The 53708-nt window shown below is 67.2% G+C and carries 59 protein-coding genes, 1 tRNA gene and 1 pseudogene (2 of these 61 running past the window's edge); 32 read left to right on the top strand and 29 right to left on the bottom strand.

Annotated features, from left to right (window positions below):
* On the top strand, positions 1-165 hold the final stretch of the coding sequence (locus ACW17U_RS14640; RefSeq protein WP_492053397.1) for an alkaline phosphatase D family protein. It extends 1542 nt beyond the left edge of the window; the window shows 165 of its 1707 coding nt (coding positions 1543-1707); the start codon falls outside the window, past its left edge; the stop codon is at positions 163-165.
* Here ACW17U_RS14640 and ACW17U_RS14635 read toward each other — a convergent pair.
* Entirely contained in the window at positions 162-788 is a 627-nt protein-coding gene (locus ACW17U_RS14635; RefSeq protein WP_062143669.1) for a LysE family translocator, read from the bottom strand. The genes ACW17U_RS14640 and ACW17U_RS14635 overlap by 4 nt on opposite strands.
* 56 nt (positions 789-844) lie before the next feature.
* On the opposite strand from ACW17U_RS14635, the gene ACW17U_RS14630 reads away from it, so the two are divergent.
* Positions 845-1906, top strand: a complete 1062-nt coding sequence (locus ACW17U_RS14630; protein ID WP_492053395.1) for an acyltransferase family protein — start codon at positions 845-847, stop codon at positions 1904-1906.
* Here the strand turns inward: ACW17U_RS14630 and hisI are convergent.
* On the bottom strand, positions 1864-2262 hold the full coding sequence (gene hisI / locus ACW17U_RS14625; RefSeq protein WP_062143674.1) for a phosphoribosyl-AMP cyclohydrolase: 399 nt from the start codon (positions 2260-2262) through the stop codon (positions 1864-1866). The two genes, ACW17U_RS14630 and hisI, sit on opposite strands and share 43 nt — an antisense overlap.
* Positions 2263-2319: 57 nt before the next feature.
* Here hisI and ACW17U_RS14620 point away from each other — a divergent pair, with 57 nt between their 5' ends.
* Complete coding sequence (locus tag ACW17U_RS14620) at positions 2320-3204, top strand: DUF817 domain-containing protein (RefSeq protein ID WP_492053393.1); 885 nt, start codon at positions 2320-2322, stop codon at positions 3202-3204.
* 124 nt (positions 3205-3328) lie between these two features.
* Here the strand turns inward: ACW17U_RS14620 and folE are convergent, their stop codons facing one another.
* Positions 3329-3976 (bottom strand): GTP cyclohydrolase I FolE, encoded by a 648-nt coding sequence (gene folE, locus ACW17U_RS14615; protein ID WP_062143678.1) that lies wholly within the window; start codon positions 3974-3976, stop codon positions 3329-3331.
* A gap of 192 nt (positions 3977-4168) precedes the next feature.
* On the opposite strand from folE, the gene cysS reads away from it, so the two are divergent.
* From cysS to ACW17U_RS14580, 7 genes are all read left to right on the top strand, one after another.
* Positions 4169-5560: a cysteine--tRNA ligase gene (gene cysS, locus ACW17U_RS14610; RefSeq protein WP_492053391.1), complete on the top strand. Its 1392-nt coding sequence runs from the start codon at positions 4169-4171 to the stop codon at positions 5558-5560.
* Between the two features lie 7 nt (positions 5561-5567).
* On the top strand, positions 5568-6038 hold the full coding sequence (locus tag ACW17U_RS14605) for an SRPBCC family protein (protein ID WP_492053389.1): 471 nt from the start codon (positions 5568-5570) through the stop codon (positions 6036-6038).
* On the top strand, positions 6035-6496 hold the full coding sequence (locus ACW17U_RS14600; protein ID WP_492053387.1) for an iron-sulfur cluster assembly scaffold protein: 462 nt from the start codon (positions 6035-6037) through the stop codon (positions 6494-6496). Before ACW17U_RS14605 ends, ACW17U_RS14600 begins: the two co-directional genes overlap by 4 nt.
* Positions 6497-6548: 52 nt before the next feature.
* Entirely contained in the window at positions 6549-6803 is a 255-nt protein-coding gene (gene yidD / locus ACW17U_RS14595; protein ID WP_084745708.1) for a membrane protein insertion efficiency factor YidD, read from the top strand.
* Positions 6800-8782 (top strand): threonine--tRNA ligase, encoded by a 1983-nt coding sequence (thrS, locus tag ACW17U_RS14590; protein ID WP_492053385.1) that lies wholly within the window; start codon positions 6800-6802, stop codon positions 8780-8782. Before yidD ends, thrS begins: the two co-directional genes overlap by 4 nt.
* The gene (locus ACW17U_RS14585; protein WP_062143693.1) at positions 8782-9708 is read left to right on the top strand and encodes a glycosyltransferase family 2 protein; all 927 of its coding nucleotides are present in this window, start codon (positions 8782-8784) and stop codon (positions 9706-9708) included. The genes thrS and ACW17U_RS14585 overlap by 1 nt, the downstream gene beginning before the upstream one ends.
* Before the next feature lie 256 nt (positions 9709-9964).
* Entirely contained in the window at positions 9965-10273 is a 309-nt protein-coding gene (locus tag ACW17U_RS14580; protein ID WP_492053383.1) for a hypothetical protein, read from the top strand.
* A gap of 44 nt (positions 10274-10317) precedes the next feature.
* On the opposite strand, the gene ACW17U_RS14575 is transcribed toward ACW17U_RS14580, so the two are convergent.
* From ACW17U_RS14575 to ACW17U_RS14565, 3 genes are read right to left on the bottom strand one after another with little or no spacing between them, the layout of a single operon-like run.
* The gene (locus ACW17U_RS14575; RefSeq protein ID WP_492053382.1) at positions 10318-10686 is read right to left on the bottom strand and encodes a hypothetical protein; all 369 of its coding nucleotides are present in this window, start codon (positions 10684-10686) and stop codon (positions 10318-10320) included.
* The gene (locus ACW17U_RS14570) at positions 10683-11582 is read right to left on the bottom strand and encodes a hydroxymethylglutaryl-CoA lyase (protein ID WP_492053381.1); all 900 of its coding nucleotides are present in this window, start codon (positions 11580-11582) and stop codon (positions 10683-10685) included. Before ACW17U_RS14570 ends, ACW17U_RS14575 begins: the two co-directional genes overlap by 4 nt.
* Positions 11579-13258 (bottom strand): ArnT family glycosyltransferase, encoded by a 1680-nt coding sequence (locus tag ACW17U_RS14565; protein WP_492053379.1) that lies wholly within the window; start codon positions 13256-13258, stop codon positions 11579-11581. The genes ACW17U_RS14570 and ACW17U_RS14565 overlap by 4 nt, the downstream gene beginning before the upstream one ends.
* 56 nt (positions 13259-13314) lie before the next feature.
* On the opposite strand from ACW17U_RS14565, the gene ACW17U_RS14560 reads away from it, so the two are divergent.
* From ACW17U_RS14560 to ACW17U_RS14545, 4 genes are all read left to right on the top strand, one after another.
* Positions 13315-14052, top strand: a complete 738-nt coding sequence (locus tag ACW17U_RS14560; protein ID WP_062143704.1) for a glycosyltransferase family 2 protein — start codon at positions 13315-13317, stop codon at positions 14050-14052.
* Between the two features lie 110 nt (positions 14053-14162).
* On the top strand, positions 14163-14585 hold the full coding sequence (locus tag ACW17U_RS14555) for a hypothetical protein (RefSeq protein WP_062143707.1): 423 nt from the start codon (positions 14163-14165) through the stop codon (positions 14583-14585).
* Positions 14586-14639: 54 nt separating this feature from the next.
* Complete coding sequence (locus ACW17U_RS14550; RefSeq protein ID WP_492053376.1) at positions 14640-15131, top strand: VOC family protein; 492 nt, start codon at positions 14640-14642, stop codon at positions 15129-15131.
* Between the two features lie 126 nt (positions 15132-15257).
* Positions 15258-15560, top strand: coding sequence for a DNA-binding protein (locus ACW17U_RS14545; RefSeq protein ID WP_492053374.1), 303 nt, complete (start codon positions 15258-15260; stop codon positions 15558-15560).
* A 23-nt stretch (positions 15561-15583) separates the two neighbouring features.
* Here ACW17U_RS14545 and ACW17U_RS14540 read toward each other — a convergent pair whose 3' ends face one another.
* Both ACW17U_RS14540 and phaR read right to left on the bottom strand, forming a co-directional pair.
* Positions 15584-15910: a hypothetical protein gene (locus ACW17U_RS14540; RefSeq protein WP_492053373.1), complete on the bottom strand. Its 327-nt coding sequence runs from the start codon at positions 15908-15910 to the stop codon at positions 15584-15586.
* A gap of 60 nt (positions 15911-15970) precedes the next feature.
* The gene (phaR, locus tag ACW17U_RS14535) at positions 15971-16645 is read right to left on the bottom strand and encodes a polyhydroxyalkanoate synthesis repressor PhaR (RefSeq protein WP_062143716.1); all 675 of its coding nucleotides are present in this window, start codon (positions 16643-16645) and stop codon (positions 15971-15973) included.
* Positions 16646-16862: 217 nt separating this feature from the next.
* Between phaR and ACW17U_RS14530 the strand changes: the two genes are divergently transcribed.
* The 3 genes from ACW17U_RS14530 to ACW17U_RS14520 all read left to right on the top strand — a co-directional run bounded on the left by ACW17U_RS14530 (position 16863) and on the right by ACW17U_RS14520 (position 19813).
* On the top strand, positions 16863-18038 hold the full coding sequence (locus ACW17U_RS14530; RefSeq protein ID WP_492053371.1) for an acetyl-CoA C-acetyltransferase: 1176 nt from the start codon (positions 16863-16865) through the stop codon (positions 18036-18038).
* An 84-nt stretch (positions 18039-18122) separates the two neighbouring features.
* Entirely contained in the window at positions 18123-18848 is a 726-nt protein-coding gene (locus tag ACW17U_RS14525) for a beta-ketoacyl-ACP reductase (RefSeq protein ID WP_062143722.1), read from the top strand.
* Positions 18849-19030: 182 nt separating this feature from the next.
* Positions 19031-19813, top strand: a complete 783-nt coding sequence (locus ACW17U_RS14520; protein ID WP_062143725.1) for a DUF4908 domain-containing protein — start codon at positions 19031-19033, stop codon at positions 19811-19813.
* Positions 19814-19855: 42 nt separating this feature from the next.
* Here the strand turns inward: ACW17U_RS14520 and ACW17U_RS14515 are convergent, their stop codons facing one another.
* From ACW17U_RS14515 to gloB, 3 genes are all read right to left on the bottom strand, one after another.
* A complete protein-coding gene (locus tag ACW17U_RS14515) occupies positions 19856-20296 on the bottom strand; it encodes a hypothetical protein (RefSeq protein ID WP_062143728.1) in 441 nt (146 codons plus the stop codon).
* 139 nt (positions 20297-20435) lie between these two features.
* A complete protein-coding gene (locus tag ACW17U_RS14510; protein ID WP_062143731.1) occupies positions 20436-20903 on the bottom strand; it encodes a cupin domain-containing protein in 468 nt (155 codons plus the stop codon).
* On the bottom strand, positions 20900-21646 hold the full coding sequence (gene gloB / locus ACW17U_RS14505; protein WP_492053368.1) for a hydroxyacylglutathione hydrolase: 747 nt from the start codon (positions 21644-21646) through the stop codon (positions 20900-20902). The genes ACW17U_RS14510 and gloB overlap by 4 nt, the downstream gene beginning before the upstream one ends.
* Before the next feature lie 81 nt (positions 21647-21727).
* On the opposite strand from gloB, the gene ACW17U_RS14500 reads away from it, so the two are divergent.
* The 3 genes from ACW17U_RS14500 to ACW17U_RS14490 all read left to right on the top strand — a co-directional run bounded on the left by ACW17U_RS14500 (position 21728) and on the right by ACW17U_RS14490 (position 24523).
* A complete protein-coding gene (locus tag ACW17U_RS14500) occupies positions 21728-22549 on the top strand; it encodes a class I SAM-dependent methyltransferase (RefSeq protein WP_062143737.1) in 822 nt (273 codons plus the stop codon).
* 26 nt (positions 22550-22575) lie between these two features.
* Positions 22576-22920, top strand: a complete 345-nt coding sequence (locus tag ACW17U_RS14495; protein WP_062143741.1) for a P-II family nitrogen regulator — start codon at positions 22576-22578, stop codon at positions 22918-22920.
* Positions 22921-23011: 91 nt separating this feature from the next.
* The gene (locus tag ACW17U_RS14490; RefSeq protein WP_492053365.1) at positions 23012-24523 is read left to right on the top strand and encodes a phospholipase D-like domain-containing protein; all 1512 of its coding nucleotides are present in this window, start codon (positions 23012-23014) and stop codon (positions 24521-24523) included.
* On the opposite strand, the gene ACW17U_RS14485 is transcribed toward ACW17U_RS14490, so the two are convergent.
* From ACW17U_RS14485 to metX, 3 genes are read right to left on the bottom strand one after another with little or no spacing between them, the layout of a single operon-like run.
* Positions 24459-25256, bottom strand: coding sequence for an endonuclease/exonuclease/phosphatase family protein (locus tag ACW17U_RS14485; protein ID WP_492053363.1), 798 nt, complete (start codon positions 25254-25256; stop codon positions 24459-24461). The two genes, ACW17U_RS14490 and ACW17U_RS14485, sit on opposite strands and share 65 nt — an antisense overlap.
* Positions 25253-25927, bottom strand: coding sequence for a methionine biosynthesis protein MetW (gene metW, locus ACW17U_RS14480; protein ID WP_492053362.1), 675 nt, complete (start codon positions 25925-25927; stop codon positions 25253-25255). The genes ACW17U_RS14485 and metW overlap by 4 nt, the downstream gene beginning before the upstream one ends.
* Positions 25924-27078 carry a homoserine O-acetyltransferase MetX gene (gene metX / locus ACW17U_RS14475; RefSeq protein ID WP_492053360.1) on the bottom strand — a complete coding sequence of 385 codons (1155 nt, stop codon included), beginning with the start codon at positions 27076-27078 and terminating at the stop codon, positions 25924-25926. The genes metW and metX overlap by 4 nt, the downstream gene beginning before the upstream one ends.
* A gap of 78 nt (positions 27079-27156) precedes the next feature.
* On the opposite strand from metX, the gene ACW17U_RS14470 reads away from it, so the two are divergent.
* The 5 genes from ACW17U_RS14470 to ACW17U_RS14450 are packed head-to-tail and all read left to right on the top strand — an operon-like array spanning position 27157 to position 31311.
* Entirely contained in the window at positions 27157-27669 is a 513-nt protein-coding gene (locus ACW17U_RS14470; protein WP_492053359.1) for a SixA phosphatase family protein, read from the top strand.
* On the top strand, positions 27666-28010 hold the full coding sequence (locus tag ACW17U_RS14465; RefSeq protein ID WP_492053357.1) for a DUF952 domain-containing protein: 345 nt from the start codon (positions 27666-27668) through the stop codon (positions 28008-28010). Before ACW17U_RS14470 ends, ACW17U_RS14465 begins: the two co-directional genes overlap by 4 nt.
* The gene (locus ACW17U_RS14460; protein WP_492053355.1) at positions 28007-29065 is read left to right on the top strand and encodes a quinone-dependent dihydroorotate dehydrogenase; all 1059 of its coding nucleotides are present in this window, start codon (positions 28007-28009) and stop codon (positions 29063-29065) included. Before ACW17U_RS14465 ends, ACW17U_RS14460 begins: the two co-directional genes overlap by 4 nt.
* Complete coding sequence (locus ACW17U_RS14455) at positions 29062-29799, top strand: TVP38/TMEM64 family protein (RefSeq protein ID WP_492053353.1); 738 nt, start codon at positions 29062-29064, stop codon at positions 29797-29799. Before ACW17U_RS14460 ends, ACW17U_RS14455 begins: the two co-directional genes overlap by 4 nt.
* A 9-nt stretch (positions 29800-29808) precedes the next feature.
* Positions 29809-31311 (top strand): sensor histidine kinase, encoded by a 1503-nt coding sequence (locus tag ACW17U_RS14450; protein WP_492053351.1) that lies wholly within the window; start codon positions 29809-29811, stop codon positions 31309-31311.
* A gap of 149 nt (positions 31312-31460) precedes the next feature.
* Here the strand turns inward: ACW17U_RS14450 and ACW17U_RS14445 are convergent.
* Both ACW17U_RS14445 and ggt read right to left on the bottom strand, forming a co-directional pair.
* Positions 31461-31805 (bottom strand): annotated as a pseudogene (locus ACW17U_RS14445) (DUF2199 domain-containing protein); the annotation flags it as partial.
* A 1063-nt stretch (positions 31806-32868) separates the two neighbouring features.
* Positions 32869-34602 carry a gamma-glutamyltransferase gene (gene ggt / locus ACW17U_RS14440; protein ID WP_492053349.1) on the bottom strand — a complete coding sequence of 578 codons (1734 nt, stop codon included), beginning with the start codon at positions 34600-34602 and terminating at the stop codon, positions 32869-32871.
* Positions 34603-34855: 253 nt separating this feature from the next.
* On the opposite strand from ggt, the gene ACW17U_RS14435 reads away from it, so the two are divergent.
* A tRNA-Arg gene (locus ACW17U_RS14435) sits at positions 34856-34932 on the top strand.
* A gap of 122 nt (positions 34933-35054) precedes the next feature.
* Here the strand turns inward: ACW17U_RS14435 and ACW17U_RS14430 are convergent.
* Complete coding sequence (locus tag ACW17U_RS14430) at positions 35055-36068, bottom strand: AraC family transcriptional regulator (RefSeq protein WP_492053347.1); 1014 nt, start codon at positions 36066-36068, stop codon at positions 35055-35057.
* A gap of 87 nt (positions 36069-36155) precedes the next feature.
* Here ACW17U_RS14430 and ACW17U_RS14425 point away from each other — a divergent pair, with 87 nt between their 5' ends.
* Positions 36156-36983 carry a DUF2306 domain-containing protein gene (locus tag ACW17U_RS14425; RefSeq protein ID WP_492053346.1) on the top strand — a complete coding sequence of 276 codons (828 nt, stop codon included), beginning with the start codon at positions 36156-36158 and terminating at the stop codon, positions 36981-36983.
* A 4-nt stretch (positions 36984-36987) separates the two neighbouring features.
* Here ACW17U_RS14425 and ACW17U_RS14420 read toward each other — a convergent pair whose 3' ends face one another.
* From ACW17U_RS14420 to ACW17U_RS14410, 3 genes are read right to left on the bottom strand one after another with little or no spacing between them, the layout of a single operon-like run.
* On the bottom strand, positions 36988-37587 hold the full coding sequence (locus ACW17U_RS14420) for an NAD(P)H-dependent oxidoreductase (RefSeq protein ID WP_492053344.1): 600 nt from the start codon (positions 37585-37587) through the stop codon (positions 36988-36990).
* Positions 37588-37612: 25 nt separating this feature from the next.
* Entirely contained in the window at positions 37613-38284 is a 672-nt protein-coding gene (locus ACW17U_RS14415; protein WP_062143783.1) for a helix-turn-helix domain-containing protein, read from the bottom strand.
* A gap of 52 nt (positions 38285-38336) precedes the next feature.
* Positions 38337-40529, bottom strand: a complete 2193-nt coding sequence (locus tag ACW17U_RS14410; protein WP_492053343.1) for an acetate--CoA ligase family protein — start codon at positions 40527-40529, stop codon at positions 38337-38339.
* Positions 40530-40739: 210 nt separating this feature from the next.
* On the opposite strand from ACW17U_RS14410, the gene ACW17U_RS14405 reads away from it, so the two are divergent.
* From ACW17U_RS14405 to ACW17U_RS14390, 4 genes are all read left to right on the top strand, one after another.
* Positions 40740-42632: a PAS domain-containing sensor histidine kinase gene (locus ACW17U_RS14405; RefSeq protein ID WP_492053341.1), complete on the top strand. Its 1893-nt coding sequence runs from the start codon at positions 40740-40742 to the stop codon at positions 42630-42632.
* Positions 42622-43242 (top strand): response regulator transcription factor, encoded by a 621-nt coding sequence (locus ACW17U_RS14400; RefSeq protein ID WP_062143789.1) that lies wholly within the window; start codon positions 42622-42624, stop codon positions 43240-43242. The genes ACW17U_RS14405 and ACW17U_RS14400 overlap by 11 nt, the downstream gene beginning before the upstream one ends.
* 83 nt (positions 43243-43325) lie before the next feature.
* Positions 43326-43718, top strand: coding sequence for a response regulator (locus tag ACW17U_RS14395; RefSeq protein WP_062143792.1), 393 nt, complete (start codon positions 43326-43328; stop codon positions 43716-43718).
* Positions 43719-43799: 81 nt separating this feature from the next.
* Positions 43800-44210 carry a c-type cytochrome gene (locus ACW17U_RS14390; RefSeq protein ID WP_492053339.1) on the top strand — a complete coding sequence of 137 codons (411 nt, stop codon included), beginning with the start codon at positions 43800-43802 and terminating at the stop codon, positions 44208-44210.
* Positions 44211-44220: 10 nt separating this feature from the next.
* Here the strand turns inward: ACW17U_RS14390 and ACW17U_RS14385 are convergent, their stop codons facing one another.
* The 7 genes from ACW17U_RS14385 to fdxA all read right to left on the bottom strand — a co-directional run bounded on the left by ACW17U_RS14385 (position 44221) and on the right by fdxA (position 49751).
* Positions 44221-44589 (bottom strand): hypothetical protein, encoded by a 369-nt coding sequence (locus ACW17U_RS14385; RefSeq protein WP_492053337.1) that lies wholly within the window; start codon positions 44587-44589, stop codon positions 44221-44223.
* The gene (locus ACW17U_RS14380) at positions 44586-46139 is read right to left on the bottom strand and encodes a GMC oxidoreductase (protein ID WP_492053335.1); all 1554 of its coding nucleotides are present in this window, start codon (positions 46137-46139) and stop codon (positions 44586-44588) included. Before ACW17U_RS14380 ends, ACW17U_RS14385 begins: the two co-directional genes overlap by 4 nt.
* Before the next feature lie 84 nt (positions 46140-46223).
* A complete protein-coding gene (locus tag ACW17U_RS14375; protein WP_062143803.1) occupies positions 46224-47699 on the bottom strand; it encodes a M56 family metallopeptidase in 1476 nt (491 codons plus the stop codon).
* The gene (locus tag ACW17U_RS14370; RefSeq protein ID WP_492053333.1) at positions 47689-48057 is read right to left on the bottom strand and encodes a BlaI/MecI/CopY family transcriptional regulator; all 369 of its coding nucleotides are present in this window, start codon (positions 48055-48057) and stop codon (positions 47689-47691) included. The genes ACW17U_RS14375 and ACW17U_RS14370 overlap by 11 nt, the downstream gene beginning before the upstream one ends.
* 174 nt (positions 48058-48231) lie before the next feature.
* Complete coding sequence (locus ACW17U_RS14365; protein ID WP_378109269.1) at positions 48232-48354, bottom strand: hypothetical protein; 123 nt, start codon at positions 48352-48354, stop codon at positions 48232-48234.
* Between the two features lie 251 nt (positions 48355-48605).
* A complete protein-coding gene (locus tag ACW17U_RS14360; RefSeq protein WP_062143809.1) occupies positions 48606-49118 on the bottom strand; it encodes a CarD family transcriptional regulator in 513 nt (170 codons plus the stop codon).
* A 291-nt stretch (positions 49119-49409) separates the two neighbouring features.
* A complete protein-coding gene (gene fdxA / locus ACW17U_RS14355) occupies positions 49410-49751 on the bottom strand; it encodes a ferredoxin FdxA (RefSeq protein WP_062143812.1) in 342 nt (113 codons plus the stop codon).
* Positions 49752-50031: 280 nt separating this feature from the next.
* Here fdxA and ACW17U_RS14350 point away from each other — a divergent pair, with 280 nt between their 5' ends.
* On the top strand, positions 50032-52116 hold the full coding sequence (locus tag ACW17U_RS14350) for a putative bifunctional diguanylate cyclase/phosphodiesterase (protein ID WP_492053330.1): 2085 nt from the start codon (positions 50032-50034) through the stop codon (positions 52114-52116).
* A 105-nt stretch (positions 52117-52221) separates the two neighbouring features.
* On the opposite strand, the gene ACW17U_RS14345 is transcribed toward ACW17U_RS14350, so the two are convergent.
* Positions 52222-52518: an RNA-binding S4 domain-containing protein gene (locus ACW17U_RS14345; RefSeq protein WP_492053328.1), complete on the bottom strand. Its 297-nt coding sequence runs from the start codon at positions 52516-52518 to the stop codon at positions 52222-52224.
* Positions 52515-53708, bottom strand: the 3' end of a protein-coding gene (locus ACW17U_RS14340) for a helicase-related protein (protein WP_492053326.1). The gene runs 1353 nt beyond the window's last position; 1194 of the gene's 2547 nt are visible here — the last part of the coding sequence; the start codon falls outside the window, past its right edge; its stop codon occupies positions 52515-52517. The genes ACW17U_RS14345 and ACW17U_RS14340 overlap by 4 nt, the downstream gene beginning before the upstream one ends.

Raw genomic sequence — 53708 nt, 5'->3', positions numbered from 1 at the left:
GGGGCCAAGGGCTTCGTGCTGCTGACCCTCGAGCACGGCCGGGCGACCAGCGACATGATCGCCGTTTCGACCATCCTCGAGCCGACCTATACGACGCGGGTGCTCAAGCGGTTCGTGGTCGCGCCGGCCGAGGGCGGTGGCGTCGAGGCCCTGGCCGAAGCCTAGCGCCGCTCCAGGGCCAGGCGCAGGCCGAAGGCGATGAAGACGCTGCCGGTGATCCGGTCCAGTCCCCGGATCACCGAGGCCTCGCGCAAAAGTCCGGCCAGGGGGACCGTGGCGGCGATCAGCAGCCCGGCCCAGATCAGACCCAGGATGACGTGCAGCCCCGCCAGCAGGGCTCCGAAACTGGCCGGGTCGGCACCGGCCGGAACGAACTGCGGCAGGAACGAGATGTAGAAGACCCCGACCTTGGGATTGAGCAGATTGGTCAACAGGCCGCGCCGCAGGGCCGCGAAGGCGCTGCCGCCGGCCGAGGTCAGGACCCCGGGCTCAAAGCTGCTGCGGGGCCTGATCAGCATCTGGCTGCCGATCCACACCAGATAGGCGGCACCGGCCCATTTCAGGGCCGTATAGGCCAGGGCAGAGGCCGTCAGCAGGGCACCTGCGCCACAGGCGGCCGCTACGCCCCAGACCAGGCAGCCGATTCCGATACCCAGCGCCGCCGCCAAGGCCCGCCGCGGCCCCTCGCTGGCGGCGGTGCGCAGCACCAGAGCCGTGTCGAGGCCTGGCGTGATGGTCAGAAGCAGGGCGGCGAAACCAAAGGCCAGCAGGGCCTGGAGGGTGGTCATGGGCGGCGCTCGCGACGGGTGGGCCTTTGTCAACCAATCCATGGTCCGATGGACACATGACCACAAGCCGCAACCGCATGCCTGGCCTGGACGCCCTGCGCGGCGTTGCCGCCCTGCTGGTGCTGCTGTTCCACACCCGCGGCATGGTCCTGCCGACCTCGGTGCTGAGCCACGGCTATCTCGCGGTCGACCTGTTCTTCGTGATCAGCGGCCTGGTTCTGGCCCGCGCCCATGACGACGCCCTGAGGGACGGCGGCGGGCGGGAGTTCATGCGACGACGCCTGGTCCGGCTCTATCCGATGGTGCTGCTCGGCATGGCGGTCGGCTCGGCCCTGCTGCTGGCGTTCGGCATGGATCTGACGACGGTCGGCATCCTGATCGGCCTGGCGGTGCTGTTCATTCCCTTCACCGGCGCGACGGATGTCTTTCCGCTGAACGGGCCGCAATGGTCGCTGTTCTGGGAGCTGGCGGTGAACCTGCTCTATGCGGTGGTGGCACCCTGGCTGACCTTCCGCCGCCTGGTCATTCTGACCATCGCGGGCGGGATTGCCCATGTCCTGCTGGCCTTGCAGTTCGGCACGGGATCGCTGGGGCCGCACACGGGCGACTGGTTTGCCGGCGGACCGCGGGTGATCTTCGGCTTTTTCGCCGGGGTTCTGCTGGCGCGACGGCTCGAAAGCGGAAGGCTGCGGATTCCGGTCCTGCCGATCTGGGTCAATCTGGCGGTGGTCTGCGCCATCCTGTCAGCCCCGGTTCCCGAGGCGGGGCGTGCCGCGTTCGACCTCGTCGCCGCCCTGGTTGTCTTCCCGCTACTGGTCGGTTCGGCGGCGCGGGCGGAGGTTGGGCGAGGCCGATTGCTGCTCGATGGCCTGGCCGCCATCTCCTATGCGCTCTACGCCCTGCATATTCCCATCCTGTCGGCGGCGGCCGAGATCATCGCCCGCGGCGTCCTGCCGGGCGTACCAGGCCTGCTGATCGGCGGGGTGGCGCTAGTCATCGCCCTTATGGCCGCCATCGCGGCCCATCGCGTGTTCGAGCCCTGGGCCGCCTTGCGCTTGCGGAACCTGGGCCGGGCTCAGCCGCGTTCGACCAGCCTGCCGTCTTCCCAGACCCGGTAGAAGCACGAGCGGAAGCCGACGTGGCAGGCGCCGCCATCGCCCTGTGGCCGCACCTTGATCAGCACGGCGTCCTGGTCGCAGTCTACCCGCAGTTCCTCGACCAGCTGCAGCTGGCCGCTGGTCTCGCCCTTCTTCCAGAGTTCATTGCGTGAGCGGCTGAAATAGTGGGCCACCCCCGTCTCGACGGTGAGCTTGAGCGCCTCGTCGTTCATCCAGGCCAGCATCAGGATCTCGCCGGTGTCGGCGTGCTGGGCCACGGCGACGACCAGGCCGTCGGCATTGAAGCGCGGGGCCAGCTGGTCGCCCCGTTCCAGGGCGTGCTTGTCGGGGGCGATGGGGAAGGGGGCGGTGGTCATGGCGGCACATATGGCGCCGACAGCCCCCGCTGGGCTAGCCTGCGGACCGGAGAATCGATGAACCTCAAGGATCGCATCAAGGCCCAGGTGGCCGCGCTGGACGTCCTGGCCCGGCCCTGGGCCCGGCAGTCGCGGTGGCATGGCCATGCCTATGAGTTCCTGCTGTTCGGGCTCAAGCAGGCCTGGGCCTGTCTGTTCGGCGGCCTGATGCTGGCCCTGCTGGTCGGCACCTTCCTGTTCTGGCCCAAGGACGCCGGTTTCGCCCGTTATGACTTTCTGGTCGTCGCCTCGCTGGCCATTCAGGCCTCGCTATTGGCCCTGAAGCTTGAGCGCTGGGACGAGGCGCTGGTGATCTTCATCTTCCACCTGGTCGGAACGGTGATGGAGATCTTCAAGACCGCCCACGGCTCCTGGCTCTATCCCGAGCCCAGCCTGCTGCGCATCGGCGGCGTGCCGCTGTTCACCGGCTTCATGTATGCCTGTGTCGGCAGCTATATCGCCCGGATCTGGCGACTGATCGACATCACCTTCATTCGCTATCCGCCGTTCTGGAGCGCCTGGATCCTGGCGGGCCTGGCCTATCTGAACTTCTTCACCCACCATTATGGCCCCGACATCCGGCTTGGCCTGTTCGCCCTGTCGGCGGTGCTGTTCGGACGCTCGTGGTTCGTGTTCACGCCGGACCAGACGCCGCGCCGCATGCCGATGATCGTCGGCCTGCTGCTGGTGTCGCTGTTCATCTGGTTCGCCGAGAACCTCGGAACGGCGGCCAATGCCTGGATCTATCCCAGCCAGAAGGACGGCTGGTCGATGGTCGGTTTCGAGAAGATCGGGGCCTGGTACCTGCTGATGCTGATCAGCTTCGTGCTGGTCTCGCTGGTGCACCGGCCCGTGGACGCCTGCGTGGCCCGGATCCGCGAGGGGATCCGGGGCGCGGTTTAGCCGTGAGATCTCCCCTATCGGGGGAGGTGGCCCGCAGGGCCGGAGGGGGCAGCTCCGCATAAGCCGTGAAGGGGCCCTCAGTCGCTCTGCGACAGCTCCCCCATAGGGGGAGCATCCCTTCTTTCTACTTCCGCACCACCAGATCCATGAACCGCTGCTGCAGGACCTTATCGGTCTTGAACACGCCGCGGAACTGGGTGGTGATGGTCGAGACGTCGTGGTGGCGGACGCCGCGGGTGCTCATGCACTGGTGCTCGGCGTCGATCAGCACGGCGACGCCGGCCGCCGAGAGATGGTCCTCGATGGCGTCGGCCACCTGCATGGTCATGGTCTCCTGGGTCTGGAGACGCTTGGCATAGATCTCGACCAGGCGGGCCAGCTTGGAGAGGCCCACCACCTTGCCGGTCGGCATATAGGCCACCCAGGCCTTGCCGAGGAACGGGGCCATGTGATGTTCGCAGTGGCTCTGGACGTCGATGCCGCGCAGCATGACCATGTCGTCATAGCCCTGCACGTCCTCGAAGGTGCGTGAGAGTTCCTTGGCGGGATCGCCTTCATAGCCGGCGAACCACTCGCCATAGGCGTCGACCACGCGCTGGGGCGTGTCGAGCAGGCCTTCCCGTTCAGGATTGTCACCGGCCCAGGCCAGCAGGGTGCGCACGGCGGCCATGGCCTCATCGCGGCTTGGGCGTGACGGGTGGCCATGCTGGAGGTCATCGGCGGCGCAGGAGCAGCGCTCGATCAGGGCGGCTTCGGGGGTGATGGCGTCCATAGTGGAACGGTCTTTCCACGGGCTGAGTTGCGCCGGAGCGCCTTTCGCTCCGGAATGACGCGTGCCACCCGTTTCACAGCTACGGCCATGCCCGTCGAAAAGATGACGTGTCGTCGCCGTATCCAATAGCTATATGGGACCCTCCCGAACCGCCGCAACACCCTCCCGTTACGTCAGGCAGACGCTTTTCCCATGACCCTGAAGCTCCACGACACCCTGACGCGCGAAAAGCGTGCCTTCGTTCCGGTCGATCCGAACCGGGTGACGATGTATGTCTGCGGCCCGACGGTCTATAATCACGCCCATATCGGCAATTTCCGGCCGGTGGTGGTGTTCGACGTGCTGTTCCGCATGCTGCGCCACATCTATGGCGAGGACGCGGTGGTCTATGCCCGCAACGTCACCGACGTCGACGACAAGATCAACAAGAAGGCCTTCGACGAAGGCGTTGCGATCAAGGTCATCACCGACCGCTATCTGGCCGCCTATCACGCCGATGCCGACGGCCTGCTGGCCCTGCGCCCGACCCTTGAGCCCAAGGCCACCGAACATATCGGGGCCATTGTCGAAATGATCGGCAAGCTGGTGGACAACGGCAAGGCCTACGCCGCTGAAGGCCATGTGCTGTTCGATACCCAGTCCTTCCCCGACTATGGCCAACTTTCGGGCCGGCCGCTGGATGAGATGATCGCCGGGGCCCGGGTAGAGGTCGCGCCCTACAAGCGCCACCCCGCCGATTTCGTGCTGTGGAAGCCGTCCAAGGAAAACGAGCCGGTCTGGGACAGCCCCTGGGGTGCCGGCCGTCCGGGCTGGCACATCGAATGCTCGGCTATGATCGACAAGGCCCTGGGCCAGACCATCGACATCCATGCGGGCGGCATAGATCTCGCCTTCCCGCACCATGAGAACGAGGTGGCCCAGAGCCGCTGCGCCCATGACACCCCGGTCCTGGCCAATTACTGGATGCACAACGGCTTCCTGGATATGTCCGGGGAGAAGATGTCCAAGAGCCTGGGCAATGTCATTCTGCCCAACGAGCTCCTGAAAACCACGCCGGGCGAGGTGATCCGCTGGGCCCTGCTCAGCGCCCATTATCGCCAGCCGCTGGACTGGACGCCGGAGCTGCTGGAGCAGTCGCGCAAGGCGCTGGACCGTCTGTACGGTGCCCTGCGCCGGGCCAAGGACGTGCCGATGGACCAGGCGATGGAGGCTCCGGCTGAGGTGCTCGCGGCCCTGGAGGACGATCTCAACACCCCCCAGGCGATCTCGTGCTTCTTCGAGGTGTCCAGCGCCATCGAGCGGGCGGTCACCGCCGGCGACACGGTCGCCATCGCCGCCAACAAGGCCCGGCTGATCGAGGCCGGTGCCCTGCTGGGCTTCCTGCAGGCCGACCCCGATGCCTGGTTTGAAGGCGACGCGTCCGATGACCTCAAGGCCCAGGTCGAGGATCTGCTCAAGCGTCGCGTCGAGGCGCGTGCCGCCAAGGACTGGACCGCCGCCGACGCCATCCGCGCCGAACTCGACGCCCTGGGCGTGGTCGTCATGGACGGCCCCGCCGGAGCGACCTGGCGGATGAAGGACTGAGCCTGCCATGCAACGCGCCGTCGAACACCGCATTGGCATCAAGGCCCCGGCCGAACTGATCTGGGACCTGGTCTCTGATTTCTCGACCTGGGAGACCTGGAACCCGGTCCACCCCCGGGCCGAGGGACAGTTGAAGATCGGTACGCCGCTGACCGTGCACCAGGCCCTTCCCAAGGAGCCGGTGCGGGTGATCCAGCCCGTGGTCCAGGACTGGGTGCCCTATGAGCAGCTGCACTGGCGCTCGACCCGCCTGGGCGGCTTTGTCACCGCGATCCGCTATATCGAGATCGAGAACATGGGCCCCGAGAACGCGACTTTCTCGAATGGCGAGCTGTTCACGGGTCTTTTGGTGCGCTGGATCAGCAGGGACGAGCGCCGCACGCTGCGGGCGGCCTACACCCAGATGGGCGAAGCCTTGCGCGATCATGCCGAAGCGCTCTGGTCGCAGCGTCGGCAGAGCGCCATGTCAGCATCATGATCGACGCGCTCTACAGTGCCAGGATCCTGACCCTGGTCGCCAATATCCCCTACGCCGGTCGGCTGGCCGCGCCTGACGCGTCTTCGGAGAAGACCGCCAAACTCTGCGGCAGCCGGATCGTGGTCGATGTGGTCATGGTCGACGGCAAGGTCAGCCAGTTTGCCCAGGAGGTCGCGGCCTGCGCCCTCGGCCAGGCCAGCGCAGCGATCCTCGGGGCCCATATCATCGGTGCGGATCTCGCCGAGATCGAGTTGGCGCGCGATTCCTTACGCGCTATGCTGAAGCTCGGCGGCCCCACTCCTGAGGGTCGGTTTGCGGAGCTCGCCGTGCTGGAGCCGGTCAAGGCCTATCCTGCCCGTCACGCCTCGACGCTTTTGGCGTTTGAGGCAGCGGTTGAGGCTGTCTCCCGGGCCACAGCCGTGGCGGAAAGGCGAACTAGCAGCGCCGGCGCCGCTTGATTGCGGCTTTTCGCGGGTGCCATAACCACCCTCGAAACAATTGCGCGCTGGCATGACCTTATACGACCGCACCGTCGACCTCGGCCTCAGGGCCTACAAGTTGACGCTCTCGCCTCTCATCGGGCGTCAGTGCCGTTTCATGCCGAGTTGTTCGGAGTATGCGGCACAGGCGCTCAAGGATCACGGACCCGCCAAGGGGTCCTGGCTGGCGTTGCGACGGATTTGCCGATGCAATCCGTTTGGAGGTTCAGGGTACGACCCGCCTCCGCCGCGCGTTGGGCCACGCAAGTGGACATGTGAAGAATGATTGATCTGGTTTTCCCCGACGGTTCGGCCCGTCAATATCCTGCGGGCTCCAGCGGCCGCGATGTGGCCGCCGCCATCTCGAAGTCGCTGGAAAAGAAAGCGCTGCTGATCAAGCTGGACGGCCAGCTGCTGGACCTTGACCGGCCGCTGACGCCGGACCTGCTGACCGGCGAGCGCCGGATCGAGATCGTGACCCGCGAGGCGCCCGACGCCCTCGAGGTCATTCGTCACGACACGGCCCACGTCCTGGCCCAGGCCGTGCAGGAGCTGTTTCCCGGCACCCAGGTGACGATCGGCCCGAACGTCGAAGACGGATTCTATTACGACTTCGCCCGCGATGAGCCTTTCAGCCTCGATGATCTGCCGAAGATCGAAGAGCGCATGCGCCAGATCGTCGATCGCGACGAGAAGATCCGCCGCGAAGAAGTCGATCGCGACGCCGCCATCGCCGACTTCGAAGCCCTGGGCGAGGCCTACAAGGCCCAGATTATCCGTGATCTGCCGGCCAGCGACACGATCACGGTCTATCACCAGGGCGAAAACTGGAAGGATCTGTGCCGGGGACCGCACCTGCCCTCGACCAAGGCCGTGGGCAAGGCCTTCAAGCTGACCAAGCTGGCCGGTGCCTATTGGCGCGGTGACCAGAACAACGCCCAGCTGCAGCGCATCTATGGCACCTCGTGGGCCAGCGAAGCCGATCTGGCCGCCTATCTGCTGCGCATTGAAGAGGCCGAGAAGCGCGATCACCGCAAGCTGGGCCGGACCATGAACCTCTTCCACCTGCAGGAAGAGGGCAAGGGCATGATCTTCTGGCACCCCAAGGGCTGGACCCTCTATCGGGCGCTGGAGGACTATATGCGCCGCCGCCTGGACGCCGCCGGCTACCAGGAGGTCAAGACCCCCCAGATCCTCGATCGCAGCCTGTGGGAAAAGTCGGGCCACGCCGAGAAGTTCGGCCACGCCATGTTCATGTGCGAAAGCGCCGAGGGCGAGGTCCTGGCCGTCAAGCCGATGAACTGCCCCGGCCATATCCAGATCTTCAATATCGGCCAGAAGAGCTATCGCGAGCTGCCGCTGCGCATGGCCGAGTTCGGGGCCTGCCACCGCTACGAGCCCTCGGGGGCCATGCACGGCATCATGCGGGTACGGGCCTTTACCCAGGACGACGCCCACATCTTCTGCCGGGAAGAACAGGTCACGGAGGAAAGCGCAAAATTCATCGAACTGTTGCGCAGCGTCTATAACGACCTCGGCATGCAGCTTCACGACGTGAAGTTCTCGACGCGTCCAGAGTTGCGAGCCGGCTCAGACGAGGTTTGGGACAAGGCCGAGCACGCTCTGGCCACGGCCGCAGAGGCCGCTGGCGAGCGCCTGGTTGACCAGCCGGGCGAAGGCGCATTCTATGGGCCCAAGCTTGAGTTCTCCCTGAAGGATGCGATTGGGCGTGTCTGGCAGTGCGGGACCTTGCAATTGGACTTTGTTTTGCCGGAACGACTAGACGCGGAGTACGTTTCGGAAGACGGTTCAAAGAAGCGCCCGGTGATGCTTCACAGGGCGATTTTGGGGTCGTTTGAACGTTTTATAGGGATTTTGCTTGAGAACTTCGCGGGGCACCTGCCGCTTTGGCTGGCGCCCACTCAGGTCGTGGTGACGACAATCACGTCAGACGCTGACGATTATGCGCGTCAGGTCGTCGAAAGGTTGACGTCTTTGGGGCTGCGCGCGGAGGTCGATCTGCGTAATGAGAAGATCAACTACAAGATTCGCGAGCACAGTCTCGCAAAGGTTCCGGTGATCGCGGTGGTGGGGCGCAAGGAAGCAGAGACGGGGCAGGTGGCACTACGTCGCCTGGGTGGAGAGGGACAGAACATTCTGTCGCTCGACGAGGCCGTGCGTGTGCTGACCGACGAAGCGACTCCGCCCGATCTGGCCCGGGCGCGCGGCATCGTGCGTCCCGTGCAGGAGGCTGCGCTCGCCTGATGAACAGCATCCTGCCCTCCTTCACGACCCTTGCCGCGGGCGCTCGCCCGGCACGACCGAATATTTCGGTGGTGATGGTCGTGTATCGGACGGGCGGGGCCCTGCTGGAGAGCATCCGGCACGTGCTGGACGAGCCGCTGGTCGATGAGTTCGTCATTGTCGACAACGGCTCGTCGCCGCGTGATGCCGAGATGCTGCGGGCCCTGGGGCTGACCGAGCCCCGGGTCGTGCTGCAACAGGGACACGGCAATGTCGGCTTTGCGCGCGGAGCCAATCTGGGCGCGACGACGGCCAAGGGCGAATACATCGTCTTCATCAATCCCGATGCCAATATGCAGCCAGGCTGCATCGCGGCCCTGGTGACGGCCTTCCGCGGCCAGCCTGTTCCGACCGTGGTCGGGGCCCGGGTGATGAACACGGACGGTACCGAGCAGCGCGGCGGTCGACGGGGCGAGGTGACCCCGATCACCACCCTGCTGAGCTTTGGCCATCTGACCCGGCGCTATGCCAAGCTGGCGGGCTATGAGATCCACCGGGAAACCGAGCCCCTGCCGCGGGCCCCGGTGCCGATGCCGACCATTTCCGGGGCCTGTTTTGCCCTGCGCCGCGCCGATTTCGAGACCCTCGACGGTTTCGATGAGGGCTATTTCCTGCATGTCGAGGACATCGACCTTTGCTGGCGGGCCCGTCAGGCCGGTGGCCAGGTGATCTTCCAGCCCAAGGCCCAGGTCGTGCACCTGGGGCACACCAGCCTGGAACACCCGGTCAAGGTCGAGTTCCACAAGGGCGTGGGCTTGTCCCGCTACTTCATCAAGCGCGCCGACACCCTGCAGCGCTATGCCCTGGCCGTGTTCCTGGCCCCGGCCATCATGCTGATGTCGGTCTGCCGTCCTCTGCTGTGGAAGATCACGGGGCGGCCGATTTAGGCGGGAGCGGTTCCAACTCACGCGCTATCCGCCTCTGACAATAAAACTCCTTCATTCCGGGCCTCGTGCCCGGAACCATGGTGCAGCCGCACGTGAAGTGCCTGCGAAGTGCGCGCGCACTTCGCCCCTTCCGCATCTGCGATGGACAGATGGGTCCCGGGGACAAGCCCCGGGATGACGGAGATATTTGGCAAGAGACGATATAGAGCGTTCAATTCGGGTGGAGAGCCCACTTGGCATTCGCTAGCTTGAGCGGATGAACAAGAAAGCCACTGGAACCCCCATGGCGTGGCTAACGCCAGTGATGCTTGTCGTCGCGGCGATTTTGGTCGCGGTTTTCAATCGCCCGGTTACCGATCGAACAGATATAGCGCGTCGCGAACTGGAAGCCGCAGGTTATGCCGATGTTGAGCTAAACAGAGGTCAAATCACATCGAATATGACCCGCTGTCAGGTGGGTCAGATCAGAAATCTTGGCTATGCGTATGCTTGGCACAGTCGAGGTCACAAAGGGCTTTTCTGCTTGCGAGTCGACGGAAGACCGAACCGCATCATAGTGGACTGACGTCCGCTCAGCTCGAACATCGCCGCCGCGCAACTGATCTCTAGTCACATCGGCGCGATCGTCTCGTATCTCAGACCATCCGGGCCCTCGATCGAGGTCGGGGCATTCAGGGCCCGGCCCGGGAGCAGGGCGCGGTAGCGGGCATAGAGGGCTCTGGCGTCCCGACCGGCCCGGGCCTGCAGGCAGAGGTCATATTCCCCTTCGCGCCCCCAGGGCCTGCGCTCGCTGCGAGCGATGTCCCCGTCGCCCTTTACCGTAGCGTCGATCCGGTCGGCCAGGGCGCGGTCGATGCCCATGCCATAGCTGCCGAACTTGACGGTGACGTCGCAGCGGGCAGCGGCTTCTACCGGCGGCGTGGCGGCGCACGCGCTCAGAACGAGCCCGGCTGCGGCGATCAGAAGAAAACGGCTCATGCGGGGAAACCTCCAGCGCGCGCCAGGGACGAGGCCGGTGCCTTGCCCAAACGCTCGCTGATTGAACGGCCGATTGCGATCAGGGCCCCAAGATCATAGCCGGTCTCGAAGCCGGCCCGCTCCAGCATATAGACAAGATCCTCGGTGCCGATATTGCCCGTGGCATTGGGCGCGAACGGGCAGCCGCCCAAGCCGCCGACCGAGGCGTCCAGCACATCGACCCCGGCCTCGACGCTGGCGAAAGCGTTGGCCAGGCCCGTGTTGCGGGTATCGTGGAAGTGCAGGCGCAGGCGGGCGTCTGGCGCAGCCGCACGGACGGCTTCGATCCGCTTGCGGACCGTCCAGGGGTCGGCGACCCCGATGGTGTCGGCGATGGCGATTTCGGGCACGCGCAGGGCGGCGATCTCGCGGACGATGGCCACGACCTGGTCTTGCGAGACCTCGCCATCGAACGGACAGCCGAAGGCCACCGAGAGCGTCGCCGTGATCGGCGGTCCGCCCTCGACCGCCTGGCGCTCGACAATGGCGGCCAGGGCGTCGACCTGCTGACGCGTGGTTGAGCCCTGGTTGGCGGTCCCGAAGCCGTCCGAGGCGCAGACCACGACATTGGCCTCGTCGCACTGGGCCGCCACGCAGCGTTCCCAGCCACGCATGTTCAGCACCAGGCCGATCCGCGAATGCGTCAGGTCGGCGGCCAGGGCGGCCATGATCTCTTCCGCGCCCGCCATCTGTGGCACCCGATTGGGATTGACGAAGGAGACCACCTCCATCCGGCGGGCCCCCGCGGCCTCCAGCTGGCGGATCAGGACGAGTTTTTCCTCGACCGACAGCGACAGTTTCTCGTTCTGCAGGCCGTCGCGCGGCCCGACCTCGACGATCTCGATGAAGCGGCTCATGGGCGGGTCTCCGTCGCCGTCTGGGGCTCACCGCGATAGATCGTCAGGCGCTCCTCGTCGCCGTCGGAATAGTTCTGGCCCTCGATCACGGCCACGGGGCGCGGCACCAGACCGGCCGTGGTCAGGGCCTTGCGGAACACGCTGTCCTCGCGCGCCTCGACCACGGCCGGGCGGCCCTGGGCGATGGCTTCGGCCGCGCGGGTGCCATCGGTCAGTTCGGTCGCGGTGCCCAGCAGGAAGACCAGGCTCGGCTCGGAATAGCCGGTCACGGCCACTGGACCGGGCGCGCCGGACCGGGGCGACAGCCTGGCGCGGTCCAGGGCGTCCGTGATGTCCTTGGACAGGAACAGCGGTTCCAGGTTCGGTATCAGAGCACCGACCAGACAGGCATGGGCCAGGATGCCGAGGGCTCCGGACAGCACCAGGGCGCGGGCCGATTGACGGCGTAGCAGCAGGATCGAGCCCAGAGCCCCGGCGGCCAGCAACAGCACGACGGTCAGCACGGTCCAGACCAGGTCCGCGCCCTCACCGAAGGCCGTCATGCCGAAGACCGCGACGGCGGCCAGCAGCAGGGAGACAAACAGGGTCAGGCCCGCCCCGATCCGGCGCACCCAGTCGCCCAAGGGGGCCCGCACGGCGGCGGCCAGCAGCAGGGCCATGCCGCCCATGGCCGGCAGAGTGTAGTGGGCCAGCTTGGTCGGCAGGATCTCGAACATCAGCCAAGTGGGTACCAGCCAGCAGACGGCAAAGCGCACGCCCGGTTCGCCCCGGCCGGTCCAGGCCAGAAGCAAGGCGGCAGGCAGCAACAGCGTCGCCGGATAGACCAGCAGCGGGGCCAGCAGGGTGTGATAGCCAAACGGTCCCGAATGGCCCTCCTGGCCGCCCACCATCTTGGGGGCCAGGTCGCCGGCGATCGCCACGCCCCAGAACGCGCCGTCGGTGGCCACGGTGATCATCATCGCCCAGGGCAGGACCACGGCCGCGAACAGCACCAGGCCCCAGCCCCAGCCCAGGGTGCGCAGCCAGGGGGCCTTGCGATCCCAGGCCCAGAGCGCAAGGGCTGCGAAGATCACGGTCAGAAGTCCGACCGGACCCTTGATCAGGGCCGCGACCGCCAGGCCCGACCAGAAGGCCAGCTTGGTCCAGTGGCTGGGTACGCGTCCCGCCAGACTGTCCGCATAGAGGCGAGCCAGGGCTGCCATGGCCAGGGTGGTGAAGCCGCACAGGGCCGCGTCGGTTTTGGCGATGAAGGCTTCGCTGGACAGCAGGAAGGTCGAACCCAGGATCGCGCCGGCCACCAGGCCCGTGCGCGGATCAAACAGCGCCGCCGCGCCCCAGGCACAGGCTGCCGCCGCCAGCATGGCCCCCAGCAGGGATGGAATGCGATAGGCCCAGATGCCGCGATCTTCCGGGGCTGAAACCAGGGAGACGGTCACGGCCTGCAGCCAGTGGATGCCGACCGGCTTCTTGAAACGCGGCTGGTCCTGGAACTTGATGACCACCATGTCGCCGGTTTCCAGCATCTGGGCGGTGGCCTGGGCGAAGCGCGACTCGTCGCGGTCCAGCGGCGGCATGGCCAGAAGGCCGGGCAAGCCGGCCAGAAACGCCAGCAGGGCGGCGAACAGGGGACCGCGCCAACCGCGGCTCCACGCATCAAGGCGAGATTCAAGCGTCATGCGCCATGGCATAGCACGATCCTTTCGCGTGGGGCGTTTTCAGGTATTAGAAGGCGATGACCGCCCCCGCCACCAAAGTTCCAGACTATTCGATCGTCGTCCCCGTCTTTGACGAAGGCGGCGCGGCTCCGGCCCTGGCGCGCGAGATCGCGGCCGCCTTCGCGGGGGAGAGCCACGAAATCCTGTTCGTCGACGATGCCAGCCGCGACAATACCCGCGACCTGCTGGTGGCGCTGAAGGCCGAGATCCCGCAGCTCCGGGTGCTGGGCCACCGCAAGAATTCCGGTCAGAGCCGCGCCGTGCGCAGCGGCATTCTGGCGGCCCGCGGGCCGATCATCATCACCCTCGACGGCGACGGCCAGAACGATCCGGCCGATGCGCCGCGTCTGGCCCGCGCCCTGGCGGCGGGCCCTGCGACCCTCGCCCTGGTGGGCGGCGAGCGGGTCAAGCGCCAGGACAGCTCCGCCAAGCGCTTCGCGTCCCGGTTCGGCAATGGCGTCCGCAAGCGCCTGCTGAAGGATACGGCCAATGACACCGGCTGCGGGCTGAAGGCCTTCCGCCGCGAGGCCTTCCTGAGGCTTCCGTATTTCGACCACATCCACCGCTACATCCCGGCCCTGATGCTGCGCGAGGGCTATGAGGTGGCGTTTGAGCCGGTGAACCATCGCCACCGCGAAAGCGGGGTGTCGAAATACACCAATTTCGGCCGGCTCAAGGCCTCGGTCAGTGATCTGCTGGGCGTCATGTGGCTGCAGACCCGGGCCCGCAATCCCCAGGGCGTGGACGAAGTCTAGGCCTTGCCCGGCCCCCAGGGGTTGAAGCGCCTTCTCCGGTCGGGAAAATGGGGTTACCCCTAGAGGATGCGAGCCTCACGGCCGCAAGTTCCTGGGGGGAGAGGCTGTTCATGTTCGCTGCGGTGCCACTGCTGGCCTTGCCAGTGCTGATCTATAATCTGATCGCGCTTACCCTCCCGGGAGCCTTCATGTCGGCCGAGGCGCATGCGCGCACGACCGAGACCCTGTTCACCATCCACATGACCTCGCGGGTCGACTGGGCGATCAGCCTCAGCGACCTGCTGCTGGCCGCCTCCCTGGTCGTGCTGTTCGTCGAACTGCTGAAGTCGACGACCAGCCGCAAGATCGCGATCATCAATCACTCGCTGTCGCTGGTGCTGTTCATCGGCTGCCTGATCGAGTTCCTGCTGGCCCCGGCCTTTGCCACCTCGACCTTTTTCCTGATCACCGTGATGGTGCTGCTCGACGTGCTGGCCGGGTTCATCGTCACCATCGTTGCCGCCCGTCGCGACGTGGATTTCGGCGACAACTGAGGCCGTCATGCGGGTGCCCGGACACTCCGGGCCATCCTGGCGTTGGAGAGGACCATGGCCGCACGCCTGACCCAATGCCTGTGGTTCGACCATGGCGAGGCCCGCAAGGCCGCCGAATTCTATGCCAGTGTTTTCCCAGACAGCCATGTGGGCGCGGTCATGGCGGCCCCTGGCGACTTTTCCGACGGGGCTGAGGGTGTGGAGCTGACGGTGCAGTTCACCGTGCTCGGCTCGGCCTTTCTGGGATTGAACGGCGGACCGCGCTTCACGCCGAATGAAGCGGTGTCCTTCATGGTCGAGACGCAGGATCAGGCGGAGACCGATCGGTACTGGGACGCCCTGGTCGGCAACGGCGGGACGGAAAGCGCCTGTGGCTGGTGCAAGGACCGCTGGGGCTATTCGTGGCAGATCACGCCGCGCCAGCTGACCGAGGCCATGGCGGATCCGGATCCCGCTGTCGCCAGGCGGGTGTTCGAGGTCATGATGACCATGGGCAGGATCGATATTGCGAAGATCGAGGCGGCTCGCCGGGGTGAGGGAACCTAGGTCAGGGCCGTGAAGATCAGGGTGACCACGGCGATGTCGAAAAAGCGGATGGCGGCGGTCAGCATGGGAGCTCTCGTCGGCGATGACTTCACCAACGGTTAAGCAAGACCGGTGCCAAGCCGGGCGATGGGTCGTGAGACCCTGATGGCCCTGTTCTTTGATCGGGACTGGTACGAGGCCCGCCTGGCCGAACGGGGCCTGGGTCGCGCGGTGCTGGCGGCGATCGCCGACATGGACGAGGCGGCTCTGGACCTGGCCTTCAAGGATCAGCGAGAGCTTTCCTACAAGGAACTCTCTGCTTTTGCTGAACTTTTGGGCGTAACCATGGCGGAGGCCGCCGTCCGGGCCGGTGTGCGCCTGCCGCCGGAACCTGCCGATGCGCGTGATCTGAGGATTGCCCGACTCGAGGCCCGGGTCGCCGCTCTGTAGGCGCGTCTGGCGCGCCTCGACCCCTAGATCTGGGTCTTCTTCAGGAGTCCCGTCGCCGGACGCCGGTCGGCCTCGCCGGAATATTCCGTCCCGAGATAGGTCGATCGCGCCGAGTCGAGCACTTCCTGCCCACCGCGCAGGCCGCGCTTCTGCCCGCTCTGACCCATCAGATGGGCGGCAAAGGTGGCAAAACCACTCTTGCGGGGCGGCGGCATCGGATGCTCCTCGCGCACGAAGACCACGTCCTCCGGCTCGGCGTCTTGGGCAGAGTCCTGATTCGGGTTCTGCCGCACGGTCAGGGCGCGACGTGAGGGGCTCGAACGCCGGATGGGGTCGATAGGGCCGTTCATGGTGAACACCCTAGAGCCCCTACCGTTAAGAACGGCTGTTCCGGCGTGGTTGCCAGCAGCTTAAGGCTTGGTGGCGAGCTTCTCGATCTGCTGCTGCATCACTTCCAGCTGGCGCTTCAGATCGGCCAGGGAATCTTCGCTCGGTTGCGGGGCGGCCGGCGGCGGCGCTGAAGGCGTTTCCGCGGCTCCTGCTGCGGCCGCGTCTTCGGGGCGGGCATAGGCAAAGGGCGAGAACATCTTCATCGCCCGGTCGAACAGGGCCATGTTCTGGCGGATCTGTTCCTCATAAACGCCGACGCCCGCCGGCAGTTTGGCGGCGGTCAGGCCGGGGGTGATGCCCGCGAACTGGGTGCGCATCCGCTCCTGCTGTTTGGTGAAGCTCTCCAGCGACATTTCCAGATAGCTGGGCAGGAAGGCCTGCATGGAATTGCCATAGAAGCCGATCAGCTGACGGAGGAACTGGATCGGCAAAAGGTTCTGGCCACCGCCGCGATTCTCTTCTTCGAAGATGATCTGGGTCAGCACCGAGCGGGTGATGTCGTCATTCGACTTGGCGTCATAGACCACGAAGTCGACGCCCTCTTTGACCATGTCCGACAGGTGTTCGAGGGTGACGTAGGAACTGGACGCTGTGTTGTAGAGACGGCGATTGGCGTATTTCTTGATGATCACGCGTTGACCGGCGGCCTTGTCATGGCCGGCAGCCGCTTCGCCTTTTTCAGGGTTCTCGGACATTTCGTTCCCTAGGAGAGCGGTATCGCCCGCTTTTCGCATCGCACTATCGCCAATGCAAAGGCAGGGCGCCAGTGGCAGAGCACTTGGAAGCCGCAACAAGCCGTGAAAATGTGCCCGTGACGAACGCGGTTCGGTGTGCATTGTGCTGCTGCACTGCAAAAGGGCGCAGGCGCCGCATCGCGATGGCGTCACGTCAGATCGTTACGGGAGCCTCGCCATGAGCGACATCGTCATCGTTTCCGCCGCCCGCACCCCGGTCGGCTCTTTCAATGGGGCGCTGTCCAGCCTGCCCGCCTCCGAGCTTGGCAAGATCGCCATCCAGGCCGCTGTCGAGCGTGCCGGCCTGACGCCGGCCGATATCGACGAAGTGATTCTCGGCCAGGTGCTGCAGGCCGGTGCCGGTCAGGGGCCGGCCCGTCAGGCTGCGATCAATGCCGGCATTCCGGTTGGAAGCCCGGCCTGGAGCCTCAACCAGCTCTGCGGTTCAGGCCTGCGCGCCGTGGCCCTGGCGGCCCAGCAGATCGCAACCGGCGACGCGAAGATCGTCGTGGCCGGCGGTCAGGAAAGCATGAGCCAGGCACCCCATGCCCAGCATCTGCGCGGCGGCCAGAAGATGGGCGACCTGAGCTTCGTCGACACCATGATCAAGGACGGTCTGTGGGATGCCTTCCACGGCTATCACATGGGCCAGACCGCCGAGAACATCGCCTCACGCTGGCAGATCACCCGCAGCGACCAGGACAATTTCGCCGTCGCCAGCCAGAACAAGGCCGAGGCCGCCCAGAAGGCCGGCCGCTTCGACGCCGAGATCGTTCCCGTGACGATCAAGGGCCGCAAGGGCGACACCATCGTCGACAAGGACGAATTCATCCGTCACGGCGTGACGATCGACGCGATCTCCGGCCTGCGTCCGGCCTTTACCAAGGATGGCTCGGTCACCGCGGCCAATGCCTCGGGCCTCAATGACGGGGCGGCCGCCCTGGTGCTGATGAGCGCCGACGAGGCCAAGGCCCGCGGCCTGACCCCGCTGGCCCGCATCGCCTCCTGGGCCAATGCCGGCGTCGAGCCCGAGATCATGGGCACCGGCCCGATCCCGGCCAGCCAGAAGGCCCTGGAAAAGGCCGGCTGGACCGTCGCCGACCTCGATCTCGTCGAGTCCAACGAAGCCTTTGCGGCCCAGTCGCTGTGCGTGGTCCAGGAGCTGGGCCTCGACACCGCCAAGGTCAATGTCAATGGCGGTGCCATTGCCATCGGTCACCCGATCGGCGCTTCGGGCGCGCGCATCCTCACCACCCTGCTGCATGAAATGAAGCGCTCGGGTGCCAAAAAGGGTCTGGCGACCCTCTGCATCGGCGGCGGCATGGGCGTGGCCATGTGCGTCGAGGCGATTTGAGTCAGGTTTTTGCCAGATCCCCGCGCCGGACGCTTGCTCCGGCGCGGGGATCACGCGAACCATAAGAAAAATCGGGAGAGACACATGACCAGAGTAGCATTCGTGACCGGCGGCACCCGGGGGATCGGTCGCGCGATCTGCGAGCGTCTCGTGGCCGATGGCATGAAGGTCGCGGCCGGATATTCCGGCAACGAGGAAGCCGCCGCCGCCTGCGCCAAGGATCTCGGCGTCATGGTGGTCAAGGGCAATGTCGGCTCGTTCGACGACTGCGCCGCCGCCGTCAAGAAGGTCGAGGCCGAACTGGGCCCGATCGATGTTCTGATCAACAATGCCGGCATCACCCGTGACGGCATGCTGCACAAGATGTCCTACGAGCAGTGGTCCGAAGTGATCCGGGTCAATATGGACTCGGCCTTCAACATGACCCGGCCCGTCATCGAGGGCATGCGCGAGCGCAACTGGGGCCGGATCATCAATATCAGCTCGATCAACGGCCAGAAGGGCCAGATGGGCCAGACCAACTATTCGGCCGCCAAGGCCGGTCTCATCGGCTTCACCAAGGCCCTGGCGCTCGAGAACGCCAAGAAGGGCGTCACGGTCAATGTGATCTGCCCCGGCTACATCGACACCGAAATGGTCGCCGCAGTGCCGGAAAACGTCCTGGCCCAGATCATTGCCGGCATTCCGGTGGGGCGCCTGGGCAAGGGCGAGGAGATCGCTGACATGGTCTCCTTCCTGGCAGGCGAGCGGGCAGGCTTCGTGACCGGGGCCACCCTGACCCTCAACGGCGGGCAGTACATGGCGGCCTAAAGGTCGTCCGGACTGACATGTTTGCAACGGCCCGGCGCCCAGGCGTCCGGGCCGTTGTTGCGACGGTTGACGAGCCGGGTCGTTTCGTCGTGAAACCTTCAACTTCGGGCGACGGTGGATCCCTGACGGCGAGACCTGTGTCGCGTCCAAGATTCGCCCTAGTCGGCGGGCATAACGGGTTCATGAAGAGTTCGATTGTCGAGATGGACGGCTGGAGGGCCAAGCGGGCCCTCGTGATCGTCGCCATGCTCGCGATCGCCGCGCCCGCTGCCGCGCAGCAAAGCCCCCAATCGTTGCGGGACGCCCTGCTGGGCCATCGCGGCTTTTCCACCTCCCGCCGTCCGCCGCCGCCGCCTGTCGCCCGCTATGTCTCCGAGTCCGGCAATGCCTTCGTGCTGGATCGCGCCGCGCCCCTGCCCCTGCTGAAGTTCGACAACAGCGCCGAGGTCTGGGTGCTGTCGCCCCAGCCGGCCTCGCGCGGCGACGTGCTCTATCGCAACGAGATGGGCGAGCCCATGCTGCGGGCGACCAAGCTCGGCGGCATGATCCTGTTCACGGACGAGAGCCCCAACGGGGCCGCCGCGGCCCTGGCCGGCAAGGCCCCCTCGATCCAGCCTCCGGCGGCCATCTCGCCGATCGCCCTTTATCAGCGCATGGGCCAGGCCAGTCTCCGCGCCAGCCGTGCGGCCCAGCGGCAGATGCCGTTCGAGACCTTGCAGGATGCCCGGCCGGAAACCTCGGTCCTGATCGCAGAGTCCGCGACGATCACGGCCGAGGCCTTCGAGCGACTGGCCCGCAAGGGTGATCGCGCGACCCTGGCCAGTATTACCCGGGTGGTTCTGGCCGAGGGCGACAAGCCCGGTGCCAGCCTGAAGAACGGCGCGCTGGTCGTGACCTATGCGCCCGGCCAGGGCGTGGGCGGGCGGCCGTCCTCGAAGCGCATCGTCAAGGTGGTTCTTCGCTGATCCAGGTCCGCCGGGCCGGACAGCCTGACCTCGTCGTCGGGTTCAGGTGGCCTCTATGCCAAGCGCTTTCAATTCCTTCAGGAAGCGCAACAAACTGGAGTGCGACCGCTTCAGGCTTGAGACCATCTCGGGTCGCGCCAGCGCCTCGCCCGGTACGATGAAGCCCTCGCGGCCGACTTTCTTGGCCACGCCCCGTTTGAGCATTTCGACGACCCTGCGGCGCACGGTCTCGTAGGGCAGGCCCAGAGAATCGGCGACCTGGCGGATGGTGATCGGGCGGCGTTCTTCATCCGGCGGGACGTCATCGATCTCGGCATAGACCCGGCCGCGCAGGTGGGAGACGTTGCCTGCCCAGAGCGTCGTGTAGACCAGAGAATAGATGATATCGACGCCGTGGGCCTCATTGGCGATCTCGACCCAACGCAGAATGTAGTCCGTGGCGCTGCGCACGGCCGCGCGCGCGTCATGGTACTCGTCCGTCATGGTTGTAACCGCCCCGCCCAACTCTTAAGCGAACCTTGTTACAGGGGACCGATTCCTGTCGCCGTGAAAAGGTTTGCACGACGACTGCGACAAATCGTCACGCCCTGTTTCGCCGGCGGAGAGGGCTGTTCGGTTCGCCTTAGCGCAGCACGGGTCGCCAATCCGGCGGAGCCAGCTCGAAGCCCGCGAAGCGGAATCCCGGCGCCACGGTGCAGCCGACCAGGGTCCAGGCCCCCAGGCTGACGGCCGTCTGCCACCAAAGGGTCGGGACGATGACCTGGGGGCGGCACCCCGAACGGAGATCCGGCCCGAGCCTGTGGGCCGTGGCGCCGACGCCGTCCGGCGGCGACAGGGTCAGGGCCAGCGGCGCGCCGGCGTGATAGTGCCAGACCTCGACCGCATCGACGCGATGCCAGGCCGACATCTGCTCGGCTTCGAGAAGATAGTAGATCGCCGTCGAGGCCGGCCGTGCCCCATCCACCGAGGCGTCTTCAAAGGTCTGACGATACCAGCCGCCCTCGGGGTGAGGTTGCAGCTCGAGCAGGCGGATGATTTCCCGGGCCCCCAGATCGCCGGAAATGCCGAGGGGAGGGTTGGTGTGGGTCATCCCTTGAAGCCGTCCTTGGCGGCACGGATCGCAGCAAAGGCTTCGGCCGGTGCCAGGTCTGGACGCAGCAAGGGCGCTCGCAGGAAGGGATTGGTCGCCTTCTCGAGACCGATGGCGGTCGGGACGGTGGGTTCGCCCCGTTCCCGGGCCGCGAAGATCTGCTCGGCACGGGCCCTGAGGCCGGGATCATCGTCGACCGACAGGGCAAAGCGCGCATTCGAGGCCGTATACTCGTGGGCGCAATAGACGGTGGTGGCGTCGGGCAGGGCCGTCAGCCGTGCCAGCGAGGTCCACATCTGTTCGGCCGTGCCTTCGAAAAGCCGTCCGCAGCCCAGGGCAAACAGGGTGTCGCCGACAAAGGCGATAGCGTCCGCGGCATCATGATAGGCGACATGGCCCAGGGTATGGCCGCCGGTGTCGATCACCGTGAAGCGGGTCTCGCCCAGGTCGACGACATCGCCATCGCCCACCGTGCGATCCAGGGGCGCGATGCGGGTGACCTCGGCCGGGCCCACGATGGTGGCACCGGTCGCCGCCTTGATCGCCGCATTGCCGCCCGCATGGTCGGGATGCCAGTGGGTGTTGAGCACCAGGTCCAGGCTCCAGCCCAGGCGGGACAGTTCGGCGAGGATGGCGTCGGCGTCCGGGGTGTCGATGACGGCGGCCTTGCCGGTGGCGTCGTCGCGCACGAGGAAGCCGTAGTTGTCTGACAGGCAGGCGAACTGGTGGACGGTCAGCGTCATGGACAGCCTTGTACTGGCGTGAGGCGGTGACGTGAGGCTCGCCACCACCTACATAGATGGACTGGCCGCCCCGGAGACTCAATGCGTCGCGACGTGCTCGATCTCAGAGCCTTCTACGCCACCCCGCTGGGGCGCGCTGCGCGTGTCATGCTGTCGCGCAAGGTCGCTGAGGCCTGGGGCGATGCGCGCGGGCTCGATGTCCTGGGTTTGGGCTATGCCACCCCCTTTCTGGATGCGGCCCGCCCGAGCGCCCGGCGCGTTGTCGCCGCCATGCCGGCCACCCAGGGGGTCGAGGTCTGGCCTTCCGGCGGTCGCAACCAGGCCTGCCTGGTCGAGGAAACCGCTCTGCCCCTGCCCAATGCCATGTTCGATCGGGTCCTGGCGGTGCATGCCCTGGAAGAAGCCGAGGATCCGGCGGCGGTTCTGGCCGAGATCGGCCGGGTCATGGCCCCGACCGGGCGCCTGATCGTGGCGGTGGCGTCGCGCGACGGGTTCTGGGCCGGTGCCGAGAGCACCCCCTTTGGCCACGGCCGCCCCTTCAGCCGCAGCCAGCTGGAGCGGCTGATTCGTGACGCCGACCTGGAACCCGCCGGCTGGACCCGCGCGCTCTATGCGCCCCCCATCGCCATGACCGCCGGATGGGCCGAGGGCTTCGAGCAGGTCGGGGCCCGTCTGTGGCCCCGGTTCGCCGGCCTGATCCTGATGGAAGCGGTCAAACAGACCTTTGCCGTCAAGCCCCGCGGACACCGCGCCCGGGTTCGCGTCTTCTCGCCGGGCGTCCTGTCGCCGAGCCCGGCAGGGCCGGCATCGGCCCGCAAGGTGCCTGTTCGGAAGGCACCGGCGACCCTTCTGGACGGATCGCCCTTGGAGGCGCCGCGTTCGGAGCCTAGCTTAGGTTCGTAATCACTGTTCGCTGCGGGAGCCGCGCCATGAAAATGATCGTCGCCATCATCAAGCCGAGCCGCCTCGACGCCGTTCTGGAGGCTGTCACCGAGGCCGGTGCATCGGGTCTGACGGTGACCGAGGTGCGCGGCTACGGCCGGCAAAAGGGCAAGACCGAGGTCTATCGCGGCGCTGAGTACGAGGTGAAGCTGCTGCCCAAGGTCAAGCTCGAGATCGCTGTACCGACCGACGTGGTCGAGCCGGTGGTCGAGGCGCTGCAACGGACGGCCAATACCGGCAAGATCGGTGACGGCAAGGTGTTCGTCATGGATCTCGAACAGGCGCTGCGCATCCGCACCGGCGAACGCGATGCGGCAGCGATCGCCGGCTAGCCGCGTGGCCGGGATCGTGCGTGGCGGGGGCTTGAGGGCGGAGCCTTAGGTCCGCCTGCGCGTTGACGAGACTCACCCGGATAGGAGCGTCATGGGCGAGCGGGCGTCGGCCTTCCAGTCAGGTTACAACTGCTGGCGCATTGCGCCGGCCGATCGTCTGTCCCTCCTGGTCGACAATGACGAAACCTTTGACGCGCTGAAGCCCCTGCTGCTGGCGGCCCGGCGCTCGATCTGGATTCTGGCCTGGGTGTTCGATCCGTTGACGCGGCTGGATCCCGACCGGGTTCGACGCAGCGGTGATCCGGAGCAGGCCGATCGCATCGGCCTGATCCTGCGCCGGCAGGCGGCGCTCAATCCGGCCCTGGATGTGCGGATCCTGACCTGGGCCATGCCGTTCCCGATCGCCGCCGCCCAGCTGTTCGGGCCGCAGCGCGGCCTGGCCTTCTTCGCCGGTTCACGCGTCAAGTACCGGCTCGACAGTACCCTGCCGGCCTCGGCCTGCCATCACCAGAAGGTCGTCGTCATCGATGGGGCCACCGCCCTGGTGAGCGGCGGCGACATCGGGGTGGATCGCTGGGACACCTGCGAGCATCGCGACAATGACCCCCGCCGCAGACTGCCGACCGGGCGACGCTATCCGGCCCGGCACGAGGTGGCGATGCTGGTCGACGGTCAGGCCGCCCAGGGCCTCGGCGACCTGTTCATCGACCGCTGGCACAAGGCCACAGGCGAGGCGCTCAGCCTGCCCGAGCGCCCGGCGGAGGCTCCCTGGCCGCCGGGCCTAGTGCCGGATCTGTGCCAGGTCCCGGTGGCGGTCAGCCGGACCGAGGCGGCCTGGAAAGGCCGGCCGGAAATCTCGGAAAGCCTGCTCCTGCACCTTTCCGGCATCCGCTCGGCCCGGCGTTTGATCTATCTGGAAAACCAGTACCTGACCTCGCCGATCATCGTGGACGCCCTCGCCGAGCGCCTCGCCGAGCCCGATGGCCCGGAGGTGGTCATCGTGGGGCCGGCGCGCAGTCCCAGCTATTTTGACCGGATCACCATGGACAGCGCCCGGTCTGTGGCGATCAATCGTCTGCGATCGGTCGATATCCACAATCGCTTTTCAGCCTTCAGTGCCCACACCCCCGGAGGGCACCCGATCATTGTCCATTCGAAGGTGGCGATCCTAGACGACACGATGCTGCGGGTCGGGTCGGCCAATCTCAACAACCGTTCGATCGCTCTCGACACCGAGTGCGACCTGGCCTTCGAGGGGCGCGAGGCCGGACAGCGGGCGGTGATCTCGGCCTTTCTGGCCCGGCTGATCGGTCATTTCCTGGGCCGGTCGTCGAGCGAAGTCCTGGCGGCGCTTGCGGCCGAGGGGGGGCTGGCGGCAGCCATCAAAGCTCTTGATGTCCGGGCGGATCAGCCGCGTCGGCTTCAACCTGTGCCGGTCCGCCGGCTGACCGGCCTGCAGCAGTTCATCGCCGACTGGAATCTGGGCGACGCCCTTTCGCCCCGTGACGCCTGGCGGCCCTGGGGGCGTCGCGAACGGCTCAGGCGGGACCGGGTTCGCCTGAACCAGCCCCCGCCGCATCGGCCGGACCATCTGCGGCCGTGATCTTCAGGTCGACCACCAGGGGCAGGTGATCGGAGGCCAGGCGCGCCCTGGCGTCATAGGGCGACCGGACCGCGACAGTCTCCAGACCCTTGGTCAGGAAGACATGATCGATGCGCATGAACGGAAAGCGGGACGGAAAGGTCGCCGTGGCGGGCCGCGGCCAGGCGCTGTCCGGTGTCTGGGCGTCGCGCAGGGCAGCGCGCAGCATCCGGTAGGTAGCCGAATAGGGCGTGGCATTGAAGTCGCCCAGCAGCACCCCCGGTGCCGTCCAGGCGTCCGAGGCCATCCACGCCTCCCCCAGCAGGGCGGCGGCCTGGCGCTTCTGTTCCTGCGGGATCAGGCCCAGATGGGTGTTGATGATCTGGACGGGGATGTCACCGACCATGACCTCGACCCACAGGGCCCCGCGAGGTTCCAGGCCCGGCACCCGGCGATAGAGCGGCAGGCCCGCCGCCTTGATCCGGCGCTCGGGCAGGGCGGTCAGTATGGCATCGCCGTACAGCTCTTCCTCCACGGCCATGGCCGGGTGGAAATGGACCTTCATTCTCAGCAGTTCAGCGAGGCGATGGGCCTGATCGATGGTGCCTGTCCGCCGGCGCAGCACGTCCAGTTCCTGCAGGGCCACGACATCGGGCGTCTCCGCGGCGATGACCTCGGCCACGCGCTCGACATCGAGGGCGCGGTCGACGCCCACACAGCGGTGGACGTTGTAGGTCATGAGGCGAAGCGTCATCCGTCGAAGAGATCGCCCGAAACCGCCTTTGGTTCCCGTTCGGTCGCTTGGCCTGCCTCGGACCCGACCCGGCTCAGCATGAACAGGCAGGTCTCGGCCCGCCAGTTCTCGAGGGGACTGGCCGGATCGATCGGCCGGGCCGGACCCCGGCCAGTAAAGGCGGCGCTGGCGTCGACCCGTACCTGCAGGTCGTCGGTCAGGGCCAGGAAGTCGACCAGGGTGCAGAGGTGGATATTGGGCGTCGACCACCAGGGCATGGGCAGGGCCTTGGTCTCGGGCATCCGGCCGCGGCTCAGCAGCGACCAGCGCACCCGCCAGTGGCCGAAATTGGGGAAGGAGACGATGGCCCGGTCGGCGATGCGCAGCAGCTCGGCCAGGACGTGGCGGGGCTGGCGGGTGGCCTGCAGGGTCTGGGACAGGATCGCATAGTCGAAGGTCTTGTCCGGGAAGTGGTCGAGGTCCTGGTCGGCATCGCCCTGCACGACGGACAGGCCTCGGGCCATGCAGGCGGCCACGCCCCCGGCGCTGATTTCCAGCCCGCGACCGTCGACCTGCTTTTCCTGGGCCAGCAGATCCAGCAGGGCTCCCTCGCCGCAGCCGACATCAAGCACCCGCGATCCGGGGCGGACGAGACGCAGGATCTCGCGGAAGTCTTCGCGCACCACGCTCATGCCAGCCCCCGCTCGCGCTCGACCGAGCCCAGGAAGCCGGTCAGGGCCGCGTCCATCACCGGCTCGTCCAGCAGGAAGGCGTCATGACCCTTGTCGCTCTCGATCTCGACAAAGGCCACCCGGCAGCCGGCGGCCGTCAGGGCGCGGACGATGTGGCGGTTCTCGGTGGTCGGATAGAGCCAGTCACTGGTGAAGCTGAGCACGCAGAACCGCATGTGCCGGGCCCGGGTGAAGGCGCTGGCCAGCACCCCGCCATGGCTGGCGGCGATGTCGAAATAGTCCATGGCCCGGGTGATGTAGAGATAGCTGTTGGCGTCGAAGCGGTCGACGAAGCTGGCTCCCTGGTGGCGCAGATAGCTCTCGACCTGGAAGTCGGCGTCAAAGCCCCAGGACAGGCCGTCGCGCTGCAGCTCGCGGCCGAACTTCCGCTGCAGGGCCGGCTCGGACAGATAGGTGATGTGGGCGGCCATCCGGGCCACGGCCAGGCCCTTTTCCGGTCGCGTGCCGTGGTCGGCATAGGCCCCGCCGCGCCAGTCGGGATCGGCCATGATCGCCTGGCGGCCGACCTCGTGGAAGGCGATGTTCTGGGCCGAGTGCCGCGATGCGGAGGCGATGATCACGGCGCTGGCCAGCCGCTCGGGATAGTCGACGGCCCATTGCTGGACCTGCATGCCGCCCATCGAGCCGCCGACCACGGCAAACAGGGTCTCGACCCCGAGGGCCGAGACCAGCATCGCCTGGGCGCGGACCATGTCGGCGATGGTGATGACCGGGAAGGACAGGGCCCAGGGCTTGCCGGTGGCCGGATTGATCGAGGCCGGGCCGGTCGAGCCCATGCAGCCGCCGATGACATTGCTGCAGATGATGAAGTGCCGCTCGGGGTCCAGCGGCTTGCCGGGACCCACCAGACGCAGCCACCAGCCGGGCTTACCCGTCGTGGGATGCGGCGAGGCCACGTGCTGGTCGCCGGTCAGGGCGTGGCAGACCAGGACGGCGTTGGAGCGATCGGCATTGAGCCGGCCATAGGTCTGGTAGGCGACCTCCAGACCTTCGATGACGCCCCCCGAATCAAGGCGCAGGGGCTCGCTGGTCGGGAACCGCCAGGTTCCGCCATCGGTGTGCGCGGACGGGGCCAAATCCAGGTCAGCCATGACCGCCTTGGACCGCTTGGCGAAGAAGGTGTCAACCGCCCGCTTCCGGCGGGCCCCGGCTGAGGCTATGGAGGGCGCATGGACCGTCTGATCCTCATGCGCCACGGCCAGGCCGAACGGCAGGCCGCGACCGGCGGCGACTTCGAGCGTGGCTTGACCCCGAAAGGGCGCGAGGACGCGACCCTGATCGGCCAGCTGCTGGCCCGCCAGGGGGCGAGCCCCGATCTGGTGCTGGTTTCCAGCGCCCGGCGGACCCGCGAAACCTTCGCCGCCGTCTCGGCCGCCTTTCCCCAGGTCCGGGTCGAGTTCCGCCGCGACCTCTATCACGCCGAGCCCGATGAGGTCATGGCCGCCCTGGAGGACGAGGGCGATTCGGCCGGGGTGGTGATGGTCATCGGCCACAATCCGGGCCTGCATGAACTGGCCCTGCGTCTCGTGCTCCAGGGCGGGGCCGAACCGGTCGCTCTGAACCGGATCCGCGGCCGCTTTCCCACTGCCACGACGGCGGTCTTCGCGTTCGGCTCCGGTGGCCCGCCGGTGCTGGAACATCTCTTCTACGTGGCCGAACATGGCGGAACAGGCGGCGAATGACCCTGATCTACAAGATCCTCTCCCGCGCCGAGTGGGAGGCCGCCAAGGCTGCCGGCGCGTTTCAGGGCTCAGCGGTGGATCACGCCGACGGCTTCATCCACCTGTCGGGGGCCGATCAGGCCCAGGAGACGGCGGCCCGGTATTTTGTCGGCCAGACCGATCTCGTCCTGCTCGGCGTCGAGGCCGAGGCCCTGGGCGAGGCCCTGAAATGGGAGGCCTCGCGCGGCGGGGCGCTGTTTCCGCATCTCTTCCGTCCCCTGCTCGTCGGTGAGGTCATCAGCGAGCGCGCCCTGGCGCTCGACGCAGCAGGCGTGCCCCAGCTGGGCGATCTGTCCGCATGAGCCTGCATGATCTTGCCGTCCGGGCCTTGCACGCCTTCGATCCGGAAGACGCCCATGGCCTGGCCATCCGGGGCCTGAAGGCCGGCCTTGGTCCGCGCGACAGCGGGCCCGCCGATCCCAGCCTGTCGATCACCCTGGCCGGCATGACCCTGTCCAGCTGCGTGGGCCTGGCGGCCGGTTTTGACAAGAACGCCGAGGTTCCCGACGCCATGCTGGCCGCCGGCTTCGGCTTCGTCGAGGCCGGGACAGTCACGCCCCTGGCCCAGGCCGGCAATCCGCGCCCGCGCCTGTTTCGCCTGACGGAGGACCAGGCGGTGATCAACCGCATGGGCTTCAACAATGAGGGCCTCGAGGCCTTTGCCGGCCGCCTGGCGCGACGCCAGGGCCGTCGGGGCTTTGTCGGGGCCAATATCGGGGCCAACAAGGACGCGACCGACCGGATCCAGGACTATGTCACCGGCCTGACCCGGCTGTGGGGCCTGTCCGACTATTTCACCGCCAATATCTCCTCGCCCAATACGCCGGGCCTGCGGGCCCTGCAGACCAAGGCCGCTCTCGAAGAGCTGCTGGGGCGGCTGGCCGAAACCCGCCTGTCCCTGAAAACCGGTTCCGGCCGCGACTATCCGATCTTCCTGAAGGTCGCCCCCGATCTCGAGGACGGCGAGGTCGAGGCCATTGTCGAGACGGTCGTGGCCAGCGGCCTGGACGGGATCATCGTCAGCAACACCACCATCGCCCGGCCTGACAGCCTGAGGTCGGCGGACAGGGGCGAGACCGGCGGTCTGTCGGGTGCGCCGCTGCTGGAGCCCTCCACCGCGGTTCTGAAACGCTTCCATGTCGCCGCCGCAGGTCGAACCGCCCTGATCGGGGCCGGCGGCATTGCTGACGGGGCCGGAGCCTATGCCAAGATCCGGGCCGGGGCCCGGGCGGTGCAGCTCTATTCGGCCCTGGTCTATGGCGGGCCGGGCCTGGTGGTTCGCATCAAGCACGACCTGGCCGCCCGCCTGCGCGCCGACGGCTTTGCCTCTGTCGAGGATGCGGTCGGCGCCGGATGACGACCGACAGGGGACTGCAGCTGCTCCGACAGTTCGGCCCGGTCGTGGCCCTGGTCGCCCTGTTCATCTGGGCGGTGGCCAGTGGTCTGGCGGGGCATATCTCGCTGGAAGATCTCCGGGCCCAGGCCCAGGGCCTGCAGGCCCTCGTCCGCGAACATCCGGTCCTCAGCGTCGCGAGCTATGTCACCCTCTATGTGGCGACCGTGTCGATCTCCCTGCCCGGGGCCCTGATCCTGTCTCTGACCGGCGGCTTCCTGTTCGGACCCATACTGGGCGGGGCGGCCGCCGTCACCGGGGCCACCGGCGGGTCAACCGTGGTGTTCCTGGTCTCCCGCACGGCCTTTGCCGACTTCCTGCGGCGCTGGAAGAACCCCCTGCTGCTGAAGATCGAGGACGGATTTCGCGACAACGCCTTTTCCTACCTGCTGACCCTGCGCCTGATCCCGGCCTTTCCGCTGCTGCTGGTCAATGTCGCGGCGGGTCTGATGGGAGTGCCGTTGCGGACCTTTCTCGCCGCCTCCTTCCTCGGCATGGTGCCCAGTTCCTTCGTCTATGCCGGGATCGGTGCGGGTCTGGGCCATGTCTTCGCCCAGGGTCATCCCGTTTCGCTGGAAACCCTGCTGTCGCCGAGGATCTATCTGCCGATAATCGCCATGGGGGTGCTGGCCTTTCTGCCGCCGCTGTGGCGCCATTGGCGACGCGGGCGCGTTGCCCCCGCGCCCGACGTGAAGTAACTCAGATTCATGACCGAGACGGTCTCGCCGACGGAAATCCCGACCCCGCCCGCCGCGCGACGCTTCCCGTGGCCGCGCGGCCTGTCGGCGCGCCTGCTGCTGTTCACCGCCTTTGTCGTCACCGTCGCCGGCCTGATGATCCTGCCGCCCACCCTGGCGGCCTATGAGGAGCAGTGGCTGCTGGATCGGGTGCGGGCCGGGGAACTGGCCTCGACCATCGCCGAGAACGATCCCGATCTGCGGGTCAGCGACTCGGTCGCCGGCCAGCTGTTCGACCAGGCGGGGGCCGTCACGGTGGCCGTCCAGGTCGACGGGGCCCGCCGGCTGGTCCTGCCGCCCAAGGTCCCGATGCAGACGCCCTATCTGGTCGACCTGCGGCGTCAGAACCCCGGCTCCTGGCTGGCCGCCCCGTTCTTCACCCTGACCAGCCCGCCGGGCAGCATGGTCCGGGTGATGGCCGAGCCGCGCTTCCGCAAGGCCGAGTTCGTCGAGGTGGTCCTGCCCGACGCCCCGCTGAAGGCCCAGCTGATCGCCTATTTCTGGCGGCTGGCGGCGATCACGATCTTCGTCGCCGGCCTGGCGGGCTTTTTCGTCTACCTGTTCCTGAACATCTTCCTGGTGCGGCCCATGCAGCGCATCACCCGCGCCATGGAGCAGTTCCGCGCCGACCCGGCCGATCCCGAGGCCCGCATCGTCGTCTCCAAGCGCCGCGACGAGATCGGCCGCGCCGAGCTCGAGCTCGACCGCATGCAGACCGACCTGCTGACCGCCCTGGCCTCCAAGGCCCGGCTGGCGGCCCTCGGCGAGGCGGTGGCCAAGATCAATCACGACCTGCGCAACATGCTGACCAGTGCCCAGATGGCGTCGGACCGCCTGGCCGCCCTGGGCGATCCCAAGGTGGCCCAGGCCCTGCCGCGCCTGGAACGGGCGCTTGACCGGGCCATCACCCTGGCCACCGACGTCATGACCTATGGCAAGTCCAAGGAGCCTGCGCCGGTCGTCCGGCCCACGCCCCTGCGCGCCGCGCTCGACAGCGCTGCTGAGGATTCCGGCCTCGCCCCGGGCGGCGTGGCCCTGGAAACCGTGATCGACCCGCGCGAACAGGTCCTGGCCGATCCGGACCAGCTGCACCGCATCCTGACCAATCTGTTGCGCAATGCCCGCGAAGCCATCGAGGGCGCGCCCGATCGTGGCCGCAAGGGACGGGTCTTTGTCGAACTGCATCGCGGCGACGGGATCAGCATCCTGCGCCTCTCCGACGACGGCCCCGGCGTGCCGCAACGGGCCCAGGCCAACCTGTTCCAGCCCTTCGTCGGCTCTGTGCGGCGCGGCGGCACCGGCCTCGGCCTGGCCATCGCCCGCGAGCTGGCCCAGGGCCATGGTGGTGACCTCGTGCTGGTCGAGACGGGGCCGGGGGGCTCGGTGTTCGATCTCAGCCTGGCGGGGGTTCCGGAGCCGGTGGCGGAGGCTGCGGCGGTGGTCGCGGTGCCGGGTGATGGGGCGGCGGGGTAGGGGCGGCTGACCCCGTTGTTGGCGCAGAGAGCGGACGTCGCTGCTCTGTGCATGCAAGCTGCATACAGCTCCGCGACACGTTCTATGGAAATCCCATTTCGCTGCTCCACAGCGAGCGGGTGGTCAGTTGGCTCCAGTTCGATGTAGGGCCGCTGCTCGCCGTCCCGAAGATGCACCCTCGTCTTCAGGTTCTCGGTGTCGGGATATGTCGGTAGCGCTGCTGATAGCCAGCCGAAGAAGGGGCCGTGCGACGCTCTGTCACGAGCGTCAAAGAGGGCATCAAATTCCTCAAAGGCCTCGCGACTTAGTGAAGTCCATACGCCCCAGACGAAGGGTTCCTCCGCTCCGTCTACGGGCAGTTCGATGCAACCCCGAACGAAGAAATGATCCCCGTCGATGACGCACATGTCAGTAGATAGCTGGCAACGCGTTTCGCGCTCGGCCTCCGGGATGCCGTAGTAGTAAAGGGGGGCCTCAGCCCCGAAGCCCGGCATACCCTCATGCCACTCATCACAGCTTGTGCACTTGAAGCGGAACAAACCGGTCATCTTGGCTCTGAAGGGCTAAATACCTCGCGGGCGCTTCACGCTACCTGAGGTCGTGAGCGTCGCCTATGGGGCTGGCGCAGAGGTTCGCTCTTACTTCGATAAGCGGACGCCCCGGCGTCCCGCTCATCCTTAAATCTCTTGGAGGCTGCAGCGTGCCGGTCTGACCAGGTTGGTCAAGGACGACGCTCTCGCGTCGCCGCGAGGCGGCGGCCCCGCAGGGGCCGTCCTTGAGCAACCTGGTCAGACCGGCGATCGTCTCGCCGTGAGATTTAAGGATGACGCCCTTCGGCGCGAAGGCGGGCGGGGCGCCCAGATCGAACCCTTCTCCCAGAGGGAGAAGGAGGGGCCCGCGCCGCAGGCGTGGGAGGATGAGGGGTTTGCGAAGCCCTTCCGGACAGGGCAGGGCCTTCGGGCGACGGGACGGCTACCGTTGTAACCCCTCACCCTCCCACGCAAGCGTGGGTCCCTCCCTCTCCCACTGGGAGAGGGCTGGGCGTAGGGGGATAAATCGCGCTCAATCCCCGTTTCTTCCGGAACAAACCCCAGTCCAATCAACGGTTTGTAAAAAAATTGATCGCGCCAATCAGACGCATCGAAACCGCCTGCATAATTATTCTTACCTGACAGCACGGGAAGGGCGCACGTACGGCGACCGTTGCGGCTGTCAGGGGTGATCGCGCGGGGGCGAGGGCGGGGGACGTAAACCTGCCCATCGGGGGTCAGCCAAGGCCTCCGCCCGTCCGAAGGTTCGCTCCGGGTCCCTCCGGAATCGGCGTGGCTGCAGCCCAAGGCTCAAGTCCGTCGCGAGGAGGACAAGGCCCGGGTGGGGTGAAGGGTTGAACCAGACCCGCGCGCCCCGGCCAGAGGGATAACGGTCACGCGGAGCGTTCGTCTTCGTCGAAACGGTACTTATTCAAACCCTCATCCGGGCGAGGCCCGGACGCTCCGCAGCCCTTCCCACTCCTTCAGCGGCCCGCCGCGTGAAGCGGCGGAGCCGTGTCGGTCGTCTCTACAGCCCCTTGGCCACGCCTTCGCGACGGGGATCGGCACCGCCCTCCAGGACCCCGCCGGGACGGACGATCAGGCCATGCAGACCGGAGGTCTCGTTCTGGCCGATCTTGACCGTCACGCCGCGGGCATTGAGGGCGGCGACCATCTCGGGACCGAACAGGTTGGCCTCGCCGGAGAAGTTTTCGCCGCGCGACACCAGGTTGGGCAGGTTGATCGCGTCCTGCATGGAGAGGCCCCAATAGAAGACCCCGACCATGGCCTTCAGATTGTAGGACAGGATGGCATTGCCGCCGGGCGAGCCCACGGCCGCCAGGAACTTGCCCTTGTCGTCCAGCACGATCAGCGGCGACATGGACGAGCGCGGACGCTTGCCGGCCGCCACCGCATTGGCCGCCGGCGCACCGTCCCGGTCGGTCGGCGAGAAGCTGAAGTCGGTCATCTGGTTGTTGAGGAAGAAGCCGCCGACCATCCGGCCCGAGCCGAAGATGCTTTCGACCGTGGTGGTCATGGAGACCACATTGCCGGCCGGATCCATGATCACGAAATGGGTGGTGCCGGCGGGTTCCCGGGTGGCGTCGGGGCCGACGACGGGCGCGCCCTTCGGCAGGCCGAACTTCGGCGCGGGGCCGGCCACGTCCCTGATCAGCTTGGCGCGCTCGGCGACATAGGCCGGGTCCAGCAGGCCCTCGACCGGCACTGTGACGAAGGCCGGATCGGCCACATAGCGGTCGCGGTCGGCGTACATGACCCGTTCAGCCTCGGCCAGCAGGGCCCAGGCGGCCGGATCCTTGGGGCCGCGCGTGCCGATATCGGTATGTTCCAGCATCATCAGGGCCTGGATCACGGCCAGGCCGCTCGACGAGGGATTGGGCACGCAGACCGTATAGACCTTCCAGGGGCGGCACAGGGCCGCCGCCGAGCGGGGGCGATAGGTCTTGAGATCGCTGAGGGTGATGCTGCCCGGCAGGGTGCCGGCCTGGACCTTGTCGACGATGGCCTGGGCGATCGGTCCTTCATAGAGGGCGCTGGGACCCTCGGCCGCCAGCCGCCGGACCGTGGCCGCATAGGCCGGGTTCTTCAGCAGGTCGCCGGCCTGGTAACGCTGGCCGTCGGGCTTGGTGAAATAGGCGGTCACGTCCGGCGTGGCGTTCTGGGGCACCCGGCTGCTGTTGACCATGCCGGCCAGGCGGGGGCTGACCACAAAGCCGTCGGTCGCCAGTCGCTCGGCCTCCTTGAACAGGGTGCTCCACTTGGCCACGCCATGGTCCTTCTGGGCCTGGGCCAGCATGGCCACGGCACCCGGGACCCCGGTGGCCCGGCCGGAGACCACGGCGACCTGGAAGGGCAGGGGCTTGCCTTCCGGGCCCAGGAACATGTCGGGGGCCGCGCCGCTGGGGGCCGTCTCGCGTCCGTCATAGGCGGTGACCTTGCCGGTCCGCGCCTCGAAATAGGTCATGAAGGCGCCGCCGCCGATCCCCGAGCTCTGCGGCTCGACCAGGCTCAGCACGGCCTGGACCGCTACGGCGGCATCCACGGCACTGCCGCCCTCGCGCAGCACCTTCAGGCCCGCCTCGACCGCCAGGGGATTGGCGGCGGCGACAAAGCCGCGCGGCGCGGTCTGAGACCCTGCAGCGGCCGCTGCGGTGGGCTTGGCCCGGGTCGTGACCTGGGCATCGGCCAGGCCGGTACAGGCGGACAGGGTGAGCAGGGAGATCAGGAGGAGGCGACGCATAGGATCGGGTTCCAACCAGGAAACGGCGGCGGTCAGGCCGCGACGGCGAAGTGTCCATGGACATCAAACCCATGGCGCTGTCACGTCCGTATGACGCTTTAGGGGGCCGAAACCGCCAGCCCGCTTCGCGCCGGGCGACGGGTGCCTGCCGGTCGAGCGCGGGTCGCTGAAATCTTTTCGCGATTACCCGCAGACCGGGCTTGCGTCCCCTGAGTGAACGGGCTATCTCCCCCGCCTCGCCGAAAGGCAATGCGCGCCCGTAGCTCAGCTGGATAGAGCATCAGACTACGAATCTGAGGGTCGGACGTTCGAATCGTTCCGGGCGCGCCATATCTCCTGACATCGCAACCTGGTCGTGGCCGAGCTTTTCGCGCCGGCGACAGGGCTTGGCCGTCAGGCTGGGCGTCCCTCAAAGAGGCCTGGCCGGAGAGCTGGAGATCGCCGGGAGCAACCTATCTGGCCAGCTGGACCTCGCGCGGGCTCTGGCCGGTCCAGCGTTTGAAGGCGCGGGAAAAGGCCGCCGGTTCGGAGAAGCCGACGAGGTAGGCGGTCTCGTTGACCGAGGCCTTTGCGCCGGCGAGGTAGCGGAGCGCCATGCGGTGGCGAAGCGCGTCCAGCACCTGCTTGAAGGTGGCGTCCTCGGTTCTGAGCTTGCGGAACAGGGTCTGGCGGCTGAAGCCCAGAGCGCGGGCGACGGTGTCGGAACCGACCTCCCCGGTGTGCAGCAGCGGCAGCAGCATGGCCTCGACCTGGCCGCGGACGGTCTGCTTGTCCTCGAGTTCCTGCAGCAGGTCGTCGGCCCGCCGGGTCAGGACGCCGAAGACGTAACGCGGTTGCTGTGCCACGGGCCAGGTCGCGATGCGCGGGTCGAGCCTCATGGCGTTCCAGTCGCGGGAGAAGGTCACCGGGCACTGGAAAATGCGGTCGTGCTCGGCGCGCCAGGCCGGGGCCGGATGGGTGAACTGCACCTCCAGCACGTGCGGCTCGGGCAGGAAGCGGCGCGGGCCGCAGACCAGCCGGACGAAGGCCCCTTCGGTCAGTTCCGGGAAGGCGTTGGGATCGGCCCGCGTATCGACCATCCACAGCTGGCCGTCGCGCACGGTCAGGGTGAAGCGCGGCCCGTCGCTGAGCCCCTCGGTCTCCAGTGACAGTCGGCCGAAGCGCTGCATCTGGGCGAAGGCGTCACCCATGGTGGCCGAGGCGTTCATGATCAGCCCGACGATCGAGATCTCCGCCAGGTCGACGGCTTCGCCGAAATGCAGGGCCAGGGCCGGGTCCTTGCACAGGTCCTGGGCTGCGCGCATCAGGGCCATATAGGACTCGAAGGGCAGGCGGCTGTCGTGGTCTGCCAGGTCGGCAAGGGTCAGGCCGGCCCGGGCCAGAAGCGTGGCGCGATCAGCGCCCTTCTGGGTAGCGAATGCGATCAGGCCGGCGGCGACTCCTGCGGACGTGGTCAGATTCGGCATCGGCGCGGCCCTTGGTGTTACAAACGATCATGCGGGCGGTCGGTTCGATCATGGCGCCCGCCGCCCGTATCGACAAGTAAGGGGGCCATGACACCCCGGACCCTCCCCGTCTCACCCGTCCTGTTTGCGGTCGCTGTCGCCGCCGCTGTCGCGCTGATGCCTTCGATCGCCCTGGCGGAAAATCTGGAGGCCCGGCCCGGCGATCCGGCCTGGATGCATCTGGGGGCCAATGCCCTGCTGTGGGCCCACATCGCCGGCGGCGCGATCGGCATGATCACCGGGGTCGTCGCCCTGGCCTCGCGCAAGGGCCAGAGCGTCCACCGCAAGGCCGGAACGGTGTTCTTTCTGGCGATGTTCACCGCCTATGCCATCGGCGCAGGTGTCGCGCCGTTCCTTCAGACCGGACAGCGCCCCAATGTCGTGGCCGGCATTATGGCGCTGTACCTTCTGATCAGCGGAACGATGGCGGCCCGACAGCGGGATGTGAAGGCGGGCGCGCCGGAGGTGATCGGGCTGATTGTCGCCCTCGCCATCACCGCCGCCGGCGTGACCTTCATGCAGATGGGCGCGGCCAGCCCGACCGGCACAGTGGACGGCTCGCCGCCGCCGGCCTTCTTCCTGTTTACGGTTGCCGGGGCCTTCGCCGCCGCGGGTGAGTTGCATGTGCTCGTGCGCAAGCAGCTGTCCAGGGTCTCGCGGATTGCGCGTCACCTGTGGCGGATGTGCTTTTCGCTGTTCATTGCCTCGGGGTCGTTCTTCCTCGGCCAGCAGCAGGTGTTTCCCAAGGCCGTGCAGGACTCGGCTCTGCTCTACGTCCTCGCCCTGGCGCCGTTGCCGATCATGCTGTTCTGGCTGGGCAAGGTTCGCTTCGACGACTGGCGGCGGCGGCGGGTGAAAGCGGCGGTCGCGGCTTAGCGGCCTAGCCCCCTGCGGGGGCGAACAGGTCGTCCAGGCTGGAGCGCACGCGATCGAGCAGCGCGTCGCGCGACTCGTCGGTCATGTTGGAGACGATGGACCCGAAGTGGCAGTGGTCGAGGACCCGCAGGCCGCAGACGCCCGCCAGGTGCAAATCGAAGACCGTCATCAGGGCCTTCAGGGCTCCGGTGTCCTTCACCCAGTCTTCGGGTGCGCCCGAGGTGGAAAAGCTGAGCAGGGTCTTGCCGTCCAGCAGGGACTCTGTGCCGCCGAGACCCGGGGCATAGCCAAAGCCCATGCTGAACACCCGGTCGACATAGCCCTTCAGAATGGCCGGCGGCGCATTGAACCAGAACGGATAGACGAAGATGAAGCCGTCGACGTCCGCCACCAGCTCGCGTTCCATGACGATGTCGGCGGCCGGCCGGGCCCCGTTCGCCATCGGCAGTTCCTCGGCCTTCAGACGCGGATCGAAGTCCAGCGCATAGAGATCCCGCACCACCACCTCATGGCCGCCGGCGCGCAGATGGTCCGCGCAGGTTTTGGCCAGGGTCGCGCAGAAACTGCCGGACCTTGGGTGAGCGAGGATGATGGCGTGTTTCATGGCGTTAGGCCGTCTGGCCCTGGACTCAGGCTGCGACCAGGTCGGCCAGACGCACCGGCGCGGCGACCCGGAACCGCCGACACCCCTCGAGGGCGACGAGGCCGTCGGCCTGCAACTGGGTGACCATGCGCGACACAGTCTCGATCGTCAGGCCCAGGTGATCGGCAATGTCCTGCCGGCTCATGGCCAGTTCGTTCCAGGCCGAGCCCTGACGCTTCGCCACATCGGCCAGAAAGCCTGCCACCCGTTCATAGGCGCTCTTGCGGGCCAGCAGCATCATGTGGTCCTGGGCGCGTCCCAGTTCTTGGCCGGTGGCGCGCCAGATCAGCCGCTCGAGGCGTTCGCCCGCCTCGCCATAGTGCTTGAGGGACGAGCGCTTGGTGACCAGGATCTTGCTGTCGCACAGGGCTTCGGCCGAGGCGCGATGGGTCGGGCCCGCTTCCAGGCCGAAGAGGTCGCCGGCATAGTAGAAGCCCGCGATCTGGCGGCGACCGTCTCCCAGCAGGCGCGAGGCCCGGACGGCACCGCGCTGGACCTGGTAGACCATGTCGCTTTCGTCGTCCTGGGCGTAGATTTCCTCACCCGCCGAGAAGCTCATGCTGACGCCGATGGCCGAGAACACTTCGTCGGTCGGGATCATCTGGGCCACCGGCGCGGCGGCCTCTGCGCGGTCTCGCAAGAATGCTGGCATGGACATCGCACGTCTCCCTGAGCAGTGGACTTCAGGGATAGGTGAAGGGCGATCCCTCTCACATTGGGATGTTTACGTAGTTGGGATGAGGCCCTGCACAGGCCGGCAGAACCAGGCGGGAAGCCGGTGCCGGCTCGAGGCTGATCACGACCCGCGCGTCCAGGGCCACGACCCCTTCGGCATCCACCCGAAGGGGATTGATGTCCAGTTCCAGCACCTCGGGGAGTTCAGTGGCTATGGCCGATAGCGACTGGAGCGTGGCAACGATCCCGCCGATGTCGGCTGCGGGCTCGTCGCGATAACCGGCCAGCAGGCGCGAAATCCGCGTCCGGTCCAGCATGGTCCGGGCCGCTGCGCCGTTCAGGGGCGGCAGGCCCAGGGCGTGGTCCCGGATAACCTCGACGGCCTTGCCGCCGGCCCCGACCATTAGGACCGGACCAAAGGTGGGGTCCGGGGCAAGGCCGACGATCACTTCATGGGCCCGGCCCGGCGCCACCATGGTCTGGACGGCAAAGCCGGTGATCACCGCGCCGGGACAGGCCGTCGCCACGCGGGCCGCGATGGCCTCGGCAGCTTCGACGGCCGCCTGGGCATCCGGAAGATTCAGGACCACGCCCCCGACGTCGGACTTGTGTACGATCTGGGGCGAGACGATCTTGACGGCATAGGGCGGTGCCAGACCGGCACAGACGGCGCTGACCTCCGCAGGGGTGGCCGCCAGTCGGGTCGGGACCGTGCTGACGCCAAAGGCGTCCAGCAGGGCCTTGGCCTCGATCTCGTTGAGCAGGCTGCGGCCTTCGGCCCGGGCCGCGGCGATCATGGCCCGGGCCATGGAGGGCCGGTCCTGGCGCGGCTCGGACGCGGCAGGGGGGGCAGACAACCGGGCGGCGGCCTTGTGGGCGGCGATCAGATGGCCAAAGCCCCGGATCGCCGTGTCCGGTGCCCCGAACATCGCAATGCCGGCGGCGCTGAGAATCGGGCCGGCTATGTCCTGGTTGGTGTCCCCCAGCCAGCAGGCGATGACCGGCTTGAGGATCCCGCGCCCTCGCGCGGCCACGACAGCGGCCGCTACGCCCTGGGCGATATCGCGGGGGTCAAGCAGGGCGGTGGGGCAGTTCATCACCAGCACGGCATCGACCCCGTCATCGGCCAGGACCGCATCCAGGGCGGCGCGATAGCGCTCGACCGGCGCGTCGCCGATCAGGTCCACCGGATTGCCATGCGACCATCCTGCGGGCAGGGCGGCACTCAGCTGCTCCAGAGTCTGGGGCGACAGGTCGGCCAGGACACCGGTGCCGGCTGTCATGGCATCGAGCGCCAAAATGCCGGCTCCGCCGCCATTGGTGACGATCGCCAGGCGCTCGCCCTGGAGCTCGGGTCCCCCCCGCAGGACGGCGGCGGCATCGAACAGGTCGGTGAGGCTTTCGACCTGCACGATTCCCGCTCGCTCGAAGGCGCAGGCATGCACGTCATAGGCCCCGGCCAGGGCCCCGGTATGGGAGCGGACGGCCTTACCGCTGGCGGGGTTGCGTCCGGCCTTCAGGGCAATGACCGGCTTGAGGCGTGCCGCGGCCTGGGCGGCGGCCATGAACCGGGCCCCGCGTGTGACGCCCTCGATATAGAGCAGGATGGCATCGGTCCGGGGATCGGCGGCGAACAGGTCGATCAGGTCGGCGAGATCGATATCGGCCATGTCGCCGACCGAGACGATCCCGGAAAAGCCCAGCTGCCGGGTCGTGGCCCAGTCGACCAGGCCACTGATCAGGGCCCCGCTCTGGGAGATCAGGGCCAGGCCCCCGGCCAGGGGCGTGCCGCGGGCGAAGGAGGCGTTGAGGCGGGCATGGGGGGCCAGGAGCCCCAGGCCGTTGGGACCAACGAGGCGCAGGCCATGGGGCCTGGCGGCATCCAGCACCGCCTGGCGCAGGCCATTGGCCTCGGTCAGGCCCGCCGACAGGATCACGGCGACCCGGACACCGGCGGCTCCCAGCTCAGCGATCGCCCCTGGCGCGACGGCGGCGGGCACCACCACAATGGCCAGGTCGGGGGGCTGAGGCAGATCGGCGATCTGCGCCACCCAGGTCGTGCCTGGTACGGAGAGGGGCCGGGGATTGATCAGGAAGACGGTGCCGGCAAATCCACCTGCCAGGATGTTTTCGACCACGACCTCACCGACGGAGCCCTGGCGGTCAGAGCCGCCGATCACCGCGACCGAGGCCGGGGCGAGCAGGGCGGACAGGATGGGGGGTGACATGGCGACCTCAAATGTTCAGCCCGCCAGGGACGGGGATCGTGCCAGAACCAAGCGTTACGGAGGCGTGGGCGCCATCCGTAAAGTCCCCAACGGGCCTTGATCCGGGCCGCCAAAGCGGTTTGTAACCTAGGGTGTGCGGAGGCATGGTCGGGCTCGGTGATCGAGCCTTGCAGACCCAAACGCCTGAAGACGGAAAAGGGTGAACAGCCAATGGCCTCCGGTTCGGGGCTGCAGCAGGACCAGATCAAGAGTTACGGCCTGACGCTGGCGATTTTCGGCCTGGCGGTGGCGGTCCGTTGGCTGGCGGCCCCGTGGCTGGGAAACCATGCGGCCTTTCTGCCCTTCATCGCGCCGGTCGTGGCTGCAGCGGCGTTTGGCTGCGTCGGCGCGGGCCTGGCCGCTACAGGACTCGGTCTGCTGACGGGCCTGGCCTTTTTGGGCAAGACCCCGCAGGCCTCTGACCCGACCCTGGTCCTGGTTCAGGCCCTATTCTTCCTGCTGGCAGCCTTGGGCGTGACCCTGGTGGGCGCGCGGGTGGGGCGGCTGCGGCGCGGAACCGTGTCCAGCCAGGGCCGTGAAGCCCTCCGCGAGCGGCAGGCCGAAGTCGTGGCCAGCGAGCTGAGCCTGCTGATCGATGGGGCCACCGAATACGCCATTTCGATGCTCGACCCGGAGGGGCACGTGCTGATCTGGAATGCGGGCGGTCAGAGACTGATGGGCTGGAGCGAGGCTGAGGTCATCGGTCAGTCCGTCTCGATCTTTTATCCCCAGGACGCCCGTCAGGCCGGCAAGCCGCAGGCCGATCTCGCCCGGGTGCAGGCCGAGGGCAAGGTCGAGGAAGACGGCTGGTTCCTGCGCAAGGACGGTTCGGAGTTCCTGGCGCACGTCTCCCTGACCGCGTTGCATGACCGGGACGGCGTCTTGCGGGGCTTCGGCAAGGTGCTTCGCGACGTCACCGATCAAAGGGCGAGCGAGCGGGCCCTTGACGCCGGAGCCGAGCATCTGAGGTCGATCCTCTCGACAGTCCCCGACGCCATGATCGTCATCGACGACCGTGGCAAGATCCTGTCGTTCAGCGCGGCCGCCGAGCGGTTGTTCGGCTTTCAGGAAGCCGAGATGGTCGGCGAGAACGTGCGCTGCCTGATGCCGTCGCCGGACCAGGAGCGTCACGACGGCTATATCGAGCGCTACCTGTCCACGGGCGAGCGCAAGGTGATCGGCAAGGGACGCATCGTCGTGGGCCGGCGCAAGGACGGCTCCACCTTTCCTATGGAGCTGTGGGTCGGGGAGGCGACGAGCCATGGACCCAGGGTCTTCACCGGCTTTGTCCGCGACCTGACCGAGCGCCAGCGGACCCAGGCCCGGCTTGAGGAACTGCAGGCCGAACTGATCCATATCGCCCGGGTCAGCGGCATGGGAACCATGGCCTCGACCCTGGCCCATGAGCTCAACCAGCCGATCACCGCGGTCGCCAACTATGTCGAGGCCGTCCGCGATCTCCTTCTGGAGCCAGATCCCGACGACCTGCCGATGATCCGTGAGGCCCTGGGCGACGCGGCCGGTGAGGCGATGCGGGCCGGCAATATTGTCCGGCGCCTGCGGGCCTTCGTCGCCCGGGGTGAGGTCGAGAAAACCGTTGAGGATCTTCCGGCCGTGATCCACGAGGCCGCTGCGCTGGGGCTGATGGGGGCCCGGGATCAGGGCCTGGATCCGGTGTTCGCCCTTGACCCTGCCGCGACGCCGGTTCTGATCGACCGGGTTCAGATTCAGCAGGTGGTGATCAATCTGGCCCGCAATGCCGTCGAGGCCATGGCCGGAACCGACCAGCCCCGCCTGTGGCTGAGCACCCAGGATCAGGGTGACGACCTGGTGAGGGTCACGATTGCCGATAACGGCCCGGGAGTCTCGCCGGCCATTGCCAGCCAGCTGTTTACGGCCTTTGTCAGTACCAAGGTCGAGGGCATGGGGCTGGGTCTGTCGATCTGCCGCACGATCGTCGAAGCCAATGGCGGCCGAATCTGGCACGAGCCGCGTCCAGGCGGCGGCTCGCAGTTTCACTTCACCCTGGTCAAGGTCGAGAAGGAGGCCTTTCATGACTCCTAGGCGGATGATCCATATCGTCGATGACGAAGAGGCGATCCGTCGCTCGGCGGGGTTCATGCTGAAGACCTCGGGCTATGCCGTTTCGACCTATGCGTCGGGCGACGCCTTCCTGCAGGGGGCCCGCGATGCCGAGCCCGGCTGTGTTCTGCTCGACGTGCGGATGCCTGGCATGGATGGCCTGGAGGTCCAGAAGGTCATGGCCGAACGCGGTATCGCCATGCCGGTGGTCGTGCTGACCGGCCATGGCGATGTCACCCTGGCCGTGCGGGCCATGAAGGGCGGTGCGGTCGACTTTATCGAGAAGCCGTTCGAAAAGACCGTTTTGCTGAGCGCCATAACAGCCGCCTTTGAGCGTCTGGATGACGCCGATGCCCGGGCGGCTCGGGCCAGCGACGCCGCCATTGCCATCGCCGCCCTGACCGCTCGGGAGCAGGACGTCCTGCGGGGCATGGCCAAGGGTCTTCCCAACAAGACCATCGCCTTTGACCTCGATATCTCGCCCCGCACGGTCGAGGTCCACAGGGCCAATCTGATGGCCAAGTTGCAGGTCAAGACCCTGTCCGAAGCGCTGCGGATCGCCTTCGCCGCCGGACTGAAGGAAGAAGCCTAAGGACCTCTACGTAGGGACCCGCTTTTCCGGGTGTGGCATGAACCGGTCCGTGACCCGCTTGGGTCGCGAACTCTGGCCGGAACATGACGCAAGCGCTTTCCAAACTTGAAGACCGCGCGCGGCTGCTGCTGGTTGAGGACGACGCCGGCGTCCGCCGCTCGCTGCAACTGTTGCTACACGGTCGCGGATTCGAGGTCCGAGCCTATGCTTCGGGTCTTGCCCTGCTGGCGGACCCGACGGCTTTGGGGGCTGTCTGCCTGGTGGCCGACTACCGCATGCCCGACATCGATGGCGTTCTGATCCTGAAGCGGCTGCGGGCGCTGGGCTGGGACGGTGAGGCCCTGATGATCACGGCCTTTCCGACGACGGAACTGCTGGATGCGGCCGAGACGGCGGGCTTTAGCCGGGTGATTGAAAAGCCCATGCCGGGCTCCGTCCTGGTCGAGGCTGTCGAGCGGGCGATGGCGGCGCACTAGAGGCCTAAGTATTGGCCCCAACTGCTCCCATTGAGCTGCGGCGCTAACAAGGAGTCTAACCCCCCGTCGGGAGCGAAGAAAATGAACCTGATCCTGAAGGCTGCCACGGTCAAAGGGGCCAGTCTGGCTGCGGGCTTGTTGCTGGCTTTGTCGGGTCCTGTGGCCCTTGCCCAGCCTGCAGCCGCCACGCTCCCGATATCCGGCGGCCAGGGCCTTGCCCAGCGTCACTGCGGTGGTTGCCATGCCGTAGGCGCAGGGAAAAGCCCTCTGGCGGACGCCCCGCCCTTTGCCAGTCTTTACCTGCGCTATCCGCGCGGCGGTCTCGACCAGATCCTGACCGAGGGCATGCTGACGCCCCGTCGCATGCCCGAAGAGGGCACGCCGGAACGCCATCCGCGGATGCCGATGGTGGCCCTGGACGACGATCAGGTCGCCCATCTGAAGGCCTATCTGCAGAGCCTTGACCCGCGAACCGCCGGCCATGCCAGGTGAGCGCCGAGGGTCAGCCCTCGGCCTTCAGGGCCAGGAGGCCGAACAGCGCGCCTTCGGTCTGTGACAGACGCCAGCCCCGGTGGTTGAACACCGCGCCCTGACGAAAATCGGCGGCTGCACGCCGGCGCAGTTCGGTCAGGACGTCGCCGTTGCGACCGCCCGGAAAGAGTCGCATCGCCAGGGCCTTGGCGTCGGTTCCGGGGTTCTGCTCCAGCCAGGCCTTGCCGACACGCACGACGGCGTCGCGATCCATGTCTTCAAATCCGGGGAGGGGCTCTGTGGCCCGGGCCAGGGACGGCAGGGCGGTGCCCGCCGTCAGGACCAGAAGGCTGGCGAGAAGATCGCGGCGGGCCAGGCCCTGGGGACGGGCAGGGGTCATCGGGTGGCTCCCATTTCGAGCTTCAGGTGGTCGGCCAGGCGCAGGGTCAGGGCCAGAAGGGTCAGGGTCGGGTTGGCGATGCCCGAGGTCGGGAACACGGAACTGCCGGTCACATAGAGATTGGTCGTGTCGTGGACCCGGCAATCGGCATCGACCACGCCCTGACGGGGATCGGCATGCATCCGGGTCGTGCCCATATGGTGGCGTGACGCACTGGATATGGCGACATAGTCCTGTCTCTGAATTGGCCAGCAGAGCCGGCCCTGGCCGGACGCGCCCAGGGCATCACCCATGCCGGCGGCGGAGCGCTCGAAGCTGGTCCAGTCGGCCTCGGAATAGGTCCAGTCCAGCCTGATCTGCGGCATGCCCAGGGCGTCGACCTTGACCGGATCGAGGGTGATGCGGCTCTCGGGATTGGGGAAATGCTCGGTCATGGCGAAGCAGCCCAGAAGCTGGCCTTCGGCCTGGCCGCGATCCATGCGGGTGGCGACCTGGCGGATGGCCCGGGTCTCGGCCTGGGTCGGCGTTCCCGAACCCGGCGGACCGCCATTGTACAGGGTCAGGGTAAAGTTGCCGGCCTTCATGCGGGTCTGCCCGCTCAGATCGCTACCGATCACGCAATGGGCCTGGGCGCGCCCGGGCGGAACATAGAGCGCCAGGGAGTCTGACCGGGCGATATTGACGGCCGAGCCTTCGGTCTCGGCGTCGCCGTCCATGGAATAGGTGACGTGGCCCTGAAAGAAGCGGCCGACAAGGTCATGGCGATTGCCGACGCCCTCGCGGCGGACCCGGTTGGAGGCCAGCATCAGACGGACATTCTCGATGCCACCGGTCGCCAGCACATAGGTCCGGGCCTTGGCGGTGTGTCGCTTGCCGTCCAGGCAGGCCACATCCAGGCCCTCGACCCGGTCGCCCCTGGCCGCCAGCCGCACCTGGGTGACGTTGGCATAGAGATAGACCGTGATGTTGGGTGCGTCTGCGAAGCCGGTGCGGAAGGCGTCAAAGGCCGCCTTGTCGGCTCCGCCCGAAATGTTCGAGAAATAGCGGGGAGCCGGAAAGAAGCCGTCCTGAGGATCCAGGTCGAGTGGCCGGCGGGCCGGGTCCTGCAGAACGGGGGTGTCGGTCCCGAAATGCGGGATGCCCAGCAGGTCGCAGGCCCGGTCATAGAATGGTTGCAGCTGCTCGCGGGTCATCGGCCAGCCGCTCCAGGGGGCCCAGTCGCGCTTGGCGAAGTCCGCGGGATCGAGCGGCGCGCACTTGCCGCCCCAGACATGGCCTGATCCCCCCAAGGCCCGGATCCGGGACTGGACCGGATAGTCGTTGAAGGGACGATCGGCGTTTCCAGGCCCACGGATCGTGGCGGTGCCCATATAGAGCGCCTGGCTCTCCATCTCGATCTCGCGGCCGCCGCTCTCCAGCAGGGCGACCCTGATCGGGCCGCCCGCCAGTTCGCGGGCCAGGGTAATGCCAGCCATGCCGCCACCGACGATGATCAGATCAGCATCGATCCGGCTGGCGTCAGGCAAGGTTCGGGCGTCGATGAAAGCCATCGTGTTTCCTGTCTGATTGTCTGGTGGGGCAGGGCTGGGTGGGTCGTGCAGACGATCTGGCCGCCGACCCGTTGCGAGACAGGCCTAGGCGCGGGCGCCCTTGGCCTTGAGGTACTGAATGACGGCGAGGTGGTTGCGCTTGATGGCCTGGCTGAGTGCAGACCGGGTTTCGCCGGGATTGGCGGTGACCGACCGGTTCACATCGGCACCGCGCTCGACGAGATAGCGCACGGTCTCGAGGCTGCCCGACTGGGCGGCGTTGATCAGCGGGGTCTCGTCGCCGGGGACAAAGGACTCCACGTTCGCGCCGCGGGTCACCAGGAGCTTGACGATGTCGAGACGTCCACGACCGGCGGCCATGATCAGCGGGTTGCCGTCGCCGCGGGCAGCGAGGTCGGGATTGGCACCCTTGGCCAGCAGGATCTCGACGATGTCGATGCGTCCCTGACGGGCGGCCTCGATCAGGGGCGTGCCGTCGCCTTCAATCAGGGCGTCGGGATTGGCACCGGCGGCCAGCAGGGCGCGCACGCCTTCTACATCGCCTTCACGAACGGCGGCGAAGAGCGGCTGGCCCAGGTGACGGGCGATGGCGCGGGCGGCCTGCTCCGGCGTTTCGGGCACGGCACGGACGGGCTGTGCGGCCCAGGCCCCGACACTGGCGCTCAGGGCCAGTGCGGCGACCGAGGCGGCACCAAGGCGTCGGCGGACCTGGCCCACGCGATGTTGATTGAGCATGAGAAATCTTTCCTTGAGTTGGAGGTTGGCGGAGGCCGGCCAATGGCAGCCGAGCGGCGGGGCCTGCGGGGCCAGCTGGGTCTTCAGCATCGCCTCGCCATAGGTGCGGCGGGCGACCGGAAAACGGGTCAGGACAGCGGCATCGCAGGCGATCTCCTGGTCGATGCGCAGGCGCTGGGCCGCGAAATGGACCAGGGGATTGAACCAGAACAGGCACTGGATCGCGGTGGTCAGGGCATTGATCTGGGCATCGCCCATCGACAGGTGGGTCCGCTCATGGGCCAGGATCAGGGCCTGTTCTTCAGGATTGAAGCGCCGTGCGAAATCCGCCGGCACGACCACGCGAGGTGACAGGGCACCGATCACGGCCGGCCCGACCCCGGCATGTTCGGCATGGAACAGGCCGTCCGCGCCGCGCAGTCGGCCCAGGGACTTCAGAAAACGGCGCTGGCGCTCGGCCTGGAGGCCGATGGCCAGCAGGGCGATCAGGCCCCAGGTGAGGACGAGACCCTCTTGCAGGGGGAGTCCCTGGCCGGAGTCCTGGGCCTTGGTCTGCGGGGCTGCGATCGAGGTTGCATCGGCAGGCGGCATCGTGACGGCGACCGCCGCTGCGGTCGGCGGTGAAGCTGCTGGCAGGCGCACCGTGACGGTCCGGGCCGGCACGAGGACCGCCAGGGTGGCCAGGGGCACGACGAGCCACAGACCATAGGCGGCACGGGCTCCAAACATCGCCCGCACCGGACGGCCCAGGATCAGTACCAGCAGTATGGCGGCGGCGATGGCCAGGTTGGCCCGCAACAGCAGGGCGAGAATGTCATCGGCCATCGTCGAGGCCCTCCAGCAGGCGGCGAAGGTCGGCAATGTCCTGGTCGCAGAGCTTCTCGCGCTGCGAGAAATGGGCGACCAGCGGAGCCAGGCGGCCATCGAACAGGCGATCCAGCAGGCCCTGGCTCTCGGAATGCACATAGTCGCCCTGGGCGACCAGGGGGCGGTAGAGGAAGCGGCGGCCGTCGCGTTCAGCGGCGATCGCGTCCTTCTTCAGCAGTCGGTTGAGTAGGGTCTTCACCGTGGCGTCGGCCCAGTCCTGGTCTGCCGGCAGGGCGGCGATGATATCCTCGGCGCTGAGCGGGCTCTTCGCCCACAGCGCCTTCATGACCTGACTTTCTGCCGTGCTGATCCGCATGGAGCCTCTCCGTGTTGGCTCCATCGATTACATCCGTAATCGATTGGGTCAATCGACGATTACGGACGTAAACGAAATGTAATCTCGCAAGTCGGCGCTCAAGGCGGGTCTGGCGGTCGCCGATGCGTTCAAAATCACCGGTCTTGAGGCCTGTGAGGCCTGGCTCAGCGGGGCCTAGGGGCGTCGGCCTTGCAACTGGCGTCGCCGCGCCGCAGCCCGCCGTGCCCGCCAATGGGCGACATAGGGCGCAGCAAACGTCCAGGCGATGGCGGCCACCAGGATCACGATAACAAACAAGGCCAGCTTCAGGTTCAAATCGACGTCCCCGGATTTGGTCGCAAAATAGCGGGCCTTGCCGCCTCGCTCAATTGTCGATGCGCGGGCCCTTGGCCGGCATGTTCCCGTTCGGAGGCAAGATTGGTGCCGAACCCGACTGAGACCACGCGCCGACGGCAGGCCCCTGACGCGCGAGCCTCCCGCCCCAAAAAGAAAATGCCCCCCGCCGTGAGGCGAGAGGCATCGGTATTTGGGGCAGTTGAGACCGCGCCTTAAGCGGCTGCGGCGGCCTTGACCAGCGACTTGGTCAGGATGCCGATGGCGGCTTCGCGATCGATGCGCTCGATGGCGGCAACTTCACGGGCCATGCGGTCCAGGGCCGACTCATACAGCTGGCGCTCCGAATAGGACTGTTCCGGCTGATTCTCGGCGCGGTGCAGGTCGCGGACGACCTCGGCGATCGAGATCAGGTCGCCCGAATTGATCTTGGCTTCGTATTCCTGGGCGCGGCGCGACCACATGGTGCGCTTGACGCGGGCCCGGCCCTTGAGCGTGGTCAGGGCCTGGGAGACCACATTGCCTTCGGCCAGGGGGCGCAGACCGGCGGTCTTGGCCTTCTTGGTCGGGACGCGGAGGGTCATTTTCTCGTGGTCGAAGGTGATGATGTAGACTTCGAGCGACATCCCGGCCACTTCCTGGGTCTCAACACCCTGGATGCTGCCCACGCCATGCGCGGGATAGACGACGTGATCGCCAACCGAGAATTCCAGACCGCTCTTGCTCATGTTCGTCCTCATCAATGCGAGCCCAGGGGGCCCGGAACACCGTCATTCCAGATCGGTCCATTAGAGACAGCCCAGCGACCGCGAACGGGGCGCGGGAGCCAAGCCGGGACAGGATTTGGAATTAACCTCTAAGACACCCTTCGCCTTCGATCGGGCGCGCCGGTTGAACGGCTCTTCGACAAAAAACGGACAGCCGCAAAAAGCCGCGACCGTCACGTTGGCGCAGACAATATCATAAAATTCAGCCTCATGAAAGGCTTGCGGCCGGACTTGAACCCGTTAGGGGGCCGATCAGGAACCCTTGCCGGGCTTTTCGCTGAAGTATTTCTCGAACTTGCCGGTCTCGCGCTCAAAGTCGTCGCGGTCGGCGGGCGGCTCGCCCTTAACCGTGATGTTGGGCCAGACCTTGGCGTAGTCGGAGTTGATGCGCAGCCACTTGCCGTCGGGCTCGTCCTCGGTGTCGGGCTTGATCGCGTCGACCGGGCACTCTGGTTCGCAGACGCCGCAATCGATGCATTCGTCCGGATTGATGGCCAGAAAGTTCTCGCCCTCATAGAAGCAGTCGACCGGACACACCTCGACACAGTCCATGTACTTACATTTGATACAGGCGTCTGTGACGATGTAGGTCATCGAGAACTCGATTGGGGCTGACGGCGTTCGGCGCGGGCGTTTTCGAAGGCGCGGGGCCGCTTGTCAATGCGGCTTGCTTGCGCGGCACCGCAGGATTTCTCGCCCCGCCGTCAGAGATAGCTTTGGGCCGGCCGATGGTTCCGCCGCCGGTCACCCTTTATCGCTGCCCAGTAGGACCGCGACGACAGGTCATCTCGACGGTCACGATTTCTTATCCAAAATAGCAACAGTCTTCGAGTGAGGAAACGCTCAAGAAAAACAACGTCGAGAATCCGACACTATGACAAAGTCGACCGTGGAGGTCAGGCGTTTGCCAAAGTCCGAGGCCGGACTGGCGCGTCTCACCGACGCACGCGCCGCCGCCTTTTCGCAGTTTGTGCTCCAGTTGCCGTTCGCTGCGGCACTTCTGGACAGGGACCTGCGCCTGCTCGCGGTCAGCCGCGAATGGGTGACCCAGGGCCTGGCCCCGGACCTGGGCCTTGGCGGCGACGGCCGTCGCGCCCTGGTTTCGGCCGAGGATATTCTGGCGCTGATGAAGTGCGCCCAGTCCGGTGAGGCTTTCTCGCGTTATCTGCCGAACCTCGACACTGACGGCGTACAGAGGGTCTGGCGCACCGAGTTCAGCGCCTGCCGCGACGAGGGCGAAGACCCCTATGCCGTGATGGTCACGGCCCGCGATGTGACCGGCTATGCCGAGGCCATTCTGCGGGCCGAGCGTGACCAGCAGCGTTTGCGCATGGCCCTGGAACTCGATGGCCTGCTGGTCCGCGAATTCGATCTGAACACGCGGGAAGTGGTGTTTTCAGGGGCCACGCACGACCTGGAAAAGTGGTGTCGCTTTGAGAACGAACCGCTGGAGATCATCCACCAGGCCGACCGCGACCGGGTGGCGGCCCAGGTGGCGGCACGCAAGCCGGGCGAGACCGGCGTCTACGAGTTTCGACTCAATCGCGATGACGGAGTCGAGACCTGGGTGCGCTCGGCCAGCAAGCTGCTGATCGACCCGAACGGCCGCCCTGAGCGGTTGGTCAATCTGTTCAAGGACATCACCGATCGTCGCCGTCAGACCGAGGCGGTTGAGACCCTGGCCTTCAAGGATCCTTTGACCGATCTGCCGAACCGGGCGTTGTTCCAGCACAAGTTCCAGGAAGCGGTCAGCGCGTCGGAGCGGCTGGGCGAGATGTTCGGTCTGATCATGATCGACGTCGACCACTTCAAGGACATCAACGACACACTCGGTCATGACGCCGGCGACGCTCTGCTCAAACGGCTGGCCGAAATGCTGCGTCGCGCCTTCCGCGCCCAGGATACCGTGGCCAGGCTGGGGGGCGACGAGTTTGCGGTGATCCTCCGGGGCCTGAACGGCGAAGCGGACATGCTGCGGCCGATCCAGACCCTGCAGAAACTGCTGCGCCGCCCCATCGAGCATGGCGGGCGCAGCTTTACCTGCAGTGCCAGCATCGGCGCGGCCCTGCACGGCGACCCCGACGCTGATCCCTCGCACATGGTCAAGAACGCCGACATCGCCCTCTATCGGGCCAAGGATGCGGGCCGCAATCGCAGCGTCATGTTCCAGCCCTCCATGCGCTCGGAACTGGAACAGCGGATCGAGCTGTTGCGCGATGTCCGGGCCGGCATAGCCGCCGGTGAATTCGTGCTGTTCTATCAGCCGGTCGTGGATGTGCGGGAAGGCGGCGTCGCCGGCTTTGAGGCCCTGATGCGGTGGGCTCATCCGGAGCAGGGGATCCTGGCACCCGCCCGCTTCATGCCGGCCTTTGAGGATCAGGACCTGTCGCTGAAGCTGGGCGATGTGGCCTTCGAGAGCGCCCTCCGTCAGATGCGGGACTGGATCGAGGCCGGCGTGGCGTTTGGACGGGTGGCCGTCAATATCTCGGCGGCCCAGTTCCGCAGCGGGCGTCTGGCCGAAGAGATCCAGGAGCGCCTCGCCCGCTGGAACGTGCCCTGCGATCGCCTGACCATCGAGGTGACCGAGAACGTCTATATGGGCTGGGGTTCGGATCTGGTCAGCGACACCGTGCGCCGTCTGCATGACGCCGGGGTGATGATCGCCCTCGACGATTTCGGCACCGGCTATGCCAGCCTGGCCAATCTGCGGCAGTTCCCGATCGACCGGCTGAAGATCGACAAGTCCTTCGTTCAGAACGCCGAGGATGAGGCCATCGTCAAGGCGGTCATTACCCTGGGCTCGTCGATGGGGATGAAGGTCGTCGCCGAAGGGGTCGAGGATGAGGCCCAGCTGGAGAAGCTGATCGCCTATGGCTGCGACCAGGTGCAGGGTTATCATTTCGGCCGCCCCATGCCGGCCGATGAGGTGCCGGGCTTCCTGGCCGGGTTCAAGTCCTAGGGCGCGGCAGCGCGGTCCTTGTCTCAAAGGGGCAGGCCGCCCTCGTGATCCATCTGGCCGCCGCAGCGGACGTCACGGTAGTCCCTGATCCATCCGGCGCTTCCCTCAATCCGCCGAGCCGTCGATGACCTCATAGAGCGACCGCGCCTCCGACGCGGGGCCCCGCCGCTCGCCCGAGGCCAGGACCCGCACCGAAACGAGCCGGCCGCCGATCGCGAAGACCAGCAGATCGCCAGGCTTCAGGGTTCGCGCCGGCTTGTCCACCCGACTCTCCACCCCGCCGCGCGTCAGGCGAATGCGCCCGTCTTCGATAAAGCGCGCCGCCAGGGAGCGGGTCTTGAAGAACCGCGCATGCCACAGCCAGAGATCGGCGCGGCAGGCCTCGTCGACCGCCTCGCTCATGAGGCGAGGGTCCGGGGTGCCGCCTTCCGGCGACGGGGCTTCTTGCGGCGGGGCGGAGGCTCGGTCAGCCGGGCCAGGGCGGCGAACGGCGAGTCCGGGCGCGCGGCGACCGGCTTGGGATCCAGTCTCTGGGCACCGCGTCGCTTCCAGACGATGGGCGCGTCTGATTTGGGCCGGAGGGCCGGAGTATAGTCGAGCGCCCGCAGCACGGCCGAGCCCTGGGCCGTGGTCCAGCCCAGGCTGACCAGAGCCGCCTCGCTGAGCACCACGCCGCCGGGCTTCTGCTCGGCGCGCAGCAAGTCGTCCAGCCGCTCCAGCATCTCGACCGGAGCGCTGAAGCCGCTCACCTGACGCAGGCCGCTGGCGGCCAGGTCGCGTGCGGAAGGCTCGGGTTTCGGCAGGGGGGCCAGCCTGCCCAGATCACCGCGCCAGCCGCCGGGCGTCAGGGCCCGGGCACAGGCCATGGCCTCGGGCCGGATCACCGCCGGCAGGAACAGGCTGAAGGCCCCGATCCGGACCCCCAGGGCCTTCAGCGCCCGCCGCTCGGCCTGGCTGAGGGCTTTCAGCTCCGGCTCGAGCGGTCGCTTGTCGAGTACCCCGCCGGCCTCCAGCAGACGGTGGGCCAGGCCGCGCGGCAGGCCTTTCAGGTCACTGCCGGCCAGGGCGCGCTCCAGTTTGCGCAGACCGGCCAGCTTGAGGTCGACCTCGGCCGCCAGGAAGGCGTCCAGCCGCCGCTCGGCCCGTTCGCGTACGGCGGCCGGACCCAGCTCGCCCAGCAGGCGCGCCCGGGGTGACAGCAGCGGCAGGCCGGGCCGCACCACGCCGGCGATCTCGCCCCGCCACAGGATTGCGCCGTCCGGACTTAGGGCGAAGGCATCGTCCGCCTCGCCGGTCAGGGCCCCCAGGCGGCGAGCGATCTCGGGACCGACCGCCCGCACGGCGGCATTGCGCAGGGCCTTGTCCTCCAGAGCGCTGGCCCCCTTTTCCGGCGTGAAGGTGACGCCGGCCAGATGTCCGACGGCATGGCCTTCGACGGTGACCGCGCCGTCGGGGCTCACCCCGGCCAGCATCACCTCGCGCTCGCCCAATTGGCGCATCAGCACGCTCGTCCGCCGGTCGATAAAGCGGGCCATCAGCTTTTCGTGCAGGGTGTCGCTGATCCGGTCTTCCAGCTGGCGGGTCAGGCCCTG

This window comes from Caulobacter sp. AVps16 (assembly GCF_058681455.1).
The sequence above is the reverse complement of the archived record's forward strand: the minus strand, read 5'-3'. Positions and strand labels throughout refer to the sequence as shown.

Bases quoted from the DNA above. Each gene is read 5' to 3' on its own strand.
- ACW17U_RS14575 (WP_492053382.1), bottom strand. From the start codon at position 10,686: ATGAGCCGTTTTCTTCTGATCGCCGCAGCCGGGCTCGTTCTGAGCGCG.
- ACW17U_RS14580 (WP_492053383.1), top strand. From the start codon at position 9,965: ATGAACAAGAAAGCCACTGGAACCCCCATGGCGTGGCTAACGCCAGTG.
- ACW17U_RS14500 (WP_062143737.1), top strand. From the start codon at position 21,728: ATGCGTCGCGACGTGCTCGATCTCAGAGCCTTCTACGCCACCCCGCTG.
- ACW17U_RS14520 (WP_062143725.1), top strand. From the start codon at position 19,031: ATGAAGAGTTCGATTGTCGAGATGGACGGCTGGAGGGCCAAGCGGGCC.
- ACW17U_RS14525 (WP_062143722.1), top strand. From the start codon at position 18,123: ATGACCAGAGTAGCATTCGTGACCGGCGGCACCCGGGGGATCGGTCGC.
- ACW17U_RS14490 (WP_492053365.1), top strand. From the start codon at position 23,012: ATGGGCGAGCGGGCGTCGGCCTTCCAGTCAGGTTACAACTGCTGGCGC.
- ACW17U_RS14430 (WP_492053347.1), bottom strand. From the start codon at position 36,068: ATGCCGAATCTGACCACGTCCGCAGGAGTCGCCGCCGGCCTGATCGCA.
- ACW17U_RS14455 (WP_492053353.1), top strand. From the start codon at position 29,062: ATGACGACCGACAGGGGACTGCAGCTGCTCCGACAGTTCGGCCCGGTC.
- ACW17U_RS14630 (WP_492053395.1), top strand. From the start codon at position 845: ATGACCACAAGCCGCAACCGCATGCCTGGCCTGGACGCCCTGCGCGGC.
- folE (WP_062143678.1), bottom strand. From the start codon at position 3,976: ATGGACGCCATCACCCCCGAAGCCGCCCTGATCGAGCGCTGCTCCTGC.
- ACW17U_RS14410 (WP_492053343.1), bottom strand. From the start codon at position 40,529: ATGTCACCCCCCATCCTGTCCGCCCTGCTCGCCCCGGCCTCGGTCGCG.
- ACW17U_RS14350 (WP_492053330.1), top strand. From the start codon at position 50,032: ATGACAAAGTCGACCGTGGAGGTCAGGCGTTTGCCAAAGTCCGAGGCC.
- ACW17U_RS14405 (WP_492053341.1), top strand. From the start codon at position 40,740: ATGGCCTCCGGTTCGGGGCTGCAGCAGGACCAGATCAAGAGTTACGGC.
- ACW17U_RS14385 (WP_492053337.1), bottom strand. From the start codon at position 44,589: ATGACCCCTGCCCGTCCCCAGGGCCTGGCCCGCCGCGATCTTCTCGCC.
- ACW17U_RS14530 (WP_492053371.1), top strand. From the start codon at position 16,863: ATGAGCGACATCGTCATCGTTTCCGCCGCCCGCACCCCGGTCGGCTCT.
- thrS (WP_492053385.1), top strand. From the start codon at position 6,800: ATGATTGATCTGGTTTTCCCCGACGGTTCGGCCCGTCAATATCCTGCG.
- fdxA (WP_062143812.1), bottom strand. From the start codon at position 49,751: ATGACCTACATCGTCACAGACGCCTGTATCAAATGTAAGTACATGGAC.
- ACW17U_RS14570 (WP_492053381.1), bottom strand. From the start codon at position 11,582: ATGAGCCGCTTCATCGAGATCGTCGAGGTCGGGCCGCGCGACGGCCTG.
- ACW17U_RS14460 (WP_492053355.1), top strand. From the start codon at position 28,007: ATGAGCCTGCATGATCTTGCCGTCCGGGCCTTGCACGCCTTCGATCCG.
- ACW17U_RS14555 (WP_062143707.1), top strand. From the start codon at position 14,163: ATGTTCGCTGCGGTGCCACTGCTGGCCTTGCCAGTGCTGATCTATAAT.
- yidD (WP_084745708.1), top strand. From the start codon at position 6,549: ATGACCTTATACGACCGCACCGTCGACCTCGGCCTCAGGGCCTACAAG.
- ACW17U_RS14550 (WP_492053376.1), top strand. From the start codon at position 14,640: ATGGCCGCACGCCTGACCCAATGCCTGTGGTTCGACCATGGCGAGGCC.
- ACW17U_RS14360 (WP_062143809.1), bottom strand. From the start codon at position 49,118: ATGAGCAAGAGCGGTCTGGAATTCTCGGTTGGCGATCACGTCGTCTAT.
- ACW17U_RS14395 (WP_062143792.1), top strand. From the start codon at position 43,326: ATGACGCAAGCGCTTTCCAAACTTGAAGACCGCGCGCGGCTGCTGCTG.
- ACW17U_RS14345 (WP_492053328.1), bottom strand. From the start codon at position 52,518: ATGAGCGAGGCGGTCGACGAGGCCTGCCGCGCCGATCTCTGGCTGTGG.
- ACW17U_RS14620 (WP_492053393.1), top strand. From the start codon at position 2,320: ATGAACCTCAAGGATCGCATCAAGGCCCAGGTGGCCGCGCTGGACGTC.
- ACW17U_RS14400 (WP_062143789.1), top strand. From the start codon at position 42,622: ATGACTCCTAGGCGGATGATCCATATCGTCGATGACGAAGAGGCGATC.
- metX (WP_492053360.1), bottom strand. From the start codon at position 27,078: ATGGCTGACCTGGATTTGGCCCCGTCCGCGCACACCGATGGCGGAACC.
- ACW17U_RS14495 (WP_062143741.1), top strand. From the start codon at position 22,576: ATGAAAATGATCGTCGCCATCATCAAGCCGAGCCGCCTCGACGCCGTT.
- phaR (WP_062143716.1), bottom strand. From the start codon at position 16,645: ATGTCCGAGAACCCTGAAAAAGGCGAAGCGGCTGCCGGCCATGACAAG.
- ACW17U_RS14470 (WP_492053359.1), top strand. From the start codon at position 27,157: ATGGACCGTCTGATCCTCATGCGCCACGGCCAGGCCGAACGGCAGGCC.
- ACW17U_RS14370 (WP_492053333.1), bottom strand. From the start codon at position 48,057: ATGCGGATCAGCACGGCAGAAAGTCAGGTCATGAAGGCGCTGTGGGCG.
- ACW17U_RS14560 (WP_062143704.1), top strand. From the start codon at position 13,315: ATGACCGCCCCCGCCACCAAAGTTCCAGACTATTCGATCGTCGTCCCC.
- cysS (WP_492053391.1), top strand. From the start codon at position 4,169: ATGACCCTGAAGCTCCACGACACCCTGACGCGCGAAAAGCGTGCCTTC.
- ACW17U_RS14465 (WP_492053357.1), top strand. From the start codon at position 27,666: ATGACCCTGATCTACAAGATCCTCTCCCGCGCCGAGTGGGAGGCCGCC.
- ACW17U_RS14565 (WP_492053379.1), bottom strand. From the start codon at position 13,258: ATGACGCTTGAATCTCGCCTTGATGCGTGGAGCCGCGGTTGGCGCGGT.
- ACW17U_RS14380 (WP_492053335.1), bottom strand. From the start codon at position 46,139: ATGGCTTTCATCGACGCCCGAACCTTGCCTGACGCCAGCCGGATCGAT.
- metW (WP_492053362.1), bottom strand. From the start codon at position 25,927: ATGAGCGTGGTGCGCGAAGACTTCCGCGAGATCCTGCGTCTCGTCCGC.
- ACW17U_RS14540 (WP_492053373.1), bottom strand. From the start codon at position 15,910: ATGAACGGCCCTATCGACCCCATCCGGCGTTCGAGCCCCTCACGTCGC.
- ACW17U_RS14635 (WP_062143669.1), bottom strand. From the start codon at position 788: ATGACCACCCTCCAGGCCCTGCTGGCCTTTGGTTTCGCCGCCCTGCTT.
- ACW17U_RS14425 (WP_492053346.1), top strand. From the start codon at position 36,156: ATGACACCCCGGACCCTCCCCGTCTCACCCGTCCTGTTTGCGGTCGCT.
- ACW17U_RS14415 (WP_062143783.1), bottom strand. From the start codon at position 38,284: ATGTCCATGCCAGCATTCTTGCGAGACCGCGCAGAGGCCGCCGCGCCG.
- ACW17U_RS14375 (WP_062143803.1), bottom strand. From the start codon at position 47,699: ATGGCCGATGACATTCTCGCCCTGCTGTTGCGGGCCAACCTGGCCATC.
- gloB (WP_492053368.1), bottom strand. From the start codon at position 21,646: ATGACGCTGACCGTCCACCAGTTCGCCTGCCTGTCAGACAACTACGGC.
- ACW17U_RS14390 (WP_492053339.1), top strand. From the start codon at position 43,800: ATGAACCTGATCCTGAAGGCTGCCACGGTCAAAGGGGCCAGTCTGGCT.
- ACW17U_RS14450 (WP_492053351.1), top strand. From the start codon at position 29,809: ATGACCGAGACGGTCTCGCCGACGGAAATCCCGACCCCGCCCGCCGCG.
- ACW17U_RS14510 (WP_062143731.1), bottom strand. From the start codon at position 20,903: ATGACCCACACCAACCCTCCCCTCGGCATTTCCGGCGATCTGGGGGCC.
- ACW17U_RS14420 (WP_492053344.1), bottom strand. From the start codon at position 37,587: ATGAAACACGCCATCATCCTCGCTCACCCAAGGTCCGGCAGTTTCTGC.
- ACW17U_RS14485 (WP_492053363.1), bottom strand. From the start codon at position 25,256: ATGACGCTTCGCCTCATGACCTACAACGTCCACCGCTGTGTGGGCGTC.
- ACW17U_RS14585 (WP_062143693.1), top strand. From the start codon at position 8,782: ATGAACAGCATCCTGCCCTCCTTCACGACCCTTGCCGCGGGCGCTCGC.
- ACW17U_RS14605 (WP_492053389.1), top strand. From the start codon at position 5,568: ATGCAACGCGCCGTCGAACACCGCATTGGCATCAAGGCCCCGGCCGAA.
- ACW17U_RS14600 (WP_492053387.1), top strand. From the start codon at position 6,035: ATGATCGACGCGCTCTACAGTGCCAGGATCCTGACCCTGGTCGCCAAT.
- ACW17U_RS14545 (WP_492053374.1), top strand. From the start codon at position 15,258: ATGGGTCGTGAGACCCTGATGGCCCTGTTCTTTGATCGGGACTGGTAC.
- ggt (WP_492053349.1), bottom strand. From the start codon at position 34,602: ATGCGTCGCCTCCTCCTGATCTCCCTGCTCACCCTGTCCGCCTGTACC.
- hisI (WP_062143674.1), bottom strand. From the start codon at position 2,262: ATGACCACCGCCCCCTTCCCCATCGCCCCCGACAAGCACGCCCTGGAA.
- ACW17U_RS14515 (WP_062143728.1), bottom strand. From the start codon at position 20,296: ATGACGGACGAGTACCATGACGCGCGCGCGGCCGTGCGCAGCGCCACG.